At 50.1% G+C, this 57671-nt stretch carries 46 protein-coding genes; 13 read left to right on the forward strand and 33 right to left on the reverse strand.

The features are described from left to right. Window positions 1-144 precede the first annotated feature (144 nt). Window positions 145-1314, forward strand: a complete 1170-nt coding sequence (locus tag LZ24_RS17780) for an OmpA family protein (protein ID WP_144681962.1) — start codon at window positions 145-147, stop codon at window positions 1312-1314. A gap of 188 nt (window positions 1315-1502) precedes the next feature. On the opposite strand, the gene LZ24_RS02420 is transcribed toward LZ24_RS17780, so the two are convergent. Further along, window positions 1503-2039 (reverse strand): shikimate kinase, encoded by a 537-nt coding sequence (locus tag LZ24_RS02420; RefSeq protein WP_222427502.1) that lies wholly within the window; start codon window positions 2037-2039, stop codon window positions 1503-1505. Window positions 2040-2224: 185 nt separating this feature from the next. On the opposite strand from LZ24_RS02420, the gene LZ24_RS02425 reads away from it, so the two are divergent. From LZ24_RS02425 to LZ24_RS02435, 3 genes are all read left to right on the forward strand, one after another. Continuing rightward, window positions 2225-2779, forward strand: a complete 555-nt coding sequence (locus LZ24_RS02425; protein ID WP_144681964.1) for a DUF4402 domain-containing protein — start codon at window positions 2225-2227, stop codon at window positions 2777-2779. Between the two features lie 62 nt (window positions 2780-2841). Continuing rightward, entirely contained in the window at window positions 2842-3246 is a 405-nt protein-coding gene (locus LZ24_RS02430) for a hypothetical protein (RefSeq protein WP_186442886.1), read from the forward strand. 9 nt (window positions 3247-3255) lie between these two features. Then, window positions 3256-4074: a fimbrial biogenesis chaperone gene (locus LZ24_RS02435; protein WP_144681968.1), complete on the forward strand. Its 819-nt coding sequence runs from the start codon at window positions 3256-3258 to the stop codon at window positions 4072-4074. An 89-nt stretch (window positions 4075-4163) separates the two neighbouring features. Here LZ24_RS02435 and LZ24_RS02440 read toward each other — a convergent pair whose 3' ends face one another. After that, entirely contained in the window at window positions 4164-7988 is a 3825-nt protein-coding gene (locus LZ24_RS02440) for an SPOR domain-containing protein (RefSeq protein ID WP_144681970.1), read from the reverse strand. Window positions 7989-8093: 105 nt separating this feature from the next. Here LZ24_RS02440 and LZ24_RS17085 point away from each other — a divergent pair, with 105 nt between their 5' ends. From LZ24_RS17085 to LZ24_RS02470, 7 genes are all read left to right on the forward strand, one after another. After that, window positions 8094-8234, forward strand: a complete 141-nt coding sequence (locus LZ24_RS17085; protein WP_222427503.1) for a hypothetical protein — start codon at window positions 8094-8096, stop codon at window positions 8232-8234. Further along, on the forward strand, window positions 8231-9007 hold the full coding sequence (locus LZ24_RS02445; RefSeq protein ID WP_144681972.1) for a DUF3450 domain-containing protein: 777 nt from the start codon (window positions 8231-8233) through the stop codon (window positions 9005-9007). Before LZ24_RS17085 ends, LZ24_RS02445 begins: the two co-directional genes overlap by 4 nt. 143 nt (window positions 9008-9150) lie before the next feature. Next, window positions 9151-10545 (forward strand): MotA/TolQ/ExbB proton channel family protein, encoded by a 1395-nt coding sequence (locus LZ24_RS02450; protein ID WP_186442888.1) that lies wholly within the window; start codon window positions 9151-9153, stop codon window positions 10543-10545. Next, window positions 10542-11141, forward strand: a complete 600-nt coding sequence (locus LZ24_RS02455) for a MotA/TolQ/ExbB proton channel family protein (RefSeq protein WP_144681976.1) — start codon at window positions 10542-10544, stop codon at window positions 11139-11141. The genes LZ24_RS02450 and LZ24_RS02455 overlap by 4 nt, the downstream gene beginning before the upstream one ends. Continuing rightward, a complete protein-coding gene (locus tag LZ24_RS02460; RefSeq protein WP_139449592.1) occupies window positions 11138-11548 on the forward strand; it encodes an ExbD/TolR family protein in 411 nt (136 codons plus the stop codon). The genes LZ24_RS02455 and LZ24_RS02460 overlap by 4 nt, the downstream gene beginning before the upstream one ends. Then, the gene (locus LZ24_RS02465) at window positions 11529-12218 is read left to right on the forward strand and encodes an energy transducer TonB (protein WP_144681978.1); all 690 of its coding nucleotides are present in this window, start codon (window positions 11529-11531) and stop codon (window positions 12216-12218) included. The genes LZ24_RS02460 and LZ24_RS02465 overlap by 20 nt, the downstream gene beginning before the upstream one ends. 1 nt (window position 12219) lies before the next feature. Then, window positions 12220-13476: a tetratricopeptide repeat protein gene (locus LZ24_RS02470; RefSeq protein WP_144681980.1), complete on the forward strand. Its 1257-nt coding sequence runs from the start codon at window positions 12220-12222 to the stop codon at window positions 13474-13476. Window positions 13477-13709: 233 nt separating this feature from the next. Here the strand turns inward: LZ24_RS02470 and LZ24_RS02475 are convergent, their stop codons facing one another. The 11 genes from LZ24_RS02475 to LZ24_RS02525 all read right to left on the reverse strand — a co-directional run bounded on the left by LZ24_RS02475 (window position 13710) and on the right by LZ24_RS02525 (window position 29204). Further along, window positions 13710-15809, reverse strand: coding sequence for an outer membrane protein assembly factor BamB family protein (locus tag LZ24_RS02475; protein WP_144681982.1), 2100 nt, complete (start codon window positions 15807-15809; stop codon window positions 13710-13712). A 299-nt stretch (window positions 15810-16108) separates the two neighbouring features. Continuing rightward, a complete protein-coding gene (locus LZ24_RS02480) occupies window positions 16109-19051 on the reverse strand; it encodes a hypothetical protein (RefSeq protein WP_186442889.1) in 2943 nt (980 codons plus the stop codon). Window positions 19052-19303: 252 nt separating this feature from the next. Continuing rightward, window positions 19304-20134: a nitroreductase family protein gene (locus LZ24_RS02485; protein WP_144681986.1), complete on the reverse strand. Its 831-nt coding sequence runs from the start codon at window positions 20132-20134 to the stop codon at window positions 19304-19306. A gap of 370 nt (window positions 20135-20504) precedes the next feature. Continuing rightward, window positions 20505-20711 carry a hypothetical protein gene (locus LZ24_RS02490; RefSeq protein ID WP_144681988.1) on the reverse strand — a complete coding sequence of 69 codons (207 nt, stop codon included), beginning with the start codon at window positions 20709-20711 and terminating at the stop codon, window positions 20505-20507. A 12-nt stretch (window positions 20712-20723) separates the two neighbouring features. Beyond that, window positions 20724-21194, reverse strand: a complete 471-nt coding sequence (locus LZ24_RS02495) for an HAD family hydrolase (protein ID WP_144681990.1) — start codon at window positions 21192-21194, stop codon at window positions 20724-20726. 229 nt (window positions 21195-21423) lie between these two features. Next, window positions 21424-22305, reverse strand: coding sequence for a 1,4-dihydroxy-2-naphthoate polyprenyltransferase (locus LZ24_RS02500; RefSeq protein ID WP_144681991.1), 882 nt, complete (start codon window positions 22303-22305; stop codon window positions 21424-21426). Beyond that, entirely contained in the window at window positions 22302-23066 is a 765-nt protein-coding gene (locus LZ24_RS02505; RefSeq protein WP_144681993.1) for an ABC transporter permease, read from the reverse strand. Before LZ24_RS02505 ends, LZ24_RS02500 begins: the two co-directional genes overlap by 4 nt. Then, window positions 23063-23848: an ABC transporter ATP-binding protein gene (locus tag LZ24_RS02510; RefSeq protein ID WP_144681995.1), complete on the reverse strand. Its 786-nt coding sequence runs from the start codon at window positions 23846-23848 to the stop codon at window positions 23063-23065. Before LZ24_RS02510 ends, LZ24_RS02505 begins: the two co-directional genes overlap by 4 nt. Window positions 23849-23850: 2 nt before the next feature. Beyond that, window positions 23851-24780, reverse strand: a complete 930-nt coding sequence (locus tag LZ24_RS02515; RefSeq protein WP_186442890.1) for an ABC transporter substrate-binding protein — start codon at window positions 24778-24780, stop codon at window positions 23851-23853. Between the two features lie 347 nt (window positions 24781-25127). Further along, window positions 25128-26693, reverse strand: coding sequence for a methyl-accepting chemotaxis protein (locus tag LZ24_RS02520; RefSeq protein ID WP_144682000.1), 1566 nt, complete (start codon window positions 26691-26693; stop codon window positions 25128-25130). Window positions 26694-26726: 33 nt separating this feature from the next. Next, window positions 26727-29204, reverse strand: coding sequence for a PAS domain S-box protein (locus LZ24_RS02525; protein ID WP_144682002.1), 2478 nt, complete (start codon window positions 29202-29204; stop codon window positions 26727-26729). A gap of 583 nt (window positions 29205-29787) precedes the next feature. Between LZ24_RS02525 and LZ24_RS02530 the strand changes: the two genes are divergently transcribed. Then, window positions 29788-33345, forward strand: coding sequence for a homocysteine S-methyltransferase family protein (locus LZ24_RS02530; protein ID WP_144682004.1), 3558 nt, complete (start codon window positions 29788-29790; stop codon window positions 33343-33345). Here LZ24_RS02530 and LZ24_RS02535 read toward each other — a convergent pair. From LZ24_RS02535 to LZ24_RS02555, 5 genes are all read right to left on the reverse strand, one after another. Continuing rightward, window positions 33324-35114, reverse strand: a complete 1791-nt coding sequence (locus tag LZ24_RS02535) for a methyl-accepting chemotaxis protein (protein ID WP_144682006.1) — start codon at window positions 35112-35114, stop codon at window positions 33324-33326. The two genes, LZ24_RS02530 and LZ24_RS02535, sit on opposite strands and share 22 nt — an antisense overlap. Window positions 35115-35402: 288 nt before the next feature. Beyond that, on the reverse strand, window positions 35403-36329 hold the full coding sequence (locus tag LZ24_RS02540) for a 2-amino-3,7-dideoxy-D-threo-hept-6-ulosonate synthase (protein WP_246118499.1): 927 nt from the start codon (window positions 36327-36329) through the stop codon (window positions 35403-35405). Between the two features lie 174 nt (window positions 36330-36503). Continuing rightward, window positions 36504-37367: a transporter gene (locus LZ24_RS02545; protein ID WP_144682008.1), complete on the reverse strand. Its 864-nt coding sequence runs from the start codon at window positions 37365-37367 to the stop codon at window positions 36504-36506. Between the two features lie 250 nt (window positions 37368-37617). Next, window positions 37618-38778: an MFS transporter gene (locus tag LZ24_RS02550; RefSeq protein WP_144682009.1), complete on the reverse strand. Its 1161-nt coding sequence runs from the start codon at window positions 38776-38778 to the stop codon at window positions 37618-37620. Between the two features lie 55 nt (window positions 38779-38833). Next, the gene (locus tag LZ24_RS02555) at window positions 38834-40690 is read right to left on the reverse strand and encodes an ATP-dependent helicase (RefSeq protein ID WP_144682011.1); all 1857 of its coding nucleotides are present in this window, start codon (window positions 40688-40690) and stop codon (window positions 38834-38836) included. Window positions 40691-41211: 521 nt separating this feature from the next. Here LZ24_RS02555 and LZ24_RS02565 point away from each other — a divergent pair. Then, the gene (locus tag LZ24_RS02565; RefSeq protein WP_144682013.1) at window positions 41212-43269 is read left to right on the forward strand and encodes a polysaccharide biosynthesis protein; all 2058 of its coding nucleotides are present in this window, start codon (window positions 41212-41214) and stop codon (window positions 43267-43269) included. 207 nt (window positions 43270-43476) lie between these two features. On the opposite strand, the gene LZ24_RS02570 is transcribed toward LZ24_RS02565, so the two are convergent. The 15 genes from LZ24_RS02570 to rfbA form a co-directional block, all read right to left on the reverse strand. Then, window positions 43477-44049 carry a sugar transferase gene (locus LZ24_RS02570; RefSeq protein WP_144682015.1) on the reverse strand — a complete coding sequence of 191 codons (573 nt, stop codon included), beginning with the start codon at window positions 44047-44049 and terminating at the stop codon, window positions 43477-43479. Further along, window positions 44046-44984 carry a UDP-glucose 4-epimerase family protein gene (locus LZ24_RS02575; protein ID WP_144682017.1) on the reverse strand — a complete coding sequence of 313 codons (939 nt, stop codon included), beginning with the start codon at window positions 44982-44984 and terminating at the stop codon, window positions 44046-44048. The genes LZ24_RS02570 and LZ24_RS02575 overlap by 4 nt, the downstream gene beginning before the upstream one ends. 132 nt (window positions 44985-45116) lie before the next feature. Continuing rightward, window positions 45117-46103, reverse strand: coding sequence for an NAD-dependent epimerase/dehydratase family protein (locus LZ24_RS02580; protein WP_144682019.1), 987 nt, complete (start codon window positions 46101-46103; stop codon window positions 45117-45119). Window positions 46104-46110: 7 nt separating this feature from the next. Beyond that, complete coding sequence (locus LZ24_RS02585; RefSeq protein ID WP_144682021.1) at window positions 46111-46917, reverse strand: glycosyltransferase; 807 nt, start codon at window positions 46915-46917, stop codon at window positions 46111-46113. Further along, window positions 46914-48185: a TolB-like translocation protein gene (locus LZ24_RS02590; RefSeq protein WP_186442891.1), complete on the reverse strand. Its 1272-nt coding sequence runs from the start codon at window positions 48183-48185 to the stop codon at window positions 46914-46916. The genes LZ24_RS02585 and LZ24_RS02590 overlap by 4 nt, the downstream gene beginning before the upstream one ends. Further along, a complete protein-coding gene (locus LZ24_RS02595; RefSeq protein ID WP_144682023.1) occupies window positions 48169-49293 on the reverse strand; it encodes a glycosyltransferase in 1125 nt (374 codons plus the stop codon). Before LZ24_RS02595 ends, LZ24_RS02590 begins: the two co-directional genes overlap by 17 nt. A 244-nt stretch (window positions 49294-49537) precedes the next feature. After that, window positions 49538-51472, reverse strand: coding sequence for an asparagine synthase (glutamine-hydrolyzing) (gene asnB, locus LZ24_RS02600; protein ID WP_342779247.1), 1935 nt, complete (start codon window positions 51470-51472; stop codon window positions 49538-49540). Then, window positions 51441-52349 carry a glycosyltransferase gene (locus LZ24_RS02605; RefSeq protein WP_144682027.1) on the reverse strand — a complete coding sequence of 303 codons (909 nt, stop codon included), beginning with the start codon at window positions 52347-52349 and terminating at the stop codon, window positions 51441-51443. Before LZ24_RS02605 ends, asnB begins: the two co-directional genes overlap by 32 nt. Continuing rightward, on the reverse strand, window positions 52333-53589 hold the full coding sequence (locus LZ24_RS02610; protein WP_144682029.1) for an O-antigen translocase: 1257 nt from the start codon (window positions 53587-53589) through the stop codon (window positions 52333-52335). The genes LZ24_RS02605 and LZ24_RS02610 overlap by 17 nt, the downstream gene beginning before the upstream one ends. Continuing rightward, window positions 53576-55102, reverse strand: a complete 1527-nt coding sequence (locus tag LZ24_RS02615) for a DegT/DnrJ/EryC1/StrS family aminotransferase (RefSeq protein ID WP_144682031.1) — start codon at window positions 55100-55102, stop codon at window positions 53576-53578. Before LZ24_RS02615 ends, LZ24_RS02610 begins: the two co-directional genes overlap by 14 nt. Then, on the reverse strand, window positions 55092-55385 hold the full coding sequence (locus LZ24_RS02620) for a hypothetical protein (RefSeq protein WP_144682033.1): 294 nt from the start codon (window positions 55383-55385) through the stop codon (window positions 55092-55094). The genes LZ24_RS02615 and LZ24_RS02620 overlap by 11 nt, the downstream gene beginning before the upstream one ends. Before the next feature lie 27 nt (window positions 55386-55412). After that, complete coding sequence (locus tag LZ24_RS02625; protein ID WP_144682035.1) at window positions 55413-55637, reverse strand: hypothetical protein; 225 nt, start codon at window positions 55635-55637, stop codon at window positions 55413-55415. Between the two features lie 54 nt (window positions 55638-55691). Further along, window positions 55692-56213: a GNAT family N-acetyltransferase gene (locus LZ24_RS02630; RefSeq protein ID WP_144682037.1), complete on the reverse strand. Its 522-nt coding sequence runs from the start codon at window positions 56211-56213 to the stop codon at window positions 55692-55694. Next, window positions 56210-56611: a sugar 3,4-ketoisomerase gene (locus LZ24_RS02635; RefSeq protein ID WP_144682039.1), complete on the reverse strand. Its 402-nt coding sequence runs from the start codon at window positions 56609-56611 to the stop codon at window positions 56210-56212. The genes LZ24_RS02630 and LZ24_RS02635 overlap by 4 nt, the downstream gene beginning before the upstream one ends. Next, complete coding sequence (rfbA, locus tag LZ24_RS02640) at window positions 56608-57486, reverse strand: glucose-1-phosphate thymidylyltransferase RfbA (protein ID WP_144682041.1); 879 nt, start codon at window positions 57484-57486, stop codon at window positions 56608-56610. The genes LZ24_RS02635 and rfbA overlap by 4 nt, the downstream gene beginning before the upstream one ends. Window positions 57487-57671 lie beyond the last annotated feature (185 nt).

Genomic DNA, 57671 nt, shown 5'->3' on the forward strand with positions numbered 1-57671 from the left:
GCCTGTGCATCTGTCTTGCAGGTATGGTACTTGGAAAACTGTGCTGAACAGTTACACTTTTATATGATCGTTTAGCCTGTATTCTGGTTTTTTTATGAACAGGATGTGTGTGGATTGCTTTTTAACTTTTTCAAGGAGGTTTCTATGTCGAAAAAAAAATGTTTTTCTTATTTTCTGGGGATTCTCCTTGTCATGGGGGGAATGTCATCTGCCCATGCAGAGGCTTTTCAGAAAGAGGTGATCCTCAGCCCCATGCTGGGGGTGCATCACTTCCATCATGATCAGGATCTGGATACGGGTTTCAGCCTTGGGGCAGGTCTGGGGTATCGTTTTGATCCCCGCTGGATGGCGGAAATCATGGTCCATGGTTCAAAAACAGAACATAAGAAAACAGCTGTGGATACCAGGGCATTGCATGTTTCCGCCAATGCTCTGCATATTTTCCGGCCGGACAAGACCTTTCGTCCCTATGGTGCTGCCGGTATGGGGGTTCTTTCCAGAGATCCCGAAGGCGGTAAGGCAGATCGGGATTTTGCCCTGAACGCAGGCGGCGGTTTTTTTGTGGATATCGTAAAGGATCTGGCTTTCCGCATGGATTTTCGGGGGATTCTGCCCCCGGATGGCATGGAGTGGAATCTGGCTGCCCATACCGGTCTTGCATGGACCTTTGGCCGTACGCCTGCTGTAGCTCCCATTCTTACGCCACCGAAACCCCTGGATTCCGATGGCGATGGTGTGCCGGATTACCGGGACCGTTGCCCGGACACACCTCCGGGAGTTCCTGTGGATCAATGGGGATGCCCCATAGACAGTGACGGTGATGGTGTGCCGGATTACCGGGACCGTTGTCCGGACACCCCCCCGGGAGTTCCCGTGGATCAATGGGGATGCCCCCTGGACAGTGATGGGGATGGTGTGCCGGATTATCTGGACCATTGCCCCGGAACCCCTGTCGGTGCAAGGGTTAATGCATTGGGATGCTGGGAGATTCAGGGCCTTACCTTTGGTACGGCAAGCAATGTCATAGAATCGCAATACCATGGCATTCTGGATGAAGTCGTGGCTGTTCTTCGCCGGAATCCGGATTTAAAAATTGAAGTGGCCGGATATACGGACAGTCGTGGTAGTGATGCCTATAACCGTCGCCTTTCCCGGGAGAGGGCCACAGCGGTGCGGGATTATTTTGTCCGAAAAGGGATTGATGGCGCTCGGCTTCGGGTGGTGGGGTATGGACCGGACAACCCCATAGCAGATAATGATACGGCAGAAGGCCGTGCGCGGAACAGGCGGGTGGAGCTGACCCCTGCTCCCTGATTTTTTGAATGATCTTTTCAAGATGCATGTCCCTGTCCGAAAAGGCTTTTAAGCTTTCTGGGCAGGGATTTTTTTGTCTGCACATGCAGCAAGAGAAAAGAGAGGTGTCAGGGCTTTAGGCTTTAGCACTGGCAGGGTTTAAAAAAACCGGATTTGCAGAGCCTGTTTTTTGACAGGGAAAGCCGGGTTTATGGCGATAAAGGAGGAAAAATCTGCCGGATGCGGCAGAGAAGATCATCCATGGAAAGGCCGTCGCAGGTAATTTCCGCATCTGCCCATTTTCTGTAAAGGGGCATGCGTTCGTGGAAAAGTGCTTCAAGGCTCTGGCCCGGCTTTCTCACCACCCCCCTTTCATCGAGATTTCCAAGGCGTTTTGCAAGTTCTGGCAGGGAAAGTGCAAGGTGGAGAATGGGGCCCTGAGAGGCAAGATTTTCCATGGCCTTTTCGCTGTAGATGACACTCCCCCCTGTGGCAATGACGGTGTGGGAAACCTTAAGGGCTGCCACATGACGGGCTTCGATTTCCCTGAAGGCATCAAGGCCCTTTTGTTCTATGATTTCTGAAAGCCTCATTTTTTCATGGGACTGGATGAGAAGGTCTGTATCCATAAAATCCATGCCAAGGATTTTGGCGGCAAGAACCCCCAAGGTGCTTTTGCCTGCTCCGGGCATGCCGGTGAGGGTGAGGGTGGTTTTTTGGGGTTGGGGTGAAGGGGTTGTTTTCATTTTGAAAGCCCTTTTTCTATTGTCCTGACGGAAATTTATTTTCGATAATGATAAAATATAGATTTAAGTTGCTATCAATTCAATCCGATAATAAGAATATTATCAAAGGAATGTTGCTTAAAAAAATGTGATGGATGGCGTTTGATTCCCGATGGTCGGATGGGTTTTAAAAAAGGAGGGTGGAAATGAAAAAAAAGTGGATCGTTTTTGCTGCTGCGTTAGCGTGGATCTTGTTGCCATGTATGGCTTATTCTGATCCGAGCGAAGCTTCTGTGGATGTAGAGGTAAAAGCAAGTGTAGTGCCATTCAGTCTTGGAGCCGTAAAAGATCCTTTGGATTTTGGTGAAATTATACCGGGTGGCGAAGAATTTACTATAAGGATTAACGCAAGAAATGGAACCAGCACAGATTCTTCTGATAGAGTAACAACAGCTATATTTAATTCTTCTAAAGGCTATGTAAGTGGTGTTGAGTCTGGGCTGATTACGGTTAACACCAATTCTGTTGGGGCGTATGAAATTGATTATGGAGGAGCTATAACTTTAGCGCTTTTAACAGATCCAACTACAACAATGGCATTATCTCAAATTGAAGAGAACTCTACTTTAGAAGCAGACATTGTTTTTCCCGACAATGATGATCCGTTTTATATCCATATTGGTGGTCTGCTTACAGTTGCCGCCAACCAGGAACCAGGTGATTATGAAGGAACTGTGACCGTGACAATATCAAGACCGTGAAGTTTTTATTCATACAGAATATCATAATTTTTGCTTTGCTTCTCAGCACTCATGCTGTAGCCATGGGTGCGGAAGCAAGGCTTGAGCATTCTTTTCGTCTGGAAGGTCTTGTTGTTCTTCCTGCGGGCGGGACCCTGATTATGGATGCAAAAAATCCGGGTGCTACGGTACTGATTCCCTCAGGAATTTTTAACATACAGTCTGTGCTTTTTCCCCGCATCCGTATAGTCCCGGACAGGGCAGGGCAGGAGATTAGGCTGTCTTTTTCTCCGGATGAGGTAAAAGATACCAATGGTAATCTTATGTTAAGGGATATGGAAAAATATACCATAACCCGATTTACTGCTTCTGGCACGGAGCCTCATTTTGTGACCATAGGCGGCAAATTAGTATTGAGTTCAGGTGCTGTAGGTGAGTTGACTGGTAGTTTTGTTATCGGTGTTGAATTCATTGATAATCATCCATAAAGGTGATGTATGTTGCGCAATCTGCTTTTTCCCGCTTTTTTTCTGGCAGCCTTTTTTTTCTGCTTACCAGCTCCTTCTTTGGCAACGGGTGCACTGGTAACGCCTTTGCGTTTTGTTCTGGAAGACCGTGAACGTTCTGCCACCATGCGGATTGTTAACACCAATGACAGAAGTGTTTCATATAGAATTGAAACAGTACTTATGGAACAGGACATGAGTGGCCGGACGAGGGAAATAAAAAATCTGGAAGACCATGGGGATCTGTTGAGAATGGTACGTTTTTCTCCTCGGCAGATTCGTCTGGAACCCCATGAAATGCAGGCGGTTCGCATCATGGTAAGAAAGCCTGCTGACCTTCAGGATGGTGAATACAGGGTTCATATGAAAGTATCCCCCTTGCCCGAAACTCCGGACCGGGTACAGATGCCTGGGAAGGATGAACCGGCCAGCTCAACTACCATTACCATTCATACGCTGGTATCGACAATTTTACCCCTGATTATCCGCCACGGAGAAACCAGCGTAAGCCTTGATGCCAGAGGCCTTGAGCTGGAGAGCCTGCCCGGAGACAGAAAAGCCCTGAAAACTCTCCTTATTGCCGAGGGAAACCGATCTGCGTTTATGGATGCCGCTTTTTTCTGGGAAGATACTCTAATTGCGGAAAGAAAAGGATTTGCCATTTATCAACCCAATGGAAAATTGAATATAAGTTTTCCCTTGCAGGAAGATCTTCCCCCTTCCGGCAGCACCCTGCGTCTTGTTCTCCATGACAGGGAAAAGGAAGGGAATCCCCTTTTAAAGGAAATTCCCCTTGTTCTGAACTACTGAAAAATGAACTCTAGGGATTCAAGCACCCCTGCAAAGCATAGCAGCCCTTTGGAGGGTGTTTTTTTCTGTTTTGCCTAGCCCTTGATGTATTAGAGAGCCCTCGCATAGCCTCCCATTTCTGCCACCTTTTCCCTGAACTGCTCCGCATCTTCCATGGCTTTAAAATTCTGAACCAGTGCCCTGAAGGTATTGCCTTCTTTCGCAATGGCCATGGAAAGCTCTTTTCCCATGAGGGAGCGGAACTGTCTTTCAAGGTTGATAATGCCCTTTTCTGCATCTTCAATATTGCCGTAGCTTGCCAGATGCACGGCCCTTTCTTCTCTGTTTAGCGAGTTTAAGACCCTGCCGTATCCGGTTTTTTCTGCCATCATGGCAGCCAGTCTGTCCGCATCTGTCCTGTTTTCAAAATTGCCCAGAATCACCCTGTACCAGAGGCCCTTCTCCCCAAGATCCACGGGCTGAATTTTTGCTCCTTCAAGGTCTTTCAATTCCGGCATCTGTGCTTTGGCCCATTGTATGCCTTTGAGGGCCTTTTCCCTGCTTTTGTAAGAACCCGCATGGACCCCGTAGGAGGAAGTTCTGCCCTTCAGAGGGGTTTTGTGGGGTATCTTGTGGGTGGCAGTGGTTTTTGTTGCTTTGCTGTCTCCGGTTTTAAGTATATGGGCATCATAAAGAACCCTGTCTTCCTTTAGTACAGGCCGCTGTTCAGGAAGGGCCCTTCCCAAAGCACCGGAAACCCACTGACCATTTTGATAAAGCACCGCTTCCGGACCTTCAAAGACAGCTCTTGTTGAATCAGGTCTTTTTTCCTCAGGCATCTCAGTCCACCTGCCATCGCTGAAGAGTACCATTTCATCCCTTGCCAGTACCGATGTCTTTATGCCTGCCCTGTCTTCATCAGCCATTACCATATCAAGGCCGCTTTCTATGCTGCCCGTTTCATCCACGGTGGTGTTCAGGCTTTTGGACATAAAGGTGCCGTCATCCTGGGGCAACAGGGCTTCCACAGTATAATTTCCGGGTTTTACCCGCTCAAAGAGGTAAAAACCATCGTATTCAGAAAGAACCCTGTCCACCACTTCACCGTCCTCATTTTTCAGCAGCACCTCCACCTGCCTGAGGGGGACAGAATCCCCTGAGCTGTTTATACCATAGAGGGTGCCATCAATTTCACCCGTGCGAATGACGGCAAAGGAAAGGGGCCGCACATCTCCCGGCCTTGGGGTGACGGCCTCTCCGGGATGCAGGGGATAAAGGGCCGGGTCTTCAAGGCTTTCTTCTTCAATCACAATATCGGTTTTTCTGTGGGGAGAAAGCTGGAGAAAGGCAATGCCGTCCTTGTCCGTCACTGCCCTGCTCCCCGACTGCACCGCCCGAACCCTTACCCCCGCAAGCCCCTTTTCATTGCCGTCCATAACTCCATTGACATTGCTGTCCTCAAATACCCGTACGGCAGCAAGGCCCTGGGTACTGCTGTTTCTGGGCAGGGGACGAAGGGCTTTTCTGTGGGGATCAGGGCCTAAAGCCATGTTCATGTTCAGGGAAACACTCCAGTCTCCCTTGTCATCGGCGGCAAGCTTTGGACTGATGCTGAGTTTTTCCTTTCGCATATTGAGCTGAATATCTGCTGCCGTTCGCTCTGTTCCCGTAAAGCTTTTATTGAGGCTTCCCTGTATATCGAGGTCTTTTTTCAGATTCCGGTTTGCGGTGAGGCCTGCTCCCGTGAAGCCTTTTTCGTAATCATCCAGACGGTAATCTCCATGGGTGCGGATATGGGTGTTTTTTAACCGGGTGGAGGCACGGATGCTGCCCCGGATGCTTTCCGGGTTTGTGCTGGCACTGTTGTAGTCATGGCTGATTCTGTGGTTCCAGTGAACCCTCCCTGTGCGGAGGCTGTTTAAAAGGCTGATGCGGGATTCGTAGCTGTCCTCCCTGTCCGTGTAGCGGCCGGACAGGGTATAGGGAAGGCGGAAGCCATCCTCTTTGCCAAGGGTTCCAGAAAGGGAAAGGTCTGTGATGCTGCGGACAGGGTTGTTTCGCTGTCTGCCATCCAGCCTGTCCTGAAGCTCAAAGCTGGCCCGGATGCGCTGATCCCTGAGAGCCGTCTGGCTGCCAAGGCGAAGGGCGGACCCGCCTTCCGTATTGTGCACTGCATCCATGCGGAGGGATGCCCCCCTCAGGGCCGTTTCCATACCCGCATGGAGCTGTGTCCGCCTGTTTTCATTGAGGGTATCGCTGATAAAACCTGTGGAAAGGGTGGTCCGTTCCCCAAGGCCGTATTCAAACACCCCGACGGCCACAGCATTTCCCGCATCCGGGTTCCGGGACGGGTTTTCTTCATAACTGACCCTGTCCTGACGGGTGAGGCTTGCGCTGTAGCTCATCTTTCCCTTGGGCAGCATGTCTGTGCCCACCTCAAGCCTTTGGTTTTCTTCCCTGCGCTGGCCTTCGGGACCATAGAAAATCAGTTTGAAATCGTTGATACCGTAGTAGAGGGATACATCGTCAAAAAGATAACGGCCATCTTCACCCACCCTTTGAACATCCATGAGGGCCGTTCCCCGGTAAAGTTCCACCTCCCAGCCCGGTGCCAGATTGCCTTCAAAACGGGTACTGTCAAATTCCCTTTCCCTGTAGAGGGAGCGGTTTTCCAGAAGCAGGCCCTGGGCAGTTGCAGGTCTGCCCAGTATGGGGACGGAAGGTGAGGGCACATCCCCAAGGGCAAAGCGGGTGGCCCCCAGTGGCATAGAGCCTGATGCATCTGTTTTTTCAAAGCGGGCTTCCACCCTCCTTGGGTTATGGCTGTCATCCCCCCTTACATAGAGATGGCTTGTTCCGCCTCCAAGGTTGCCTGCGCCGGAAAGGGTATAGCTTGCCTGTCTTGGATTGTTGCTGCGGCTGTGTTGGGATGCGGAAAGGGAAAGATCCACCACGGGCAGGCTGGCAAAGGGAGGACTCGTTTTTTCTTCCAGCACGGAAGGCCCCACAGATCCCTGAAAAGAGCCAAGCCGGTTCCATCGCTGCTGTCTTTCAATGCGTTCTTGGAAAGGGAAGCTGTCTTTGGGCTGAAGCCTTACGGCCATTTCCCTGTAGCTGAAATCAAAATCAAGGGGCAGCCACTCCTTCAGTACCCTGGCATCCACATGAATATCCTCTTCATTATGGATGATGGCATTGTCCGGGATGGTCAGTGTTCTCCTGCCAAGGGTGATGGCATTATTTTCAAGATTCAGATCAAAATTCTGCCCCAGAACTTCGCCTGTGGCCCTGCCCGTCTGGGGACTGACCCGCAGAGGCACTTCCAGAATGGCAGCCAGCGCCCCAAGGGGCATGAAAAGCTGATCCTTGCTTCCGTAGGCCCCAAGGCCGGAGGCAAGGGTGTAACGATCCCAGGTGGCATTGAGCACAAGAAAGTCAGGCTCTTTTGGTGAAGAAAATCTTTCTTCCGGCGTGGGCATCTGGGACATCCCGTGAAGATGCAGGCCATCAAGGGGAGGCAGGGAAGGGCTGTTTTCATCCATCTGCCCTGAAGATGCCGCACCGCCTTCATGTATAAGGGGAGGGGGGTTTTTAAATTTTTTGGCCCATCCCGAAGCCATAAGGGCTTTTTGATCCCAGAGATGAATGCCTTCCCTGCCAAGCTGGCTGGTAAGGGCGTCAAAGGCATCCCAGCTGATCTTTTCCCCGGCTTCAGCCCTTTTCATGAGGGCATTTCTTTCCATGACCAGAGAAGCCAGTTTTCTGGCAAGGGTGTCATTAACCTGACGGATCTGCTGCCACCTTTGCCACTGGCCTGTGTTTTTAAGGAGCCTGTCTGCGCCTGCCAGAGCGTAGCTGTCCCTGTCCCCCTTACCGGTAATATTGCCGGAGGGGGCGGGTGCTGTGGCTGCAATGACACGCATCGGAGATACCATAAAGCTCCTTTGTTCTGGTCCTTTTAATTACAGAGACTTAAAAGGTCCGATGAAACACTGCACATGGGAATAGCAATATGAGTGCCATGTAATGGGCAGCATGGATTGGTGCTTGAAAACGGTTTTGCTTTGTCAAAAAAAGTAGTGGCTTTCTCTATTTTTGACTTGACCCGTAAGATGGGCGGTTGTATAGAGGCCGAAAATAAAGTGATGACTTATAAAAATTTAGAAAAGACTAAAAAATGATGATTTTAAAGGGTACGCAAAAGCTTGTTTTGGCAGGATTTCTGGTGCTGATGCTCCATACGCCAGTTCCTGCCCAGACGGATGTCAGGCCGCAGGCCGTGATGGAAGATCATGAAAAGGGCATGGAAGCAGAGGCCCGGACCCAGAAGGCCCGTGAGGCATGGGCCAGGGAGCGGCGGGATCTTTTAGCCCGTCTGGAAAGCCTTGAGGAGGAAAACCGGCGTCTGGAAAGGGACCGGGACAGGCTTTCCCGGTCCAGAGACCATCTGGAGCGGGATGTGGCTGCCATTGAGCGGGAGCTGATGGAAGCAAAGAGGCTGGAAGAGGAACTGGACGGCAGGCTGGATGAGGTCTTGCTTCGCCTTGGGGAGAGTATGGCATCGGACATCCCTTTTCTTGAGGATGAGCGGAACCAGAGACTTTCCATGCTCCATGATCTTATGGTGGATCCGGATGCGGGGCTTGCGGAACGCCTTCGCCGCATTATGGAAGCCCTCCGCATAGAAGCGGACTATGGGTTTACGGTGGAGCTTCGCAGGATTCCCCTTGCGCTGGATGGGAATGAGGTCCTGGCTCAGGTGCTGCGTCTTGGTCGGCTGGGGCTTTTTTACCGGACGGGGGACGGCAGGGTTGGTTTTTATGACGCAGGCCAAAAGAGATGGCAGCCCCTGGATGCATCCTGGGATGCCGCCTTTGTCAGGGCCTTTGACGTGGCTACCCGTAAGCGGGCGCCGGAACTGGTGACCCTGCCCGTGGGGAGGATTCTGCCATGAGTAAGATAAAGAAGGGGTCAGCCCCCTTTTATGCGCCGGGGTCGTTTCAGGCTCGGTTTTCCTTTACCCCCGTGCCCTCTCTCCGAGGGAGAGGGGACAAGGACTTATCTCCATTCGGGCTGTTTTTTTGCCTGCTGCTTCTGTTGTTTTTGCTTTTTCCCGTGGCGGCCATTTCTTCGGACATGCGTGCCATATCCGTAAAGGCCAGGGAAGCACGTCTTGCTGCGGAAAGCGAAGCCATAGAAACCAGAAGGGCAATTCTTGCGGACCGGGAGAAGCTTGCTGAGAGAATCGCAGAGCTGACAGCAGCAAAAAACAGGCTGGCGGAGGAAAGGACAGCGCTGGAAAGTTCCGTGGAAGCCCTGATGGAAAAAAGGGAAGCCATGGCCGGAGAGCGGGATCTTACCGTATCTGCCATGAAAGCCGTTTCCGGCACCCTGCGTTCTGCCGCACGGGAGCTGGATGCCATGCTGAGCGAGTCTCCCTTTACGGCCAGCGAACCTGCCCGACTGGAACCGGTGCGCCGTATTCTGGATGCCGGTCGCTTTGCCGGTATGGAAGATTTTGATGTAATTGTGGATGGGTATTTTGGCGAAATGGCAAAAACAGGGGCTGTCCGTCTGGAAAGGGGAGAGATCCTTGGGGCAGACGGACAGATGATGGCCTCGGAAATTCTGAGCATCGGACCCTTTACCGCAGCTTTCCGTGCGGAGGACGGAACCCTTGGCTATCTGCAGTATCTGCCGGAAAACCGCAGGTTTCAGATGCTGGGCCGGGAGCCTTCCCGTTCTGCCCGGAAAAGTCTTGCTGCCTATATGGATGGCAGGAGTGATTCCCTTGCCATGGATATCTCCCAGGGGGCCGCCCTGCAGCAGGTGCTGCACCGGTCCACCCTGAAAAGTCAGGTGGAGAGCGGCGGTTTTCTGGTCTGGCCCATTCTCTTCATTGCCCTTGTGGCACTTCTGGTCACTTTAGAGAGGCTCTGGTTTCTGCACAGGGTTCACACCAATGCGGATAAGGTCATGGGCCGGGTTAACGAGCTGGCTGCGGAAAAAAACTGGGAAGCCTGTGACGCTACGGTGCAGCCCGGAAAGGGTAAGCCCGTGTTCAATATCCTGATTGCCGGTCTGGGAGGACGCAGGGAAGACAGGCAGACACTGGAGAGCATTCTTCAGGAAGCCATTCTGCGGGAGCTCCCCCGTCTGGAACGTTTCCTTCCCATGCTCAATGTCATGGCGGGCATTGCTCCCCTGATCGGCCTGCTGGGGACGGTTACGGGTATGATCCGGACCTTCCATACCATCACGCTCTTTGGCACGGGAGATCCGCGCATGATGTCCGGCGGTATATCCGAGGCCCTTGCCACCACCATGTTCGGTCTGGCCGTGGCCATTCCCATCACCCTGATCCATACCTTCCTCACCCGCAGGGTGGAACATATTGTGGGCGATATGGAGGAAAAGGCCGTGGCCCTTTGCAATATTCTTACCCGTGAACACAGCCTGCCCGCCTGCTGTAAAGGGAGGATACAGGGATGATGGCGGGTTTTCAGGACATCCTGAGCCATCTTTCCGCAGGCGGAGGCATTCTCTGGCCCCTGGCTCTGGTCTGCTTTCTCATGTGGGCGGGAATTTTTGAGAGACTGCTTTTTTTCCGTCGCCTTCTGACAAGGGATCTGCCACCGGATACGGCTGTGGCCATGGCACTGGACAGCACCCGCTCCCTTCCTTTGGGTCAGGGGCTTTCCCTTCGGCTGATTCAGGATTTCAGGAGCCGGAGAAGCGGCATCTGCATGCTGGACAGGAGCATTCTCCGGGAGTGCGGCCTCCGTATCCGGCGGGATCTGAACCGGGGAATCCCCCAGATTCAGGTGCTGGCAGCGGTTTCTCCCCTTTTTGGTCTTTTGGGAACGGTGAAGGGAATGATTGTCACCTTTGATGTCATGGCCCTTGCCGGGACCGGGGATGCCCGTGGCATGGCCGCTGGTATTTCCGAGGCCCTTGTCACTACCCAGTGCGGTCTTATGGTGGCCATTCCCGGCATTATCATGGCCATGTATCTGACAAGGCAGGCCAGAAGGGCCACCTTTCGTCTGGACCGTCTGTACGCCATGCTGGAAAGGCAGCTTCGATGATTAACGTACGTCAGAGCCTCCGGGCCAGAAATCAGGGAAGTGATATCAATATTGCGCCCCTGATCGACCTGATTTTTCTTCTTCTGATTTTTTTTATTGTTACCACAAGTTTTGTAAAGGAAACGGGCATTGATGTGGACCGTCCCACGGCCAGTACCGGTGACCTGAAAGAGCAGGGCAGTATTCTCATCGGCGTGGATGCCGCAGGCGGAATTTTCATGGACAAGGAAGCCATAGACATGCGGAGTGTTCGGGCCCGGGTGGAAAGGGCGCTGGCAGAGATGCCGGAAGCTTCCGTGGTCATTGTGGCGGATAAAAAAACGGACACGGGGATTGTGGTGGAAATTCTGGACCACTGCCGGTTGGCCCGGGCAAAGGATGTGAGCATTGCCACCAAAAGCCCATAACAGCGGAGGAAAAGCACAAAAGGGGGCAGACCCCTTTTTCATTGTAGCTGCCATGGGGCTGGCCCTCCTTGTTACTTTAGGGATTTTTGCCATGGTTCCATGGATGATCGGTCCGCCACCGAGTGCATCGGATCTGGACCGCATGGTGTCTGTGCAGCTGAAAGACCTGCGTCCGCCTGAGCCTGAACCTGAGCCTGAGCCGCTCAAACCTCCGGAAGAAAAGCCTCCGGAACCCGATGTGCCCATGGAGCAGATCATGCAGCGGCCCCTGCCTGAGGTACCGCAGATGGAACCCATTCCCTTTACTCCGGATCTCAGTCTTTCTGCCGTAGCAGGGCCTGCCATTGCACCGCCGCCGCCTGCCGGTCCCATGACCTTTGAAGCCGGGGAGGTGGATGTTGCGCCAAGGACCATGGTGCAGACGCCTCCGGTTTATCCATTCCGGGCCCGGCGCATGGGCATTGAGGGCTGGGTACGGGTACGGTTTCTCGTGGGTACGGATGGTGTACCCCGGAATATTCATGTGCTTGAAGCCGATCCTGAAGGGGTTTTTGAGGATGCGGTCATTCAGGCCATATCCAACTGGCGCTTTGAAGCCGCCGTGCTGGAAGGCCGCAGGGTGGCCTCATGGGTGGTGACGCCAGTTCGTTTTCAGCTGGGAGGGAATTAAGATGAAAAAAGCAAAAGAAGCAAAGGGGGTCAAACCCCTTTTATGCCCACAAAAGGGGTCTGACCCCTTTTGCTATCTCCTGATTCTGTTTTTTTTGATCTTTGGCCTGCAGGGCCTTGCTGACGCATCTTCGGAAATGCCCCTGCCCCGTTCTCTCCAGCAGGTACTGGCAGATGCGGGGCAGGATATGGGAGAAGGGCGGTCTGGGGAAGCCCTTGCAAAGCTGGAAACTTTTTACGAAAAAAATCCGGAAATGGAGCATCCTCTCCTTTTCTTCTGGCTGGGCAATGTGAGACTGCAGATGGAGGACAGTGCTGCTGCCCTCATCGCTTACAGGAAGGCGGTGAAACTGGCCCCTGAAGACAGCCGGATCTGGCAGAATCTTGCCATTGCAGCCCATGATACAAAGGCCTATGGCGAAGCGGCCCATGCCATGGAAAGGGCATGGGAAACCTGCAGGGAGAAAAATGGCGCCCTTTTATACCACAGTGGCCTTTTCCATCTGATGGATAAGAATGCTACTGCGGCCTGGCAGCGTCTGGATCGTCTCATGCAGCTTGATGCCAGCCCGAGGGTGGAGTGGGTCCGTGCCCATGCCCAGGCGGCCATGGAAACGGGCAATGAAAAAAAATCCATCGCCCTTCTGGAGACGGTACTGGACCGGGAACCTGAAAACAGGGGAATGTGGGAGCTGGCCACCCACATGTATCTCCGGATGAAAGACTATGGAAAAGCCATCGCAGCACTGGAAATCCGACTGGCTCTGGAGGCAGATCCAAAGGCATCGGATTTCCGTTTACTGGGGGATCTCTATGCCAATGTGAACCTTCCGGCCCGGGCAGCCGCAGCCTATGCCACTGCGCAGGAAAAGGGCGACGGGTGTCCAGGGCTTCTTGTGCGGGAAGTGCAGATGCTGCAGGCGGCCCAGATGAATGAAAAAGCACTGCAGCGCATTGAGGAGGCCGGCAGGCAGGGCAGGGATCCGGCCCTTTTTGAGCTGGCCATGGCCATTCACATGGGAGAAAACCGTTACAGGGAAGCCATGGATGCGGGGGAACGCTACCTGCACGGGCATAAGGGACAGGGCCACAACAGCCGTATGCTGCTGACCCTCGGCTATTGCGCCTATAAGGCCGGAGAGCCGGAAAAGGCCAGAAAGTTTTTAGAGCGTATTCCACAAAGGGATAAGAAGGCCCGCAAGGAGGCTGGACGGCTGCTGGCTTACCTCAATACCCTTCAGGAAGAACCGCCGATGTAGGGTGTGTTTGGCGGAAGCAACTGCAGAGCTGATGTATGACTGTCTGGCAGCATCCTGCTGGCTGTCCGTAATAGACAAAGGCCCTGTCCGATGGGGCAGGGCCTTTGTAATCAGAGCTTGTCAATTATGGAAATTCGTAATGGAATTTTACCGGGCAGTTAACGTGTTCGAAACCATTGCCTGCACCGCGCCATCCATCGTCGATCAGATGCCGAAAAAGAGACTCTGTTTTTCTACCTTCTGCTGTGGGTTCGTTGCGGATTCTGTCCTGTTATGGGCCAGGCAGCCTGGGCATCAAGGCCACCATAGGCGCTTAAATCAACTGCATCGATGGAGTGGGATGTTGAGGAGCGGCTTATACAGAAAATTGCCAGACCCTCATAGTTCATATTAAGACAGTCGCCCAGCATGCCCTGTTGCGTGGCAAGAATCTGCTCAGGTTCAATATCCGGGAAATAACTCAGAAGGATGGATTTGGACGCTTCATCTATCACCCAGGCATTGGTGGCATCCTGTACATCACCCAGTACAACAAGCAGTCTGTTGTTTTCTAAAACCGCGATGGAGGCCCGGCGGGCTTCCGTCTGGTCAATGCTGTCGCCTGCAGGTAATGGCATCTGCCATAGGGTCTGGCCTGTTGCAGTATCAACTGCAAAAAGCGTTGTTCCCATAACAAGGTAAAGGGAGTCTTTTCTGATTACAACTCCCCTGCTATTAATTCTTGCATATGGAATATTGCCGGTCCAGGTCCATAAAACTTCACCGTTAATATGAGATACCTTATGCAGACGATGACGGCCACGTTCTGCATTTTTATCACCCCACCCGGTTACGACTGCTCCGCCAATAATATAAAGATCATTGTTCAGGTCATAAGCAATCGGTGCCTGGAAGCCATCAGTGGATCTCCAGCGGCTGATATACTGCGGATCATCATAATTGGTACCACTGAAACGATTGTCCCATTCCATTAAACCATCCTGAATCAGCTTCATGCTCATTTTTTCACGGGAATCTGGAAGGGGGTGGCCAGGAAAGGTGAAACCATAAATGCCTCCACTGGGAGAAGCGGCTATGTAAGAGAGGTCGTTTCCAGTAAAGAAGTCTGTTTTTTGACTGTCTCCCGGATTTTTGCCATCATACACCCACTGCTCAATACCATTTTCAAATACCATCAGCAAAGGATCATCACTATGCCTTGTACGTTTTGCAATCATTGCAACCTTGCCATCGGGCATAATGGCAGGTTCAGACCGATGCCGGTAAAGACTTGCATTCTCCCATATTACATCGCCATCAATGGCACTGAGTGCTCCAAGCCATCCTCTGGTGTTTTGGTCTGTACTGGAACGATGCTGAGCCAGAACCGAGCCGTCAGGCAATACGCCAAGATAGTCAATATCAACAATAGAAGTTGTGATATCCCGGTTGCTGAGTTCTGTAAGATCGAAACGCCACTGTTCTTCACCATCAGAGATATTAACAGCAACGACAAGACCATCCCACAGATCTCCAATAAATAATCCGCCATCAGAGCTGAGAGCTGTTTGGGGCATGGGGCGGTTTATGGTGGGCCACGCATAACTCCATACACGGCCTCCCATTTTTGAAGTGGTAAAATACCAGTGGGCATCATCATAGGCCCCAACCGCACGAGTTAATATGTCGTTTCCTGAACGAACCTGTAAAAACCAGAAATATTTGGTCTCTTCATCCAGTGCTTCAGAAGGTATCCATTTTGTCTCTGTTAAGCCTGTGGCCACTTTTTTGTAATTAGTCAGTGGATTGCTTATTCTGCAGTGGCCATCAATAGAATCATTCGTATCCGGTGCGGCGCACAGATAAATGTCATACTCGACAGCATTTCCATCTGCGTGTTCACAAGCACTCCATTCAAAAACAGGTGTCAGTGATACACTTTGTTGTCCGAACAGCGGTGATACAGGAAGCGCTGTGGAACAGCTTATTGGGTTTGGCAGCTCGGTGAAGTTAACAGTTAAATAGCATGTCTCAGTAACCGGGGCCGTGGTAAACACCTGCCCTTCAAGGGTTCCACCACAACCGCTTGCATTTTCAATTCTGTAGCCCGTATTCGCTGTGATGGTAAAAACAGCTTTTTCTCCTGTATTAATTCGATAAACTCCGCTACTAATTTGATCATAAGGACCACTAACTGTACCACCTCCAACCGGAGATCTTGTTACAATGACTCCAAGCTGTTCCCCTCCTCCGGTATCACCTCCACCCGGATCAGGACTGCCTGAAGAACTGCTGCTGTTGCATCCCGCAACCACAAAAAGTGCCAGAAATAAAAAAATCAGCAAACGTTTCATACTGCCTCCAGTCAAAATCTTTAAGTCAGTTTTTAAAACAACGTCCCTTGAAAGTGTTTTTGATGCTGTTTACTGCTTACAAAATAAACTGAATTTCCTGTTGCTGAGATGAAGTATTAGGCCAAAACAGCTTTCAGGGCATCTGACATATTTCTGACTCAATATCCGGGGAAATGAAGGTTTAAAAAAATCAGCCCTTTGATACCCGGAGGAGGTTCACAATATCTTGCAGGCATCTTGATGTTTTGTATTAAAATATCAGAGGTATGGTGTTTTGTTGGCAAGGGGACAGGAGGACTTTATGTACAATCCATAAGAATTCTGCGGGCTGCAGCAATGCGTTTTCCAAGGATGGCTGCCCCTTCAATTCCAAGAATTTCTCCGCTGTAATCTCCCCTGTCCAGGGCAGCGGCCTGGGCTGCATGGGCCTCGGCCATCCATGGATAGCCTGAGGATCTGCTTTTTTCCGCTGCATCCACTTCTTCAAGAAAAGCAAAGGCATCCACATCAAGGGGGCTCAGGGAAAGGATTCCGTTGCTGAGTACAAGGCTGCTAACCGCAGCTTTTCCCAGTTTTTCCGAAAGGAGCTTTCTGAGACGCAGCAGGGCGGTATCCAGGGATGTCCGGGCAGATTCCGCCATCACATGGGGCCAGAGTTTTTCCTGAATCGTGGAGACGGCCACGCTGTGGCCCGGAGCAAGGATGAGCAGTCCGAGAAGACTGCGGTGAAGGGGAGAAAAATCCGATGCAGTCATGCATTTTTCACCGTAGCAGAGTGTGAAACTTCCCATCAGGCGTATTTTCATCAGGGGAGCTGCTTTATTTTTGGCATCAAAGGCCATGCCCAGTACTTCTTTAGCCAGAATGGCTGTTCTTTGTCTCAGGATGCCCTGTTCCATGGCCAGCTCCAGAAGTTCCGGCAACCAGCAGGGGGTAAAAATAAAGTGGGGTGCATTCCGAATTTCCGACAGTTTCAGGGCTTCTTCAAGATGAAGGCATGCTTTGTCCTTTCTTCCTTTGCGCAAATGCAGGAGACTCAGCATCCAGAAGGCCCCTTCCCGGAGGCAGACTTCTTCTGGTACGAGCCTTTGTTTAAGAATCCTGTGCAGCCTGCCCAGGGCATCTTCTTCTCTGCCGCAAAGTACGGAGACGGTTCCGGTCATAAGAAGATTCATCATTTGAAAAAAGGCATTGCCACCTTCTGTCTGGGCTTTTTCCGAAAGCGCCGCCACTCTGAGGGCCTCTTCCTTTTTTCCGCCAAGGGCGAGGGCCCATGCCCTGTACTGGAGAAATTCTCCCCCCAGGGAGGCTTGCCCTGCCATACGGGGATCCTGCAGCCTTACGGCAGCCAGTGCTTCTGCCTGATCATAAAGTCCTTTTTGTACAAGGAAGCTGATTTCCCGGATACGGATGAAGGGTACTGCCAGCGTCTGCTCCAGAAGGGGAGGGGGCATGCGGAGAATATGGCTGCTTTCCCGGGCAAAGGCTGCTTCCATACCACAGAGTCCAAGGGTATTGGCCCTTGCAAATCGCAGGGAGAAGGCACTCCAGGTGGAAATTCCCGGATCAGCCAGAAGGGCATGTCCCCTTTCGGAGATATCAAGGGCGGTTCTGTGTCTTCCGGTCATGGCTTCGCCATGGGTAAGGATGGCGGTGAGTTCGGCTTCTATGGAGACAAGGGAGGCTGGCAGTTTCCGGTCAAGGACAGGGGCTACCTTTTCCTGAACCATTTTTCGTGAAAAGGCATGGAGGATGGCAAACTGCCCCCATCCCAGTGCCACAAGGAGATGATCCACTTCTGACAGACAGAGGTCCGGATGCCTCAGAAGTTCCTTCATGCGGAGAAAAAGTTTGTCTGGATGGTCATAAAGGGGATCACCGAAAAGGCGTTTTCGTATCATGAGTATCAGTGTCCGCAGCTCTCCTGTGGGGTGCTCTTTGTCGGCAAAGCCCTTTTCTGATGTATGAAGAAGTCGCGCCGTTGTTTCAGGGGGGGATTCCGCCATGGAGAAAAAAGCCAGCGCCAGCGCCAGTGTGGGGTATTCTTCGGATGTTTCAAATGCGGCCAGATGGGATGCAATGCGGGCATCCTGCCGCAGCTCCATAAATCTTTGGAAGCAGGTGTCCATAAGTCGTTCAGCACCTTCTCCATCCCCTGTCAGGGTAAAACATCTCAATGCTTCGGTAAGAAGCCCTTTTTCTTCATGCCAGCGGGCCATGGCCGCAAAAAAACTTCTTCGGATGCCAAGAGGTTCTTCAAGGTCTCTTTTATTCTGAAGAAAATCCCGGATAAGATGGTGAAAGGCGCAGGTGTCCGTTCCCGTTTGCTGCAGCAGAAGGCCTTCTTCTCCAAGTTCTTGAAAGATGGCAGGAAATTCATTGTCCGGAGCCAGTTCTTCAACCATGGCAAGGGGGATACGTTCTAAAGCACTGAGGCAGAGGACAAAACTTCTGCGCAGGCCCGTGAGACGGCCAAGGAAGGTGTCGTGGAAAAAACGCTGAAGATCGGTATCCCGAAAGATTTCTTCCCTGAGAAAAGGGCTGCCTTTGACCCTCTGCCGTGCAGAGGCAACGGCCATGGCCCATCCCCGGGTGGTTTTAAAGATATGCTCAGCGGTTTCCGGAGTGATGGGGATGCCGTAAACATTTTTGTAGAGTCTGTGTATTTCGCTCTGGGCCATGGAAAGCCGGTCCATGGAAAGCCGTGGAAAATCTCCTGCATCAAGTCCTGCGGCCAGAGGTTCCGGAAGGGTGCGGGAAAGCCAGAGCAGCCGGATATGCCGGGGTCTCTGTGCAGCCATGGCTTCCAAAAGGGGCTGGCTGGCGGCATGGGCAGCAAGGTGCAGGTCATCCAGCACAATGAGGATATCCGGGGTGTGGCGGGTAAGGGCGGCATAATAGGAAAGGGCAAATTTTTCTGGCCCCTGCAGCATCAGTTCGGCTCTCTGGGCCCGTGTGCGCAGCCCTTCGTCCTGCCAGTCCCTGAGGGTGGCATGGGTGGCAAGGAGAAGATCGGTGGCCAGCACCGAAGGATCTGCATCCTCAGAATCGCAGGAAAGCCAGATAACGGGATCCGCATTGGCAATCTGGGCGGCAAAGGTGGTTTTTCCCTGACCTGCCGGAGCCACAGCCGCAAGTCTTCCGGTTTCCTGAAGTACAGAACGGCCAAAATAAACCAGATCTTTTCTGAAAAGATACTGGTCCTGCCTGAGAACGGGAGGGGTGAACCGGCCTGATTCCATCGGGACAATACTCCGGACAGTCATGATTCGGGGAAGCCTCCGGAAAAGTTATTTTGTTGTTTAGCAAGTCATTTGCAGGATTCTGATTTTATCGTGTGGAGGTTTGTGTCACTTGAAAACTGACTGAAAGCTTACTCGAAATGGGGTGACATGTAAAATCAATATGTTGAATTGGGGGGAGAAGGGGGCATGAACAGCAGGAAACACCATCGGATTAAAGAAGAAACAGCGATGGGTGTTTCCTGTGTTTTTTTATTTCCAGGTAATGGCCGCAGCCTCTCTGGGCGGGATGCGGTGATATCTGAAGCGGGGAGTTCCCACAAGTACGGCCCCATGGTTGTTGACACCCTTGGGCAGTGCCAGTGCTTCTTTCAGCGGGGGCCAGAAGGTGGCAGCGATGTTGAAGAATCCGGCCCAGCAGGTCCCAAGGCCCATGGAAGGTGCTGCCACTTCCAGATAGGCAAGGGCGGTGGCACAGTCGATGGCCGCTGTGGGGGCGGCCTTGTGGGCGCAGGCAATGACAATATGGGGGGCATCCCTGCAGATCACGTCCAGCCCCAGATCAAAACCGGCAACGGTTTCTTCCAGATGAAAGGCCTTGGCCATGGCGGGCTGTTCCTTGATCATGTAGCGCATCCAGTCTGCGACCATGGCGGTGAGGCGACGGACCTCATCCGTATCATAAATGACCTGCCATTGAACGCAGCGGCTGTTATGGCCCGTGGGCGCACAACTGGCCGTCTGAAGCAGCTCTTCCAGACGGGCTTTGTCCACGCTTTCTTTTTTGTAGTTACGGATGGACCGGCGGGTGGCCAGCAGATGTTTTGTGGCTTTTTCACCGGGAAGCAGCTCCCTGTCCACGGGAATGCAGTCTTCGGGCGCCAGAAAATTCAGGCGGATGGCGGCTGTCGGGCATACGGAGACACAGTGACCGCAGCGGATGCACAGGGCTTCCCCCCCCGGCACCAGTGCGGGCATTTCTCCTTTTTTGGGAAAGCCCAGGATTTTAACGGGGCATTCTGCGGCGCAGATGCCGTCTTTGTTGCAGAGATCCGGATCAATGGTGACAAAAGCAGTGCTCATGGTTTTCCTTTCCAGTGGTTTCGGGAACAGAAGGAAGGATTTTAAAAGCCAACCTTAATTGAATATGTATATAATATGGTTTTTTCACATAGGCAAATCTGATTACTACCCTGACTCAGCCACAGCTTGCTGGTCTGGTTGTTGTCAGGCCCATGGTAGCGAGCTTTAATGCGGGCAGGCGCAAGGCCTGCCCTTAACGCTTGGTTTTTACGGCCCTGTTTTTTGTAGGGGCACCCTTTACGGGTGCCCGCAAACAAGCGTAAAATCTGGTCATATAATTTCTATGATTAAGGTTCATATGGCTAAAAGACAGTGGTAATCACATAGGCAAATAAAGGCTTTTAATGCTGACCTTTAAAGATCGCAGGCATCAGGAGATACGCTGCTGCATTTTCCTTTTCATATCATGGAAAATATAGGCCATCATGCCCAGAATAAAGGTGCTGCCCGGTGTAAAGGTACAGATGGCCCTGTATCCGAACAGGCATTCTTTGGATGCCTCGGCGCGGGGAATCAGGGTGAGGACGGCAAGGATTCCGCAGAGGACAGCGGCAAGGGTAAAAAGACGGGGGATCATGGGGGTCTCCTTTTAATCTCTCAAGGTTGCCGTAAGACGTAAGGGATGCAGAAGCAGGTCCAGGGCATCGCAGATATGGGTACTTGTGAGGTCTGCATGCAGCAGGGCCTGACTGCTTGCCCCTTCCTTCATCAAAATGGCGATGCCGATACGGGCGGTCTGCAGCATGGCAGCGTCATTGCGGCCGTTGCCCATGGCAATGACGCTGTCCTTTCCAAGACTTTCCACATACTCTTTTTTGGCCTGCCCCTGATTTCCCGGCGGGATGGGAACAATGCTGAGGGGCAGGCCATCAAGGGCCTTTTCCACAGAACCGAAGGTGTCTGCGGTGACCACATGGATTCTGATGCTTTCGGAGAGCTGTTGCAGGCGTTCTTTTACGCCGTTGAGGAGTTTTCCATCCTGGGCCAGCGTACCATTATAATCAAGGACAAGGTGAAAGGCTTTTACTTTTCCAAAGCCTGGGATATCAATGGTAAACATTTTTTTCCTTGAAGGCACAAAGGCCTTTTTAAAGTTGTGAAGTTTTTAAGGTTATTAAGGGCCTGTAAAATAATAACAGGGCTATTTTACCTGGGTTTTGGAATAATTGAATATAAATAATTGGCCATGTTATTGTATTACAGGCCTTAAGGTCATTAAAGTCCTTAGGGTCCTTAAAGACCTTAAAGACCTTAAAGACCTTAGATCTTAGGCACAGGCAGGAGAGATACTATCCTGCCACCATGGCGGTTGCGTAAAGAAGGCAGAAGAAAAAGGACAGTTTTGCCGTGTCTGCCAGCACCTCGTTTAAAAGTCTGCCATCCATGTGCCACAGGGACTGAATGACAAAAATGGCCTTGGGAAAGGAGAGGAAGACCAGCAGCATCCAGGTGTTGGTTTTCAGGGCAAGGACGAGGGGGAAGACATAGGCCCCTGTCACAAGGGCTGTGAAAAAATAGCGGCTTGGAATGGCTCCCATGCGCACGGCAAGGGTGCGTTTTCCCGTGGCCGCATCGCTGTCAATATCCCGGATGTTGTTCACCGACAAAATGGCGGCAATGAGAAGTCCCGCAGGCAGGGAAGCGACAAAGGCCTGCGCAGAGAATTCAAGGGCCATAACCCAGGTGGTGCCGCAGACGGCCACGGGTCCGAAGAAAAGAAAGGCTGCGGCTTCCCCAAGGCCCTTTTCCGTCATGGGAAAGGGGCCTGCGGAATAGCCCAGCACACCGATAAAAGAAAAAACAGCGATGAAAAAAGCCGGAGTGCCGCCCCGGAAAATCAGATAGAGTCCGGAAAAAAGGGCCAGAACCATACACAGGACCATGGCCGCCAGAACTTTTTTTCCATCGATCAGACCGCTCTGGGTGACCCGCAGGGGGCCTAAGCGGTTTTCATTGTCATGGCCTGCCTTTGCATCAAAATAGTCGTTGGCAAGATTGACGGCAATCTGCAGCAGCAGGGCCGTTGTCAGGGCAAGAAGGCCGGATATGAAATGGCATTTTTCCATGCCGTATGCAGCGGCAATGCCAAGGATGACAGGACCTAAGGCTGCGGGCAGGGTTTTGGGTCTTGTGGCCAGAATCCAGGCCTCTTTTTCAGAAATGGTATTCATCCCGTGTCCTTGATGAAAAGATGGGGGGCAAATTTTCTTTCGATGATGCGGATGAGACCGTAAAGAAGGCTGCCCAGCAGCCCCATGGCAAGGATGCCTGTGTACATCTCCGGATAGCGCAGCACCTGATAGGTTTCCACCACAATATAGTAACCAAGGCCCCACTGGGTCAGGGCCTGTTCTGCAATGAAAAGAACGGCCACGGCCGTTCCCACGGAAACCCGAAGGGCCGTGAGAATGGCGGGAAGTGTGGCGGGCAGATAAACAAAGCGGAAAAGCGCCCGCCTTCCGGCCCCAAGGGATCGCACCGATGCAATGAGTTCCGGCGTGAGTCCGGCGGCTTCATCCCTGACCACCACAAGGATCTGGAAAAAAAGAATTAAAGAGATGAGAAAAATTTTGGAAAAATCCGTAATGCCCATGAGCACATAGATAACCGGCAGAAAAACGATTTTGGGTACGGGATATAAAATGGTGATTACAGGGGAAAAAAAGCGGTTGATGTGGGGAGACTGGCCCAGTACCAGCCCCAGAGGGGCGGCAGTACATACGGCAATGAGGATGGCAAGGATGACCCGGCCCGCACTGGCCATGAAGTGCAGGCCCAGATCTCCCCACAGGTGCTGAAAAAAAAGGGGCAGAACCGTTACCGGGCCGGGAAGAATGGGCCGGTCCAGTGCCATGGCCCCGGCCTGCCAGAAAAGAAGAAGGGCGGCAAGACCTGCGGCAGGTTCCAGTATGCCTTTTGTGCAGGATCTCATTGGAGGCCTCCCATGGCCTGACGCACCCCTTTGCACATGGCATTGAAATCCTTATGGGTTCGGGGATCTTTTTCCAGTGCCACAGGGTTTTTAAGAATCTGTGGTTTGTGGTTGGTTCCTGCTCTGGCCACAAGGATTTTTTCTCCGAGGATGACGGCTTCAGCAATATCATGGGTAACGGTGATGCGGGTGATGGATTCCCTTCGGCCAAGCCGTATCATCAGGCCCTGAAGTTCTTCCCTGATGGGGGGATCCAGTGCGGAGAAGGGCTCGTCCATGAGCAGCAGGTCGGGTTTCATGACCATGGTCCGGGCAATGGCGGCCCGCTGGCGCTGTCCTCTGGAAAGCTGGGCCGGATACAGCGCTTCTTTTCCCTCAAGCCCGAGGCGCTGTATCCACCGGGATACGGTTTTTTTCTGTTTTTCCCCATCGTGCTCCCATCCTCTGGGGGCATGCCTGCCATCGGCACCGTAATAGCGGCGGATGTTCAGGCCCAAGGCCACATTGTCTGCCACCGTAGCCCATGGCAGCAGGCCATGATCCTGAAATACCAGCCCGCTTTCCGGCCTTGGTCGTTGCAGTGGTCGGCCTTCAATCTCAATACTTCCCCTGCGGGGTTTCTGCAGCCCTGCCATGAGAGAAAGCAGGGTGGATTTACCGCAGCCCGAAGGCCCGATGAGGGTCCAGGATTCCCCTCTGGGTATGGTCAGGGAAAAATTCTCAAAAAGAAGGGGTTTCCCGGAGTATCCGAAGAAAAGCTGATGAATGCGGATCATGCTCATGGTCAGGGAGTGATCCCTTCGGGGAAAGCCATGTTGTCTTCATATTTCATGGCCTGATTTACAAGGCCCTGCCCAAGCATCCAGTTCATCATGTCCTGCCACTGTTCCTGTGAAGGGAGCTCCGCCACGGGAAAGGGCGGGATGGGATAGCTTTTCTGCACCTGCGGCGGTGTCCGTACCTTCTGGATGAAAAGTTCCCTGAAGGCTTCGGGATTCTGGTTGATGTCTTCTGCCGCCCTGTTCCAGGCCGAAAGAAAGGCTTGGGTTTTGGCCCTGTTTTCCCGGATGATAGCTGTGCCAAAGCTGAGAACGCTGGCGCTGTAAAAGGGGGCCGAAAGATCGTTGGCAATTTCAACGGCTCCCTGATCCATGGCGGCAAAGGCCAGGGGATCGGGCATGACGGCCGCTTCCAGCCGGCCCTGCATCAGAAGCTGAAAACGTTCCGGTATGGCAGGAACGGAGCGTTTGAGGATATCTTCTTCTTTCAGTCCGGCATTCTGCAGCATGCGGTCTGTGAGGTATTCAATGATGGTATGGCGGCTGATGCCTGTGGGAACGCCCTTCAGGTCTTCGGGGCCTGTGTGGGAGCTGCCCGGCCGGGCCAGAATGCGGAAGAGGGGGGAGGCGTCCATGGGCTTTCTTGCAATCTGAAGCACCTGCATGCGGATGCCATCCCGGTTGAAGATGGCAGTCCCGGCCATTTCATTGATCATGCCGTGGATGCGGCCCGCCTGCATGAGCTGATCCCGTTCCAGGGCACTGGCAACGGGTATGGCCTGCACACTTACTCCGGCCTCTTTGAAATAGCCTCTGCTTTCCGCCACATGGAAGGGGAGGGCATCGGGGATGGGCAGCAGGGCCACCCTGAGGGGCTTTGCCTGAACCATGGTGCAGAGGAAAAGGCCTGTGGCAAAAAACAGAAAAAAACGCATGGCAGAAAAACTCCTGATTGTATAATCTGAATAAAAATAGTATTGTATAACCTTATATTTTTGAATGGGAAGACAGCAAAAGAAAAAAGGTAACGGCTTGTGTAGCAGCATTTCCGTTGGCAAACCATAGGTAAAAGCTGTTTTTCTGTCAATCAAATGGAAAAAAAGAAGCCCTTTGCCGTTAAAGATTTAAAAGGGGAGGTTAAGGATGACCAAGGTAATCATAATGGCAGTGGCGGCCATGATAAAAATGGGTCTGGCAGGCAGTTTTCTTGCAAAGCTTTATAAGAAGCAGAACCGGAATTCCCTGCCCTGAACAGGGAGGAAGGGTGCCCATCCGGTAGGGTTCAGCCCGTATCCCCTTCCTGCTTGATCTGCAGATACTGCACCTGACTTTCCAGTTGATCCGCAATGCGGTTTAAGGCCTGGGAGGCAAGGTTCATCTGTTCTGCGGATCTGGCATTTTCCTGCACCACGCTTTCAAGCCCCCCCAGAATATCCGTGGCCTGGCCAATGGCATCGGCCTGCTGGTCGCTGGCGGTCCGGATTTCCATGACCCTGTCCGCATTGCCCCGGATTTCCGGAACCAGGGATTCAAGGTGCTCTCTGGCATCCTTTGCCATGGTGCTGCCCTCCCTTGCCATCTTACCGATGGCCACGGCAGATTCCCTGCTTTTTTCCGCAAGCTTGCGGATTTCATCGGCCACCACGGCAAAGCCCCGGCCATGTTCTCCGGCACGGGCGGCTTCAATGGCTGCGTTCAGTGCCAGCAGATGGGTCTGCCTTGCAATTTCTTCCACAATCCCAATGCGCCTGATGATATCAAACATGGCCCGGGCAGCGTCTTCCACGGCCTTGCTGCTGGCATCGGCCATTTCCGAGGCCTTCATGGCACCGTTTTCCGTATTTCTGGCCGTGGCCAGATTGCGGGATACGGCAAGGCTGACTTCCCGCATCCGTGAGCTCAGATGCTCTGCGGATTCCGCCTGGGTCAGGGTGCCCCGGCGCAGACGGTTGGAGATGGTCAGCACATCCCGGCTGGCCTCCACGCTGTGGCGGGCTGCGATGCGTACTTCCGATGCGGCCCTCGCCAGTCTGCGGATCATAGTGGCCAGTGCCTGACCCAGCGTATCCTGATCCGAGAGAACGGGTATGGTGACGGTCAGATCCCCGTCGGCTACCTTGCGGGCAATTTTTGCCTTGGTTTCCAGTGCATCCACAAAGGTGTTCATCCAGTGGGAAAGCAGGGCCATTTCATCTTTGGATACAATGGGAATGCGCCGGGTAAGATCCCCCTTGCCCTGTGCCACATCCTGAACCGCTGCGGTGAGGCGGTGCAGGGGCATGACCACCACCCGCCTGAGGGTGAACACAAGGGTAATGAAAAGCAGAAGATCCAGAATCAGAACAATGAGGATCAGATCAAAAAAAATCTGTCTGAGTCCCTCTTTGAAAAAGGCGGGGTCCATGATCAGGGTAACGGTGCCTATGGTTTCGCCTCTGTATGTCACTGCCATATTCCGCAGGAAATTGCGTGTATCCGGGAGCTTTTCCATGGAGACCACTTCCCCCCTGTGGTTTCTTCCTATACAGATATCCGGCTCTTTTTCCATATCTTCTCCATGAATTCCTATGGAAAGGATACGGGTATCCTTCATTTCCGAATGCAGGGCGGCATATACCTGCGACATGTCAAAATTATACAGGGGATCCTGAAGGGTCTGTACCAGCCTTTCTATGATGAGGTCTGCATCCGCCTCAAGGCGCATTTCAAATCTCTGCTTTGCGCTCAGATACTGCCAGCTTCCCAGAAGAATGAGAAGCCCCGTGGTCAGCATCAGTACAAGGATGCTGATGCGAAAAAGCATGGAGTGAAAAAAAGGCATACGTAGGGTAAAGGCTTGCGTTGGCATGGCAGGCTCCTTGGAAGGTGTTGCCGGTGGTTTTCAGCGGGCCATGGTTTCCCGTATTTTTTCCGCAAGATCTTTCATGGAAAAGGGTTTTTGAAGAAAATGGATGCCCGGCTTCAGCACGCCGTGGTGGGCAATGACATTGGCTGTGTAACCGGACATGAAAAGGCTCCGGATGCCGGGGCAGCGGTTTTCAATGCGCAGGCTGAGTTCCTGTCCGTTCATTTGCGGCATGACCACATCCGTGAGCAGCAGATGGATTTTATTGCCGTGCTGCTCAGCCAGGGACAGGGCCTCCTCGGGCGTGGCTGCGGCCATAACCTCATAGCCGAGCTTTTCCAGTATCCGGCCTGTCAGCTGAAGAAGGGCAGGCTCATCTTCCACCAGAAGGATACACTCTTTTCCCCGGGGAAGGGATGTTTTTTCTGCATCGGGTGCACTGCAGCTTTCTTCATCCGTTGCTGGCAGGTAGATGCGGAAGGTGCTGCCCTTTCCCGGCTCACTGTACACATTGATAAAACCCTGATTCTGGCGGACAATGCCATAGATCATGGAAAGGCCGAGACCCGTACCGCTGCCTTGGGGCTTGGTTGTGAAAAATGGCTCAAAAAGCTGGGGCAGATGCTCTTTTTCTATGCCGCATCCGTTGTCACTCACGGCCAGCATGACATAGTCGCCGGGGATGAAATCCCCGTGAGTTTCTCCGTAGCCCTCTTCAAAGGAGGCATTGGCCGTTTCAATGGTCATCATCCCCACGCCGGCAATGGCATCCTTGGCATTGACGGTAAGATTCACAAGGATCTGGTCCAGCTGACTGCTGTCCATTCTCACGTACCTGAGATTTTCTTCGGGATGCCACCGGAGCTCAATGCCTTCACCGATCAGGCGGTGCAGCATTTTGAGCATGCCCTCAATGGTCTGGTTGAGGTTGAGTACCCGGGGGGCGATGGTCTGTCTGCGGGCAAAGGCCAGCAGTTGTTTTGTGAGTTCCGTGGAGCGTTCTGCTGCCTTTTTTATTTCCCCGAGTTCAGCCATGGCCGGGTGTCTGGCATCCAGCCTTGTTTCCATGAGTTCCGCATTGCCCATGATGATACCCAGCATATTGTTGAAGTCGTGGGCCACACCTCCGGCCAGCCTGCCGATGGATTCCATTTTCTGGGACTGAATAAGCTGGGCTTCCAGGCGTTTGCGCTGGCTGATGTCATGGATGATGGAGTGCAGGTATTCTTTGTTTTTCAGGCGGATGACACTGGAAAGTACGGCCACATCCCGGATGGAGCCGTCTGCTCTCCTGTGGCGGAATTCAAAGTGGATGCGTTTTTCTTTTTTTACCTTTTCGATTTCTGCGGCGATTTCTTCCGGGGAGAGGGTATTGATGTCCTGAATGCGTTTTTTCTTCAGTGTTTCCCTGGACCATCCGTAATAATCTGCTGCCGCCTGATTGGCATCAACCACAGCCCCCGTTTCTGGATCTAAAATGAGCTTGACCGCAGCATGCTCTTCAAACAGCCTGCGGTAATCCTCTTCGCTTTCCTTCAGGTTTTCAAGGATTCTGTATTCTTCGCTGACATCCCTGAACACCAGTACAACACCGGTAAGAATACCTTCTTCCTGAAAAATGGGGGCTGCGCTGTCTGCGATCTGGCACTCCCTTCCATCCCTTGCAATGAGCAGGGTGTGGTTGGCAAGGCCTTCTGTTCTGCCGGAGGCAATGACCTTTTCCACAGGGTTATCAGGGGTTTTTCTGCTTTCTGCATTGACGATGCGGAAAACCTCGGTGAGGGGTTTTTGCAGGGCTTCCTTCAGGGGCCAGCCCGTGAGATTTTCTGCCACCGGGTTCATCAGGGTGATATGGCCTTTTCTGTCTGTGGCAATGACGGCATCTCCGATGGATTTTAAGGTGGTATCCAGATTTTTCATGGCGTTTTTAAGTTTTTCAAGGGCGTCTGCAGCATACTCCTGTTCCGTCAGTACCCGGCCCGCCAGAACCGTGGCCAGGGGATAAATGATGAGAATGGGAAAGGCCATCTTCCGTATGACCAGCCAGAGGGATTCGCCGGGGAGGGTGAGCATGAGTGCCAGCATGGCCAGATGGACGACAAGGCCGAAAAGAAAGAGATCCTTTGTGGAGGGGATGTTCTGCCGGGGTTTGAGGTAAAAATGGGCGGCAAGGCCGATGGCAAGGGAGGAAAGAATTACCAGAATGCCCGTGAAGGCCCCCACCCCCCCCAGTTGAATGCGGCAGAGGGTGGGCATAAGGGCCGCAATGATGCCCGCAAGGGGACCGTGGAAGAGGGCGCAGAGGCTGACCATGAGGGATCTGCCGTCAAAAATGAGGCCCGGCCCCAGAACCAGGGGTTTCAGCATCCCGAAAACAGCGGCACTGCCAAAGAGAAGGCCCTGTAGCCATGGGCCTGTACGGCTTTTCTTCGGCCACCTTCGGGAGATGAAGCCGGAAACAACACTTAGGGCTATCAGGAGGGCAAGGTTCAGGACAAGGTCCAGATACATCATGGGCGTTTCCTTGGGATGCGGTGGCAATGTTGTGGTCTGTACTTACTGGAATCTTCTATATCCATAGCATGGTAGGCGCAAAAGAAAAAGAATTCTTCCCTTCCGTCGGGTGTTCGTTTTTCTCGAAGAAAAAGAAATCCATAGATCAAAAGATCCGGATATGTTAATTCTTTGGTGATTATTCAGTACGTTTTATCTTGAAAAATTGTTCTTTAATTTCAGTATCTTAGTTTCAACAAAAGACAATCGGGCTCTTTGTGAGTGACATTGCAATCGTTTCGGATCAGAGCTTTGCAGGCCTGTGCGAAAGAAGCGGCAAACTGTCTGAGCCGCCACAAGGGCAGCGTACCAAGGCCTGCTATGGTAATCAAAAAGCTTATCCTGCCTGTGGCGGCGAGTTTTTGCCGCTTCCGCACAGGGCAAGAAGCTCCCGAATAAGATTGCGTCACGAACAAATGGCTCGGTTGTCTGTGTGTTTGATTATAGGTGTTTGATTTATAGGATAAAAATTCTGCTGGGTGGTTGCGTTCTTTCTGGATTTTTAAAAAGATTTTTCTGCCATTTTATCTGTAAAGGAAAGCCCATGACATTTCTTGAAGCCCTGAAATCCCACATCCTTGTTTTAGACGGTGCCATGGGTACCATGATCCAGAACCTTGGCCTGACCGCAGCGGATTTTGGCGGTGAATCCTATGAAATGCTTTCGGATATGCTGGTTTTTTCAAGGCCTGAGGCCTTGCGGGATATTCATCTGGCCTATTTTGAGGCCGGAGCCCACGCAGTGGAAACCAATACCTTCGGAGCCAGTCCCCTACGCCTTGAGGAATTTGATTTCTCCGGCCTTGATACGGCTGCCTTTGAAGGCATTCCCGAAAAGATCCAGCTGAATACCCTCTCTTCGGAAGAGATGGCCTACTGGATGAGCCTTAAAGGGGCTTCCATTGCCAAGGAGGCCAAAGAGCTTTATGCCGCCTCGCCTGATTATGATGGCCGTCCCCTTTTTGTGATGGGTTCCATGGGGCCTTCCAACTTTGTGCTTTCCCCCACGGAAGCGGATCTTCACCGGGGGAGCTGGGAAAGCATAGAGGAAAATTTCCGGGTGCAGGTGAAGGGCCTTGTGGACGGGGGCGTGGATGTGCTGCTCTTTGAAACCCAGCAGGATATGCTGGAGCTGAAGGCCGCCGTGTCCGGAGCAAAAAAGGCCATGGCTGAAAGGGGGGTTGCCCTTCCCATTATCTGTCAGGTGACGGTGGATGCCCACAGCCGCATGCAGATTTTCGGAACAGACATCCATGCGGTCATTGTCACCCTTTCGGGCATTGGTATTGATGTTTTGGGTATCAACTGCTCCATCGGCCCGGATCTCATGGAGCCAACGGTGGCAAAGCTTTCCCGTTTCAGCCCTCTGCCCCTTTCCGTGCTGCCCAATGCGGGCCTGCCGGAAAACATAGACGGCAAAACCGTATTCCCCCAGTCTCCCGAAGATCTGGCGGCCCATCTGTCCCGTTTCATGGATACCTATGGTGTGAACATTGTGGGCGGGTGCTGCGGCACTACGCCGGACCATATCCGGGCCGTTGCTCAGGAGGCCGCCCGAAGAAAGCCGCAGGAGAGAAAGCCCGAAGGCGGTGTCTGGCTGGCTGGCCCTTCCAAAGCCGTACTGCTGGACAGTGATTCCCGGCTGATTCGCATTGGTGAACGCCTCAATGTGCGGGGTTCCAAAAAGGTGAGGGATGCGGTGGAGCATGATGGCCTTCTGGATATGGATGCGCTGGATGAGGTGGTGCGGGAGCAGATCGAGGATCTGGGCTGTGAAGTGCTGGATGTGTGCATGGATTCCAATATTGTGGACACAAAAACCGTGCTGCCCAAAGTGATTCAGGGTGTCTGCGTGGATTTTCCGGGGGCTTTGTGTATCGATTCCTTTGATGCGGATGCGCTGATAGCCGCAGTGAAGGCCTATCCCGGCAGGCCGCTCATCAACTCCATTTCCATGGAAGGCCATGAAGGCATGTCCAAGGCTGCTTTTATTTGCAGCCATACGGCCTTTCACAACCCCCTTTACATCGCCCTTGCGGCGGATGACAAGGGGCCTGCCCAGACAAGGGAGGAAAAAAAGGCCATTGCCGACCGCCTTGTGGAGGCTGCAGCCCCCCATGGTGTGGGGGCGGATCAGCTGCTCATTGACATCAATGCCTTTCCCATTGGATCGGAATCCGTGGAAGGCATGAATTTCGCTCTGGAATCCTTAGAATCCATTCCCCTGATTAAAAATGCCCATCCCGGTATCATGACCACCATCGGTGTGAGCAATCTCACCAACGGCCTTGCCAAGAAGCCCTACATGCGTCTGGTGCTGACCTCGGTCTTTCTGGATGAGGGCAGAAAAAAGGGGCTGGATGCGGCCATTGTCAACCCGAACCACTATGCGCCGGTGGAAAGTCTGGATGCCTCAGACTATGCCCTTGGCCTGAAGGTGGTACTGGACAGGGACATGGATGCCTATGCCCTCCTTGAGGATATTGCCGAGCGTAAGCAGGGCCGGAGGGTGGAAAGGCGTTCTTCCTATGAAGGCCTTTCCCCTGCGGAAACCCTCAGTGAAAAGATCAAGGACGGCTTTAAAAAACGGGAGGCCGGAACGGTAACATGGAAGGGTATGGAGATTGCCTATCAGGACAGCATTGTGCTGGATGCGGTGAAAGCTCTGGAAGACCATGAACCTCTGGCACTGATCAGCGATTATCTCATGGAAGCCATGAATGTACTGGGAGACCGCTTTGCGGCAGGAGAGGCTTCGTTGCCCCATCTTCTGAAGGCTGCGGATGTCATGAAGGCGGTTATGGGTTTTCTGGAAAGCGTTATGGCCGAAGGGGCTGTGCAGGAGGCCTACAAGGCCACCATTGTCATGGGAACGGTTTATCAGGATGTGCATTCCATTGGAAAGGATCTTACCAAAACCCTGCTGGAAAACTACGGCTTCCGGGTGATTGACCTTGGGGTGCAGGTTCCTGTGGATGCCTTTGTGGAAACGGCCATCCGGGAAAAGGCCGATGCCATTGGTATGAGTGCCCTTCTGGTGCAGACGGCCAATCACATGATTTCTGTGGTGAAACGCATGGATGAGGCGGGCCTTTCCATTCCGGTTTTTGTGGGGGGTGCGCCTGTGAATCTGCGCCATGCCGCCACCGTGGCCCTGCGGGGCGGGGATCATGGGGATAATATCAAGCCCGATGTCTTTTATTGCCAGACCGCCATGGACAGTGTGAATCTCATGGAAGGTCTGATTTCCGCCAGAAGGGAAGCGGTGATTGCTGAAAATCGGGAAAAGCTTCTTGCTGCATGGCGTTCCGGGCAGGAAAAATCCAAAGAAAAGTCGGGTCTTCTGGCAAGTCTTCCAAGGCGCAGGGTCTTTTTTGATGCACACCCTGCGGTTTCATCTTTTTTCTCCGAAACCCTGAGCCCTTCCCCTTTAGCCATGGATATACGCAAAAAAAGTCTTTTTTCCCTGAACTGGAAGATGGGAAAGGACCGGCAGGATGCGGATGCTTTGTATGAAAAATGGATAACAAAGGCCGAGGACGAAGGCCTTGTCAACCCTCATGGCCGTGTGGCCCTCTTTCCTGCCAACAGCGAGGGGCAGGATCTTGTACTCTTTGATCCGGAAAATCCTGAGAGGGAGGTGGCCCGCATTCATACAGAAATGCAGGCAGGCTCCGGTAAAAGGGATATTTTCTGTGTGGCGGATTTTGTAAGGCCCCTGTCAGATGGTGTTAAAGACTGTGTGGGGCTGCAGATTGCCACGGCAGGACGGGCATCTTCGGAAGCTGCGGAGGCCTTTAAGGCTTCAGGGGATACGGAAAGCGCCCATCTTTTGCAGGGACTTTCCGACCGCATTGCAGAAGACCTTGCGGGGCTTTTGCACCAAAGGCTGAAGGCCCTTTCCGGTCTGGATGCAGGGTGCCGCTATTCTCCGGGCTATCCCGGCATTCCTTTAGAGGAAAACGGGGTGCTGCACCGTCTTCTTAAGGCCCAAGAGCTGGGAATTACCCTGACGGAGGCGGGGGAATTTCACCCCACCTCCACCACGGCGGCTCTGGTTGTTTTTCATAAAGATGCGGGTTATGCCACACCGGAAATCTGAAGACGGGGCAGGGCGGAAACAGAATATTCCATGGGGGCCGCACATTCGGCCCCCCTTCCGTTGCAGGTGAAGGCAAGGGCTGCGGCAATGGCCCTTAGCTGTTCCGCCTGAGCATTCATCTCTTCGGATGCCGCAGCGGATTCTTCGGCATTGGCGGCATTTTCCGCTGTGCTTTTTTCGATATCCCGGATGTGCTGTGCTGTCTTTTCAAGGCTGTCTGCATTTTCTTTCGCATTTTCCCTGAGTTCTGCAACGATGCTGCTTACCTTTTTCATCTTTTCCTGCAGCCGGTTCATTCCCTGCCCTGTGGTATGCACCTTTTTCATTCCTTCTTCCACATCCCTCACCGTCGCATGGATCAGTTCCGTGGTATTTTTTGCGGCTTCCGCAGACTTCATGGCAAGGCTTCTCACTTCTTCGGCCACCACGGCAAAGCCTGCTCCGGCTTCTCCGGCACGGGCAGCCTCAACGGCAGCATTCAGGGAAAGAAGGTTGGTCTGAAAGGCAATTTCATCGATGGTTTTTATGATTTTCACGGTGTTCTGACTTGCCGATGCAATGCCTTCCATGGCAGCAACTAAAGAATCCATGGAGCCGTGTGCTGCGCTGAGTTCCCTTGTGGCATCTTCCACATGGCGGTTGCCTTCATCCGTATGTGCTGCAACGGTACGGGTACGGGCGCTGACGTCATCAAGGGAGCGGGTGATGGCCTGGGCGCTGCTGATCTGTCGGCTGGCACCGTCGGAAAGGCTCTGGGCTGCGGCGGAAAGTTCGGCGGAAGCCTCAGCCACATGCAAAGACGTTTCATTCAGGGTATTGATGCTTTCGTTGAGCTGACGGATCAGGGGCGCTGTGAGGATGAAAAGCAGGATGGATGCCGTGAGCAGGGCAAAAAAGGTTAAAAGGCCAGACCAGAGTCCGAGCCGGTTGACCTCTGCAAGGAGGCTGCTTGTGGGAGCCGATGCCACCAGCATCCAGTCTTGATCCGGGATATGGAAAAAACCTGCCATCTCAGTAGTTTCCCCGTTTATGTATTCCATAACACCTTTTTTTTCCCGGTTCATGCGGAGGAAAAAAGCCTGATCACTCACATTCTCTTTTAAGATTTTTTCCCTGTCCGGATGCACGAGGATATCTCCTTTGCTGTTGGCTACCCAGATGTGTCCTTCAGCTCCGGTTTCCACGGGACGGATAAAGGTGCTGTCCATGACGGCAAGGCTGATGGCAGAAAGAACTGTTCCGGTGATTCTGCCGCCCTGAAGCACGGGGCTGGATATGACAAAAATGGCATTGCCCGATGCCATGGATATAATGGCATCGGAAACGGCCGGTTCTCCCCTCATGTTCTGCTGAAAATAGGCCCTGTCTGATATGTCTATCCCCCGCTCATGGCTGCCATCGGAGGAGGCCAGTACTCTGCCGCTGTTATCGGCAAGGGCAATGAGTTCATATTGTCCGTCCATACTTGCCTTGATGGATTTCAGATAGGCTGAACTTTCCTTTATCAGCTCCGGATTGGACTGATTCTGCAGAATGGTCTGCTGCAGAAGGGGGTTGATACTGTAGTTTGACACATCCCTCTGTCTTTCCGTAACCCACTGGCTGATCTGGGTGGCTGTGCTGCGGGCAACAAAGGAAAGGTGTTCTTCCGTTTGAAAAACCATGGCTTTTCTGGCCATGGCATAGGCAATGGCAGAAAGGATGATAAGGGCAAGGGTGAAGAGAATCAGTGTTGGAAACATAAATTTCTGACGCAGGGAAAGGGACATGGCAACCTCCTGTGTTTCCTGGAAGAGGGTAGGGGTGACCGGGGGGCATCATGATGGGGGCGGTGAGCATATTTGCCACTACCTGCCAGCTTTTACGGGTGATTTTGTGCGTATATACGGTGCTGAAGGCAGACTGAAAAAAGAAGGACAGGAATAATGAAATCAGTATAGGGAGCTGGAATAAAAAGGTAAAGCTTTTTGTTGCGGCGCATGAAGGAGGTGTGGAAAAAACAGGAAAGGGTTCGCCAGCCCGGTTTCTGTGGTCCGGGCCAGCGGTGTTTTCATTCGTCAGCTGAGATATTGATTCATGGCTGTTGTGGTATTCAGGCCATCATTGACTATACCGTGCAGGGCGCGGAGCAGGGCCGTGGGATTTTCGTGCTGAAACACGTTTCTCCCAAGGGAAAGGCCTGCGGCGCCTGCCTGCATGGCATCAAAGGCCATCTGCAGAATCTGTGCATCATTTTCCATTTTGGGGCCTCCGGCAATAACTACGGGAATGCAGCACCCGTCCACCACCTGGCGGAAGGTTTCCGGGCTGCCCGTATAGGCCACCTTCACCACGTCTGCGCCCAGTTCTTCTCCTAAGCGGGCGCAGTGCTTGACCACATCCACATGGTTTTCATCGGCAATGCGGGGGCCTCTGGCATAGACCATGGCAAGAACGGGCATGCCCCATTCATTGGCCCTTGTGCTGACTTCACCGAAGTCCCTGAGCATGGCCCTTTCGTTTTCATCCCCCACATTGACATGGACGGATACGGCATCGGCCCCTAAGCGCAGGCCGTCTTCTACCGTGGCCACAAGGGTTTTGGTGTTGGAAAAGGGAGAAAGGCTGGTACTTGCGGAAAGATGGAGGATGAGGCCGATGTCCCGGCCATGGCCCCTGTGGGTGCGGCGGGGAAGACCCTTGTGCATGAGAACGGCATTGGCGCCGCCTTCTGCCACTTTATCCACGGCTCCCCTGAGATCTATCATTCCGGGGATGGGACCGACGGTGACCCCGTGGTCCATGGGTACAATGATGGTTTTTTTTGTGTTGCGGTCAAAAATCCGTTCCAGTCGAACCTGTTTGCCAAGCTGCATGGTCTGCTCCTTTGGGTGGGTGTCGGCAGGCTGGCGGAACCGGAATAAAAAAAGGACCACCAGCGTGATGCCTGCGGTCCTTGAAAGTTTCGGGATGGATGCTTTTTTTTCAGGCCATTCCACCTTCACAAGAACCCCAGGCGCAGCTAAAGCCGCCAAAAAAGTTCTTAAAGTAAAAAAAGAAGGTATGGAAAGGGTTCATGCTCATGTCCAGCTTATCGGATAAAAAGAAATCTTTGTCAAGTATTGATGCAAAGCAGCAGGGATTGAGTTCGGTTTTTGCCCTGCATCGGCGCAATGTTTTTAAAAAACGTAGAAGTAGCGAAGGCCGAACTGATGGGTAAGAAAGCCGTTTTCAACCTCAATATCCCGCCTGTACTGGGTGAGGAGCTGATGTTTGGGTGCCAGCCGGAAACCAAGGGTAAGCTGCATGGCATGGGTTTCGGTTTCATTGTCCAGCTTATTGCCAGCGAGCTCTGTTTCTCCGCCCTTGAAATAGTAATGGCTTAAGGCCATCATGAATGATGAGGTCAGATCATAGGATACATGTGAAGCAAGGCCGAAAAGGGGATCTTTAGCTTCTTTCTGGCCTCCTTTGTTATTGTTGTCCGTATAGAACTCAATGCTGGGGACCAGATCGAAGTAAAGGGGGCCAAAACCTTTGGTGATGGAGGCTTCAGTTTTAAATGCCCAGCGGTTATCACCTAAGTTAATAGGTCTGTATGCATCATAGTCGCCTAGGGGAGCTTTAATCCACTGGGCTAAGGCTATCCAGAGCTGATTTTCCCGGTTGTTTACAGGCCATACGCCAAGAATTAAGGTTGGGTCGAAAAGCCCGGAGGTTGAAAGGGGTCCTGCTTGAAGGTTGCCAAAGGGAAGCAGGGCCTGAACGGAAGTGGTAATCCCGGCAATTTCTTTATAGTAAACGGGACGGATGATCTGTACGTTCATGTCAAGATTTTCTGTGTCGTCTTTTTTTCCATTATCATAGCTTTCGTTACTCGTTCTGTGCCGGGAATAGACCAGTATACCTGTGGTGCCGTCCGGTGCGGCAATATACCCCCTTGCATCCCCTCCTGCCATGGATGCCGCAGGCAGACAAAGGCTCAGGGTAAGCAATAAAAGAAAGGGCAGGTGGCGGGTTGCAAAAAAAGAAGATTTGTTCATGGGGGGTTCCTTTCGTTGTTTTTAGATTCAGGCGCTTGCCAATGGTCTTTGTTAGCCGCAGAGAACGGTGTTTTGTCGTTGCCGACTAAAAAAATAATATCAAGATGGGTGGCAATATACGTGCATGCTTTTAAAAAAGCCAGAAAAAAATGAGAAGTTATTCATTTTTGAAAAGGCGCAAGAGTAATACAGCCCAGTTTCAGATGGTCACTGATCTGCAGATGAAATTTTTAAAAAATTGATGAGGCACTTATTTTTTCTTCATGCGAAAACATATTGCCATGGGAAGGAGGCTGGTAACAAGGAAAAAGGCAGCCATGGGAAAGGCTGAGGAAAGATTCATATGGTCCATGGCAAGGCCTGCCCCCAGCGAACCCACCAGCATTCCCATGCTGTGGGCCATGGTCAGAAGGGACATGGCACCGCCCATGGCCTTCAAACTTTTTCCCGTTTCCACGGCCATGGCCGTCATGGCGGGTACGGAGATGCCGCCGCCTGTGCCAAAAAGGATACAGCCTGTCAGAAGCCCTGAAAACCCTTCAGCCATTCCTATGGCGGCCATTCCTGCGGCCACAAGGACTCCGCCAATAAAGACCATGGCTTTTCTGTTCCAGCGGTCCGCCAGCCAGCCCATGGGAATATTGAGAAGGCCACTGACAAAGATTCCCGACATCACCAGAATACCGATGGCATCGCTCTCCATGGCAAAGCGGGTATGGGCCAGCACGGGAAGGAAGCACCAGATCATACCGATGCCGCAGGTGTAGGCAAAACGGTAGAGGAAAATTCCCGAGAAGACCGGGTCCGTGATCAGGGCTTTCCATGGGTAGTGATCCGGTGTGCGGTCTCTGCCGCTTTCCATGGAGCGGGGCGGAAGGAAGAAAAGGCTGGCCATACAGCCCGTAAAGGCCATGATGCCCATGGTGGCAAAGGCCCAGTGCATGCCCATCCTTGCGCTGAGTATGCCCCCCATCAGGGGCCCGAGGCTCAGGCTGATGAACATGGACATGTTGAACATGCCCATGAAAAGGCCTTCCTTTCCCTTGGGCGTGATGTCTCCGATATAGGCCTGGGCCACGGGCATGACCATGGCCGAGGCGGCACCGTGGAGAAAGCGGATGAGAATCAGATCGCTGACCCCTCTGGCAGCGATGAACAAAAAGGAGATCAGGCCATAGGCAAAAAGGCCTGCCAGAATAAAGGGTTTTCTGCCCTTTTCATCGGACATCCTGCCGAAAAAAGGCAGCAGAAAGGTCCTTGATATGGAAAAAGCGCCGAAAATCAGGCCGATGGCCAGCCCGGAGGCTCCGAGGTCATGGGCATATACGGGAAGCAGGGGCACCACAATTCCGACACCTGTCACGGCAATGAATATGGAAAAAAAGAGGGTGACAAATACAGGGCTCAACATGAAGGCCTGCTTCTCCGCATGCAGCGGCTGTCTGTTGACCGGTCATTTGCCGGACTTAAAGGGCAATGGCACTCTGCACTTCCCCGAGAAAACGGCTGGCTTCAGAAGGCCTGCCCCTCCTGAATTCCGAAGCAGAGAGAAAAAGGCAGCGTTCCGCCCTGGTCATGGCCACATACATGAGCCGTCTTTCTTCTTCCAGCTCCGCAGCGGACTGCATGGACTTCCAGTGGGGGAAAAGCTCTTCTTCGCAGGCCACCACAAATACGGAGTGGAACTCTAAACCCTTGCTTGCATGGACCGTGGCAAGATTGACGCCCCGCCCCTTTTTTTCTTCGTCCTCTTCCCTGTCTTCCCGTACAAGGGCAGCTTCTTCCAGATAGGAAAGGAGGTTTTCCTTCTGGCCTGCCGTGTAGATCAGCTCATCGATGTTCTCCTGACGGGCTGTGAAATCTCCCTTGTCTGCCTTGGAAAGCTGCTCCAGATAATCCATGTAGCCCGTTTTAGAGAGTACTTCCCGTATGGCAGCGTCCGGGGTCATGTCCCGGATGCTGTCCAGTACGCCAATGAGGTTTTCCAGAGCGTTGTGAACTTTGGGGCTGAGCATGCGTTTTCCCAGCATGTGCCGGGCCGCATCCTGCAGGCTGTCTCCGGCAGAGCGGACCTGCTGCATTTTTTTGACCATGGCAGGTCCGATGCCCCGCTTGGGCGTGTTGAGGATACGTTCAAAGCTGGCATCATCCTTTGCAAAGGCCGATGCCGTGAGGTAGGCGTTGATGTCGAGGATTTCCATGCGCTCAAAAAAGCCCTTGGAGCCCAGCATGCGGTAGGGGATGTTCATGGCCCGGAATATTTTTTCAAAGGCAAGGGAGCAGAATTTGGTGCGGTAGATGACGGCAATGCGGTCAAGGGGCACGCCGCTCTGGACAAGTTTGGCAATTTTTCTTCCCGTCCACTTGGCTTCTTCGTTTTCATTATAGAAATAATACAGTTCAACGGTTCCGCCGAATTTTCCGGAATAGCAGCGTTTTTCCATGCGGTGGGGGTTGTTTTGGATCAGGGCACCGGCAGCCTGAACAATTTCATCGGCACTTCTGTAATTTTCTTCCAGCCTGAAAAGCCTTGCCTCAGGATAGGTTTTCTGGAAACGCAGGAAGTGATTCACATTGCTGCCCCGGAATCCGTAAACCGCCTGCCAGTCATCTCCGACGCAGAAGAGATTGCCATGTCCCAGAAGAAGCCGCGTCAGCTCTTCCTGGAGATTGTTGGAGTCCTGATACTCATCCACAAGGATAAACCGGAAAAGCTCCCTGTAATGGTCCCGGATATCCTTTTCATCCCGCAGCATGTCCCGGACCTTAAGAAGAATATTATCAAAATCCACGGCATTGATGGATTTCAGGGCTTTTTCATACTGTCGGAAAACTTCTAAGGTCTGTACCCTTTCAATTTCAGGCAGGGTCTGGATAAAGGCTTCAGGATTTCCGTGGTTTTTGGCCATGGATATTTTATATTGCAGCCGTGACGTTTCTTTTTTGTCGATGTTCAGCCGGACAACGATTTCCTGGAGGGTTTTTTGCTGCTGGTATCCCGCAAGAATCTGGATCGGTGTTGTGTATCCTGCCCTGTCCGTATGTTTTTTGAGAATCTGCAGGCAGGCGGAATGGTAGGTGCGGACCCAGGGGAAGCTGTCCGAAGAAAGGCCCGTTTGCTGTACAAGCCGGGTTTTCATTTCTTCGGCAGCCTTGTTGGTAAAGGTGATGGCAAGGATGCTCTCCGGAGAAAAACCCTTTTCCAGCAGATGGGCTATTTTTGCGGTGAGTGTGCGGGTTTTACCGGAACCGGCTCCGGCAATGACAAGGGCAGGGCTGTCCATGTGGATGACAGCCTCCTGCTGGGCCTTGGAAAGATCCATGAAAATAAGTCCTTGTAGAAGTTGGTGGCTCCGGGCAGAGGGCTGGGTACAGGTTCATGCCCCGGAAAAAAAGGCATGGTATCAGCAGCAGGCTTTCCTGACAAGGCAGGGGCAGGCCCCAAATCCTCCATCAAATTCAGCTACACCTCTCCTATGGTGTTTCGGGAGGCTTTTTTCAGCCTTTAACAGGAGATATTCACAAATTATGTTTTCATTGTTAGCGATGCTGGAAACATCGTTGCGCGTGCCCAGAGATCCTGAGCTGTAAAAATTTGCCTGCGCCCCTGAACGGACATGGTCTGGGTGCAGGTGACCTTCAAAAATATTACACTGTCTTTGAGCCGTAAGATCGTGTAAAGTTTTTTCTGTATGCGCACGGATTGCTCCATAAATTTTTTGCTTACGATACTGTTGAAATCCAGACAACACGATACTTGCAATCCCGGTGGGTGTGGCTTAATTTTTGTTTTCAACAGGCTCTGATCTTATTTCTTATGCAAGGCTTTAGGCGGAATTTATTCATGTTATCAATAAGAAAAGTAGTGGATTATCTGATAGGCATTCCCCGGTGGCAAAAGAGAATGCTTTGCCTTGCCGCAGATGTTTTTTTTACGTTTTTTGCCCTCTGGCTTGCCTTTGTAATCCGTATAGGCTATGGCGCTGTTCAAATAAATGATCTCTTCTGGGTTTTTTTTGCGGCACCAATTCTTGCTATTCCTGTTTTTATTCGTATGGGGCTCTACCGGGCCATTATCCGATACATCGGATCCGATGCCCTGAAAACCATCCTGCATGCGGTTACCCTGTCCTCTCTTTTGCTGGCCCTGTTTTTCTTTTGGTTCAAGGAGTATTCTTTTTTTGTTCCTGAAGGGGTTGTTATTCCAAGGTCTGTAGTTGTTAATTATTGGTTTTTATCCGTGCTTTTTATCGGGGGAAGCCGTTTTCTTGCAAGGAATATTGTAAATCGGAATATGGAGGTCCGGGGACTTTTTCTTACGGTAAAAAAAAGAAGCAAAATACATGCTTCTCCTGTGGTGGTGTATGGAGCAGGGGCGGCAGGTTTTGAGGTTATGGGAGCTCTGGTGCGTAGCAGGGAATTTCTTCCTGTGGCTTTTATTGATGATGATACAAAGCTGCATGGGCGGATTATGGCGGGTTTCCGGGTCTTTTCACCCTCCAGTCTTCCAGCGCTTATTGAAAAATATGATCTGCGTTATGTGCTTCTGGCTATGCCTTCGGTCTCAAGGTCCAGAAAACAACAGATCATTGCTATGCTTGAGCCTTTGAATATACATGTTAAAACCCTGCCCAGTGTGAATGAGGTAACCGAAGGCCGGGTGGCGGTTCATGATATCCAGGATGTGGATATTGCCGACCTGCTCGGTCGAGATCCTGTTTCCGCTCAAAAGCAGCTTTTGTCCCGTTGTATCACCGCAAAAAAGGTGATGATTACCGGCGCAGGGGGATCCATTGGTTCGGAACTCTGCCGTCAGGTGCTGAGGCAGAACCCTGAGGTGCTGGTTCTCTTTGAACATTCGGAGTTTGCTCTTTATCAAATAGAAAGGGAGCTCATTCAGATTCGAACCAGAGAATCCATTGCAACCCTTATCGTGCCGGTTCTGGCATCGGTTTGTGCATGGGGGCGGGTGCTGGCGGCACTCCGGGCTTTTGATGTTCATACCGTTTATCATGCAGCTGCATATAAACATGTACCCCTGGTGGAACAGAATATGGCTGAAGGGGTACGGAATAACGTTTTTGGTACACTGGTTGTGGCTCAGGCGGCCCTTGTCGCCGGGGTAGAAAATTTCATTCTTATTTCATCGGATAAAGCCGTACGTCCTGCCAATGTCATGGGGGCCACAAAACGGATGGCAGAGATGTTGCTTCAGGCTTTAAGTCAGGTCGCTGTGCTGGATCATCCCCTTCTGGTACCCCAGGATGAAGCCTTTGGTGCGGAAAACAAAACCTGCTTCAGCATGGTGCGGTTTGGCAATGTGCTGGGATCTTCGGGATCTGTGATTCCCCTTTTCAGAAAACAGATAGAAGATGGTGGTCCTGTAACCGTTACGCACCCGGATATGACCCGATATTTTATGACTATTCCCGAAGCTGCAGAACTGGTGATTCAGGCTGGTGCCCTGGCTGGAGATGGAGATGTTTTTCTGTTGGATATGGGAGAACCTGTTTCCATTATGGCCCTTGCACGCAGGATGATTCTTCTGTCGGGCAGCAGCATAAGGGACGGTGAGAATCCCGATGGGGATATAGAAATCGTTTTTACAGGACTACGGCCCGGAGAAAAACTGTTTGAAGAGCTCCTTCTTGATACAAAAGGCAAGGAGGCTACACCCCATCCTAAGATCTTCCGAGCCCGAGAAGAACATCCCGACTGGAATGGTTTTTCCCTTTGCCTGGACCGCATTCATGGGGCTATGAATTATTGCTTTCCCCATGGAGCCCCAGCCTTTTGTGATTGTGATGCAATCCGAAGTATTCTTATGGAAAGCGTGGATGGATACAGCCCGCAGTGTGATATTTCTGACTTGATATGGAAAAAAGTTGTTTCTGATAGATAGTATTCTGATTTAAAGATCAATATCTTGCTTAAAAGGCAGGGGCTTTATGAAGTGCCATCCAGATATCCCGAACTTTTCAAAAATGGAGACCTGCTTTTCAGGTCAATATTTTTGTGGGCGAGGCTGCCATGTTTCAAGGTTTGGCAAAGATGCGAATACAATGTTTGATCATATCCGGCATCAGGGGCAAGAATGCAAACGTCTGGATCAACTACCCTTGTTTGGCTGGCCGACTTTAACCCTGTCTCCAGCACCATGACCCGATAATGTCAAAAAAATATAATAAAAATAATTCTTAATCCTGAAATCCCGTATCATTCTGGCATCTGTTTCAGCAAGCAGGGCAGGATCAGACATATCTATTCCATTCACCTGAGCGAGACCAGTAATACCCGGGAGAACGTCAAAAACCTTGTGCTTTGACCGTTCCAGACTCAGTTCTTTTTGATTGAACAGCCCCGGACGCGGACCCACAAGGCTCATGTCTCCTTTCAGAACATTCCACAGCTGGGGTAACTCATCCAGCTTTGTCCTGCGGAGGAAGTGTCCAAACGGTGTAATGGCGTCAGTGCTGGCCAGATGGGTGGCAACGGAAGGCGTATCCGGCTTCATGGTACGAAATTTAACCAGAGTAAAGGGCTTCTGATGCCGTCCCACCCTTTGCTGTCTGAAAAGCGGTGAGCCTGTGTCATAGTATCCGATGGCAGCCAGCATCAGCAATAGGGGGAAACCAAACACCAGGCCTGTCAGAGAAAACACAAAATCGAAAAAACGGATCATCTGAAACACCTCCTCAGGCCTTCTTCCACAGACAGGGGGGGAGTCCATCCCAGCAGTTCCTTATTTTTGCCAATATCCACCCGGAGTGACCCCAAAAGGCGATGTGCCATTTTTTTCTTCCCTGTCAGCACAGCGCAGAAATAAAGCCAGCTTTCAGGGACAGGAATCAGGCGGGCAGTTTTTCCCATGGCCTTGCCAGTGCTACGGAGCAGATCCGTTGTGGAAAGGTCTTCTCCGTCGCTGACCAGAAAAACCTCATTGGCTGCTGCAGGATGCTCCGCACAAAGCGAAATAAAATCGGTAAGATTTTCCAGAGAAATCATGCTGCGCAGATTCTTTATTGAGCCTAAAGGTAAAGGCAGACCCTTTTCCAGCCACAAAGCCATTTTTCTGAAATTACCCTTTACTCCAGATCCGTAAACAAGCACTGGCCGAATAATAACCAGCTCCATTCCTGTGGCTGAAGCAATTTCCCAAAGGCCTTTTTCTGCCTCCATTTTGGAAATGCCATAGGGGTCCTGAGGAAAGGGTATGTCGTCAGGCTTAAAAGGTGCGAAACGGGTGGTTTTCTCTCCGTTTACCTTTATGGAGCTTAAAAAAACAAAGCGCCTGACACCCGCTTCAGCAGCCTGCCGTGCAAGATTCAGGGTCCCTTCCACATTCACTTGCCGAAACGCTTTCAAGGGGTCTTCCGCATTGTCCTGCATCATATGCACACGGGCGGCACAGTGAATCACAATATCCTGACCTTTTAGTATTTCCCGCCAGTTCTGATGCGTATCCAGACCATCAATTATTTTTCTGATACAATCACCCGGACAGGATTCCATGCCCGTTGAACGCATGACTGCAGTAAGTCTGTGACCTGACGCAGAAAGTACGCCAAGAAGGTGGCTGCCGATAAAACCATTTGCACCTGTGACAGTTATAATCACTTTTCTTCTTTCTTAAAAAGGGAAAAAATTTCATTATTCTATATCTCAATAAGATTTCTATTGGCCTGATGGATTTTGATTGTGTTAGAATCTCCTGTTACAAGAAACATGCATATTTTTTCCTGAAAAACCCTACTCCGTAAAAAATACCGCAGCATTCCTGTTGTCTTCCAGAAACTCGTAGTGAAGGGTGCGCTCAAGGCCTTCATGCAGAGAGCAGGGCGGAGCAAAGCCGGATTTTATGATGGACGTATCAAACTGGGTGGTGGCGCAGAATTTTTTGACCCGAATGCTGCTGATGGGAAAGGTTTTTCCCGTGATACGGGCAAGAAGATCAAAGACCAGCCCTGCCATCATGCCCAAAGTGTAGGGCAGGCGTAGCATTATGCTGGAACCTCTGCCAAGTTTTTTTCGCACACTGGCGACGAGGGTATTCATGTCGAAATCCGGCTTATCCACATAATTGTACACATGTACACCCGGCCCGAAGCCAAGGCTGTGCTCCAGAAAGGCCGCAATGTTTTCCACATAGGCCATGGATTTGCGGTTTCTGCCGCTGCCGATCATGACAAATCTGCCGTTGCTGATCTGACGCAGAAGATTGTATACATTGCCCCGGTTTTGCTCACCAAAAACCACGGTGGGACGGATAATGACAAGGGTTCTGTTTGCGGGGTCTTCTTCTTGCCACTTCTGGAAAACCCCTTCGGCCAGCCACTTGGTGCGACCATAATCATTGAAATATTTGATTATACCGGTTTCATCGGTGCCCGGAGCTGCAAAACCATAAACAGCCACCGTGCTGGTAAAGATGATTTTCTGAACACCCTTTTCCCGGGCCACGGTGCAGATGTTTTCCGCCCCCCTCACATTCACATCATCATAAAGGCTGAGGGGTCGCACATCATCCCTGTGCTCTGCTGCAAGATTGATGAGAACGGAATTTTCAGGGATGGATGCCCTCAGGGATTGAAGATCCCGGACATCGGCAATAACGGCCTGATCCGGGAAGGTAAGGCTTGGGGCCTTGTCCTGTATGGAAAAGGCTGAAGATTGGAATTGCAGCCTTTTACAAAAACGGGTGCCGATGAAACCACTGCCGCCGATGACACAAATCATTTTATTTTTATTTCCTTGCGTATTTGTAAATTAATTTTTTTATAAATTCAGGAGATAGTCTTGCCACAGAACGAATCAAAATATTTAGTATATAAGTAGGATCGCTAATAAAACCAATTTTACGCTGATAACCAAGCATCTGAAGCTCATTCAACAGGTATTCAAATCCACGACGATAAAAAAATGCATCACCAGTGCGCACTCTGACTAAAACCTCTTGAAGGTTATGGAAGATCGCATTCTGGACAAATAATTTTGCCCAAAGACAATAATCCTGAGCTTTTTTTATTTCAGCAGGATAACCACCGACACCAAGAATGTTAGACTTCCTGAACATAACAGCTACATGGTTAATTTGATTTTGCGATTTGAATTTCTGTCCAATACTAGCATGTGATTGAGGAACTCTACGCGTAAAAATTACATTTTCCATATTTTCATCAAATTCTTCAATCCATCCGCTCATCACGATTACATGGGGATTCTCCTGCATAAAAGGCACCTGCTTTTCAAAACGATGGGGCAAAGAAATATCATCGCTGTCCATGCGGGCCACAAGCTCATGGTTGCAATGCTTCAAACCCTCATTCAAGGCAGCGGCAAGACCCTGATTGGTTGTAAGGGCTACGGATTTAATATTTAAAATTTCACAAAAATCTTCAATAACAGCTTTAAGCCCTTCACCAAGTGGGCCATCTTCCACAAGAACAACTTCATTTGCTTTCAAAGTTTGGTCAGCAAGGCTTTGCAGAGCTTCACGCAGATATTCCGGGCGTTCTTTGGCATATACGGACATTAGAACAGAAAAATTCATGATTCAAGATCCAATTTGTAAAGTCTTCTTTTACCGTCAAAAACAGAATCAAAATAAATACTTTTCCCATCGGGAGAAAATCTTGGGTGAAGATCACACCGGGTTTCTCCATCATATTTAAAACCATGGAAAAACTCACCCAGCTCTTTGACTTCACCGGTTTTCCAGTTGGCAAGGATCAGGCGCTGCATACGGGCCTTATCCGGATAAGTATCTGTAACAAACCAATCCCCATGGACATGGGGATGACCATCACCATATTTATCCAGCACACCATTTCCAAAATGAGAAAATTTGCCGGTATGGATATCAATAAGCCAATAGGCATCTTTATTCCCTGGACCCCGCAGATAACCCAAAACAGTATTCTCATCCGCCCAGAAACAGTGGCTGACCATACCATAATCCGCAAGACAGCTTAATTTGCCACTTTCAGAGTCCGCAAGCATCAGGCGGTCAAAACGCTGCTTACTTTTATTAAAGAAACGGTGCATAAAAATAAATTTATCTCCTGCAGGAGATATCATTACATGGTTGGTTTTATGCACAGCCGTATCAAATTCAGACCTGTAATTCACAGCACACATATCATTTAAAGAAACAAGAAGCCTGCTTTTCCCGGTTTCATATTCTATACGCCAGATACCATCATTTGTAGTATCCGCAAGCTCAGTATCATTCAATACTGGAAGATTGCTGTAGCCATAATCCGGGCGCAGTGCCATGAGTCGACGGTAATTCAGGGAAAGAAAGAACTCTGTACCATAAGAATCCTGAACAGGGAAATCAAAAGCTCTTACTTCCTGCAAAGAATCCTTTGAAAAAACAAGACTGATATATTTTTTGTTTTCCGCATCAAAATCATTAAAAAAAAACAGATCCTCATTCAGCCAATGCGCCCTGCAGCCCTGTTGCCAATTGTAGGCTTTAGAAAAAAAAACTTTTACTATAGCTGCGTTGTTCACAGCTTGCAGAACTATTTCTACCTGCTTATTATAGGATGGCTTCCCTGTTGTTTCTTCCTGAGTACAGCAAAACAAATAGTGGTTTAAACTGCTGTTCAAAGGGGATTTATCATAATAACCAAAATAAGATTCCTTTTCATTATGTAAGCTATAAAAAGAACAGCTTGATTTAAAATAAAATGGTTTCTTATAAAAAAGAAAAGTTATTCTCTGGTATATTATTTTTATTGTTTTTTTTAAAACTGGAAAAGACGATAAAAACTTTGACGCACTTCTCTCAAAAAAATTATAGTTTTCTGCCATTATGAAACGACCCCATTTCCATATAAAGATTCTGATATTTTTGAGACATTTTATCCGCAGCAAATTTAATATTTAAGGTCTCATATGCTTTCATCCCAGCTTTTTTCGTCTCAGATTGTTTCATTACTTCAAATAAGGAAGCTAACTTGCCAACATCCTTACATGGGAAAAAAAAGGCCCCCCCATCCTCAAAAAGCTCCCTGTGGGGTGGGATATCTGAAAGGATACTAGGAAGTCCACAGGCCATTGCTTCCAGGACTGTATTGGGCAAACCTTCCGATAATGCAGAAGATACAAAGACATCCGCTGCGCCCAAATAATCCCTTACATTATCTACACTCCCCGCAAGAAGAATCATTTCTTTATCTACCATTCCCTGCAATTGCTCCATTAACGGGCCATCACCAAGAACCACCAGATACTTTATTAAATCGTCCGTCATAGTCTTTTTAAATGCAGCAATTATTGTTTGCATATCCTTACGTGGAATCAGGCTGCCCACAGAAAGAAAAATCCTCGCATCTCCGGGCAAAGAAAGCTTATTTCTGAGTGCACTCTTTTGATCGGCACTGACAGGACTAAAGTTATCAGTATCCACACCATTTTGTATTGTTACAGCCTTAATGCCATGCCTTTTTAGTCTTTTCTGGATAGCGCTTGAGCAGGCCGCAACTTGCAATTTTCGAAATGCCATGAAATGCTGCCATGCCATCAAAACCCCAGGAAAGCGGCCAAATTTTGAAGGATAATCTTCATAAGGGTAATTACGGGAAGTACAAAGACATGAATAATCACCCAAAGCGGCGGAAGAAAGACTATCTGCACGAATACCTTGGGTATGAACAACATCTGGCCTTATCTTATCTACTAAAACTTTTAGACGCCGCTTTGAGAAAAAAAAACCTTTAATGCGCGACAAACCTAAGGACTGCATACTTACCCCTAAGTCATTAAACGCCTGCCATGCACTTCCATGCTCCGGTTCCGGGGAAAGTGTTATCAGATAAGGCTCAAACTCATTGCGGTCAAGATACTTTATAAGATTATAAAGCTGGTTTGTGGGACCGCTTCTTTGGAGCGTACTCACAATATATAATATTTTTTTCATGATTCTCCATAAATTTGTGGCTGTTGCTAAAGAGTTTAAAATTCACTCGACAAAACCATCTCGTTTTCAATTCCTATAAAAAGAACCAAGGCTTTATCTATGTCGAGTGGGAAATTCCTTGGTAGCAGCATTTTGAAACATGAACAAATAGCGCAAAACCAGCCGAATTATCTCATCCAAGCTCTGGGCATGATATGTTTTAATGCATGTGTCCATAATCAAAGCACCGGGCAACGAAAACCAATTATTTTAACCATTTTTCTCTCCACATTTCGAACATCAGCAAAAGCCAGATCTGGTTAATATTCAAATTGCTGCCAGCCAGATAGGTATCGCGCAACCTGGCAACCTTCAAGGGATTAAAAATGCCAGCTTCCCGAATTTTCTGTTCATCCAGATAGTGCAGCAAAAACTGTCTGAGTTCATTTTTAAACCAATAAAAAACAGGCACACTAAACCCTTTTTTGGGTCTGTCCATCATCTCTTTTGGCAAATACCTATGGACAATTTCTTTGAGTAAGTATTTTTTATTACCCTTCTTAATCTTTAAGCAAGAATCTAAACGAGCTACATATTCAATAATCCGGTGATCCAACAGCGGCTCTCTGCCCTCTAAACTGACTGACATGGTAGCCCTGTCCACCTTGACTAAAATATCATCTAACTGGTAGGATTTATAATCAATAGCAAGCAGGCGGTCAAGAACGGACAGTTGCTTGTCCAGCAAAATAAAATCATCAAAAGCCGTACTGGCTGAAGACGATCCGGCTAACAGAAACTGCCTTATTTCTTTTGGTGTAAAAACACTGCTTACAAGAGCCTGTATATTTCCAGCATGGCTGGATTCAAGAGCCTGTGTCACCTTTCTGAAGCGCCTGTCAAACCTTAGAATTTTATTTATAAAACCAAGGTTTTCCGGTTCAATATCAATTAAGGATGCAGAAATTACATTTTTTGCGGGAAGAAAGGAAAGAATTCTATTCACCTTTAAAGCCTGCTGATATTTTTCATAACCTCCAAAAACTTCATCCCCACCATCGGCACTAAGGCTAACCGTAACAGACTGCCTTGCAATACGGCTTACAAGGGTTGTGGGGATGGCGCTGCTGTCTCCAAAGGGTTCGTCATATATTTCCGGCAAAAGGGGGATGATATCCAAAGCATCTTTGGGTGTGCAATAGTATTCTGTGTGATCCGTCCCCAGCCATGTGGCAACTTCCCTGGCATAATGGGCCTCATTGTATTTTTCCTCATGAAAGCCGATGGAAAAAGTTTTCAGCTTTTCCGTTCTGTCTTTTTGCAATAACGCCGTCACCAAAGAACTGTCATACCCACCGCTTAAGAACATTCCCACTGGAACATCGGCAATCATACGGTATTCACAGGCGGACTTCAGGATTTTCTCTGTTTCTGTAATGGCATCGGCTTCGCTGATTTTAAGCTTGCGTTTCTGATAATAATCAAAAACATCCCAGTATTTTTCCTCCCGGATATGCTCACGACCAAGGTCAACTTCAAGAAAATGACCGGCTCTGAGCTTGTGGGTATGGCAAAAAATTGTGTGAGGCTGGGGGATGTAACCAAACTGAAGATACAAGGCCAGGCCATCTGTATTCAGGTGTTTTTCAAAGGACGGATGCTGATGAAAACTTTTCAGCTCACTGCCAAAGAGGAAAAGCCCGTTTTTATGATACCAGAAAAGAGGCTTTACCCCGGCCCGATCCCGTATGAGGGTCAGCTTGCTTTTTATTCTGTCATAGATTGCCATGGCAAACATGCCATTAAACTTATCTACGGCCCGGATGCCCCACCTGTGAAAAGCCTTTAATGCCACCTCCGTATCACTGGAAGAAGTAAATGTATAATTTAAGTTTTCCAACTCTTTACGGATCTCTTTGAAATTGTAAATTTCCCCGTTATAGACCATCACAAGATTTTCAAAGGCCATGGGCTGACTGCCATGGGATGAAAGATCAATGATGGAAAGCCTTCTGTGCCCTAATCCAATATGGGCTTCGGGGGATGTTTCAAAAAAATACCCGCTATCATCCGGCCCCCTGTGGACCAGGGTATCGGTCATTTTTTTTAAATTCGCATGGGTGGATTTTTTTTTAAAATCCAGAAAACCTGAAATTCCGCACATAAAACTACAACCTGACTTTCCCAAGTGTAAGCCCATAAATAAACAAACCTGCAAGAGGTTTTAAGCCAGGTTTTAAGACGAAACTTCGCAGAAGGGCAGAAGGGTAGTTCAACTTATGACGCAATCCTTGCAACCTTTTAGCATAGATATAAAGTGCATCTGGAAAATAAGCAGCGTCTAATGACATTATTAAATTACAAGTATTAAGATGATCTAACTCATTCTGAGTTATATAGGTTTCAGGCCTTGTTACATTATTGGCATGTTTTCGATAACGCCCTAACACTTCATCAATATAGTAAATTTTACCACCACCATAGTGCAAAATTTCTATCCAATACATCCAGTCGGATGCTACAGGAAGAGTTTCTCTGAATCCGTGCTCCGGCACCTTTGAAGCCCTGACCATATTGGAGCATGCACCATTAAAGGTGCTTTGCCGTATAGAAACACGAACATCACCCTCGAACTTATTTTTTGGGGTATTAAATAACCTGATCTTTTTTCCCGTATCAGAATCAAAAACTTCAAGATTATGGTAACAGATATCACAATCTTCACGGGCTTCCATAAAGTCAACCTGTTTGGATATTTTGCCTGGCAGCATCAGATCGTCTCCCCCCATCCAGGCTATATATTTTCCTGTGCATGCAAATTGTGCTTCGTTGGAGTTTTTGGTTATTCCCTGATTTTTTTCTGCCAGTTTCAAAATAAATCTGCCGGGATACTGCTTCTCATATTCCCTGAGCATATCCTGCGTGCTATCCGTGGAACAGTCATCCGCCACAACAATTTCGATATTGGGATAGTCCTGGGCGAGAACAGACTCTATGCATTCACGCAGGTATTCCTTCTGATTGTATGTGATGATAGCAACACTTACAAGAGATTGTCTTTCAGTCACGCTGCTCATATATTTCCCCTTTAACTATCCAGGCCATTATCAATAGATACAATATATAATTCACAGCATACGCATATGTAACCCCAACCAGCCCATAAAAACTAACAAAATAGAATACTAAACCTACAAAAGAAGCTGAAAAAACAATCTCTGTAAGGATAAATGCTTTAGTCATAGCCTTAGCCAGCATTAAATAAGCTAACAGCCAGGAGACTATCTTTACAACGTCCCCCACAAGCTGAATCAAAAACAGTTCCCGCATGGGATAAAAATCCGGAGTAAACAGAAGCCAGATAATAAAATCTTTCAGAAAAAAAATTCCTGACGAAAGCAATATGACTATAGGGAGGATAATGGCGTACCCATTCAGAATTTCTCTGCGGAGCTCGGCCTTTTCTTGAATCTCTGAAAGCCTTGGCAGGTAATAAATACTCAAAGATGTGGTCACAACCATGAGATACATGGTGGAGATATACCAGATAGCCTGCCAGTAACCAGCCTGATCCCATCCAAGGGTTTCTCCCAGAAAATTTCGTATAAGCAGATGGGAGACGGGAACTGTTGCCGCAGAAGTCAGAGCCATGGCAGCGTAACCTAGGAGTTTTTTACCTTCCGGCCCGCTGAAGCCCTTGCGGAAATTATGAAGACGGATGGTGGAATGTTTCCGCAGGAGGTATAATATCACAAAAAAAACAACGGACTGATTGGTTGCAAGGGCTAGCAAAGCACCGTGCAGCCCCATAAAAACGATAAGTAAAGATGTAAAAACAAGACTGTAAAGGCTTTGTATTATATTGATGCTTACAAAGGTTTTTATCTCTTTAAGGCCGTTGATAATGGACAGCAGCAGATTATTCAAAACAAAAAGCACAAGAGTAAAACCAAAAACCACAAAAACATACACATAATCAACTGATTTTAAAAACCATTCTGATGCCCATGGTGCTACTGCAATGATTACACCCCCAACCACCACTGAGCAAACAATGCTTATTCTGGATGCAGTGCTGAACAGCAGTGGTATTTGAGGACTGTCTTTACCATATTCCGCAGTGTACTTTGTTACGCCATTATTGATGGCACCCTGGGCAAGGGTCAGCGTTAATTGCATAAAATTATGAAACTGGCCCACCAGTGCAAGTCCGGAAGGGCCGATATAGATGGAAACCGCCTTGTTGATCACAAGTCCTGAAATCATTTTGATGGCTGTGGCAATAAAGGTAAGAAGGGAAGTCTTAATTAAATTCATTGAGACCCTTTATCACCTCAAATACTTCAGCATCAGGAATTGTCGGCCCCATGGGCAGGCTCAAAACCTCCTTATGAATCTGCTCCGTAAGGGGCAATTCCATCCCGTTCCATGCGCCATAGGCGTTTTGTCTATGGGGGGGAATGGGATAATGAATCAGGGTCTGAATACCCTTTTCAGCAAGATATGCCTGCAAGGCATCCCGTTTTCGACAACGCAGCACAAAAAGATGGAAGACATGGGAAGCATCTCCCTTCCAGGCAGGGAGTAAAATATCCGGGTGGGTAAGACCCTCCATGTACTGCCTCGCCACAGCCTGTCTTTTTTCAATGTCCCGATCCAGATGGGGAAGCTTCACCCTCAAAAGGGCGGCCTGCATCTCATCCAGCCTGCTGTTTACTCCCTGATAAAGATTTTCATATTTTTTATGACTTCCGTAATTGCCAAGGGCACGGATGGTGAGGGCCAGCTCTTCATCAAGGGTGGTAACGGCTCCGGCATCGCCTAAGGCCCCAAGGTTTTTTCCCGGATAAAAACTGAATCCCGCAGCATGGCCCCAGCTCCCGGCTTTTTTACCGCAGATAAACGCACCGTGGGCCTGGGCCGCATCTTCCAGCACCAGAAGATCATGCTTTTTCGCAATGTCCATAATGGCTGACATATCCGCCATCTGTCCGTAAAGATGCACGGGCAGAATGGCCTTTGTTTTTGAATCCAGAGATTTAAGAATTTCTGAAGGGCTGATATTGAAAGTTGCAGGATCCGGCTCCACCAGTACGGGGATCATGCGGTTTTCCGTGATGGCAAGAACACTGGCAATGTAAGTATTGGCCGGCACAAGGATCTTATCCCCTTCCTTGAGCCTGCCCATTTCTTTCCAGGCCCTGAGGGTGAGGGTCAGGGCATCCAGCCCATTGGCAACGCCAATGCAGAAGGGAGTTCCACAATATGCGGCAAATTCTGTTTCAAAGGCTTTCACCTGCTGGCCCTGAATGTACCAGCCGCTGTGCAGCACCTCGTCAAAGGCCCTTTCAAGGCCTGATGCATGGGCTTGGTTGATGGCTTTCAGATCCAGAAAAGCAACGTTCTTTTCTTTCTGAACCGGAAGGGATAAAAAATCATCTATGGAAACCGCATGCCCGGAAGCCCTGAGAAAAGCCGTATCACGGGTGATAATTTTTGCCCCGACAACCTTTGCGGATGCCTCAATGAGGTAAGCCCCGGTGTCCCTCTGGAACAGGGGATCATTCGTATCCAGACAGGCAGGGGTTTTTATCAGGGTAAAAAGTTTTAAAAAAAGCTGCCATTCCTTTTGAAGAATATACGAGGGCCTGCTCTTTTTACCTTCCTTAAAAAAAATAAAGGCTATGGTATGCAACTGGGAGGTGGATAGATAAATGGTTGGAAGGGATTTCAGCCTTTGAAACAGCTCATAGGTTCTTGGAGATGCGTCCAGCCTGTCCAGCAGAATATCCAGTGCGATGTTCACATCTATGAGAAATTTATTTTCCATATTTTTCCATCAGGGCATCTGCAAGGATGTCGTCATCACTGCGGCTCGTGGTGTGGCTATAGTTTTCAGGAAGATGTTTCAGCTTGAAAGAAAGATAGTCATCCCCGCCCAGGGCATCATTCAGCTTCCTGAGTTTAACGAGGGTATCGCTACGGTCAATCCGGAGCAGCATAGCTTCAAGGGAAGGGTCAATCTCCACATAAAAGGAATCCAGCTCCAGCTCCGTATTTTCCAGAATCGGAATAACGTAACTTGAACCCTGTCTTATGACTTTTACCTTCATCTTTCTGATTCCTTTTTTTACAAAGAATTACCTTAATGCTTCGGAAGCAAATTTTTTCCAGTTTTTATGGAGTTCTTCATCGGAAATAACCCCAATATCTGTGGGAGAAAGGGGATCTGCGTCTGAAACCGCAGGAATTTCTTCTGTACACAGGGCAATGACTTCAATGGTTCTGGATTCCAGATACTGATAGGCTTCAGGCACATCTATTCTGCCATTTTTTACCTGAGCCCTGAATTTTATGGCATGCATGGTGTCTGTCTTTTTATTTTAAAGATGTTTTGATGTCAGTGCATCAAAAAAACACTAAAAAACTTTTCCTTTTAAAATTTTTCTCGCATCTTCAACCGCTTTTTCTGATATTTCAAAGTAAAAGTTTTGTTGGTCTTCCCCGGTCTCTAAGGCTCCCATTGCTCTATGAAAAGCAATAACCTTATTATTTTCCTTCATAACGTCAAAATGAGATTTACTATATCCTAATTTTTTAAAACCAAAATCATATACTAAAAAAGCACTCTCCAAAGACGCATACCTCGTTTTATTTTCATTAAGAATCCAGCTTCCCCAACAAAAAGAATCTTCTCTTAAATCATAAACACGTACCGTTCCACAAGGAACACCATCAAGTCTTTCAATAATAAAGTAGAATTGCTTTCCTAGAACTTCTTCTTTTTTATAATTTCTGATCCATTTAATTTGAGCATCCAAATCCTGATTTACAGGTGAAAGATGCTGATTATATTTCGGATCAATGCGTAATTTCAAAATAAAAGAAGCATCAGGCTCTTCCACAAATCTGAGTTGTATAGTTTTACCTTTAAGATTCATATACATACCTCGGTTAAAAAAGTATCATAATCCCGAATATAATCACCCTCATCATAAAACTCACTGGCAAGCACCATCAGCACACAATCCGGGCTGAAATCATGCATTTCACGCCAGATCATATTGCCGATGAAAAGCCCCTTTGAGGGCGAATCCAGCCAGGCTTCTTCACGGACTCTGCCATTATCCAGAATCATTCTGCATTTCCCACGGACACAGACCGCTACCTGCTGCAAGGATTTATGGGCATGAAACCCTCTGGCAACGCCTTCTTTGGTTTCGAAGATATAATACACACGTTTTATCTCAAAGGGGATATTTTTTCCCCCCTCAATGGCCACAAGGGAGCCTCTTGCATCACCACGAACAGCAAAATCAATCCAATTCAGAAGCGTCATGTTTTCTCCCTGCAGAGCCTCAGCAAATACTGACCATAGCCTGATTTTTTCAGTGCGTTTCCTGCTTTTAAAACATCTTCCCGGCTCAGCCAGCCATTGCTCAGGGCAATTTCTTCGAGGCAGGCAACCTTTAAGCCCTGCCGTGTTTCTATGGTCTGTACAAACATGCCCGCTTCCTGAAGACTTTCATGGGTTCCCGTATCCAGCCATGCAAAGCCCCTGCCCAGAAGTTCCACATGCAGGGTTTTACGTTTCAGATATTCCTGATTGATGCTGGTGATCTCAAGCTCTCCCCTGTCCGATGGTTTTACCTCCTTTGCAATCTGAACGACCTCATTATCATAAAAATAAAGGCCGGTCACAGCATAATTTGATTTAGGGGTGGCTGGCTTTTCTTGTATGGAAACAGCCTGCCTGTTTTCATCAAAGGCCACCACGCCAAAACGTTCCGGATCTTTCACCTGATATCCGAATACTGTGGCCCCTTTTTTCCTTGCTGCGGCTTCTTGAAGTTTGGGAGTAAAGCCCTGCCCGTAAAAGATGTTGTCTCCTAACACAAGACAGACCCTGTCTTTTCCGATGAACTTCTCACCAATAATAAAAGCCTGGGCCAGACCATCCGGGCTGGGCTGCACGGCATAGCTCAAAGAGATACCAAAATCCGAGCCATACCCGAGGAGCCGCTGGTAGGAATACTGGTCTTCCGGGGTTGTGATCACAAGGATATCCCGGATACCCGCCAGCATGAGTACCGAGAGGGGGTAGTAGATCATGGGCTTATCATAGATGGGTAAAAGCTGCTTGGATACCCCCCTTGTGATGGGGTACAGCCTTGTGCCGGAGCCTCCGGCGAGGATGATACCTTTGGTTTGCATGGATACCTCTTTCGGGGTTATTGTTGGGGTATTGTCTAATCTGATTATTACCCTGACTCATCCAGAGCCTGCTGGTCAGATTGTTGTCAGGCCCATGGTGAGAGCTTTCATACGCGGGCAGGCGCAAGGCCTGCCCCTACGAATGTTTTTTACGACCCCTCTTTTGTAGGGGCCCCTTTACGGGT

This window comes from Desulfobotulus alkaliphilus, from assembly GCF_007830435.1.
Lineage (GTDB): Bacteria > Desulfobacterota > Desulfobacteria > Desulfobacterales > ASO4-4 > Desulfobotulus > Desulfobotulus alkaliphilus.

Bases quoted from the DNA above. Each gene is read 5' to 3' on its own strand.
- LZ24_RS17780 (WP_144681962.1), top strand. From the start codon at position 145: ATGTCGAAAAAAAAATGTTTTTCTTATTTTCTGGGGATTCTCCTTGTC.
- LZ24_RS02420 (WP_222427502.1), bottom strand. From the start codon at position 2,039: ATGAAAACAACCCCTTCACCCCAACCCCAAAAAACCACCCTCACCCTC.
- LZ24_RS02425 (WP_144681964.1), top strand. From the start codon at position 2,225: ATGAAAAAAAAGTGGATCGTTTTTGCTGCTGCGTTAGCGTGGATCTTG.
- LZ24_RS02430 (WP_186442886.1), top strand. From the start codon at position 2,842: ATGGGTGCGGAAGCAAGGCTTGAGCATTCTTTTCGTCTGGAAGGTCTT.
- LZ24_RS02435 (WP_144681968.1), top strand. From the start codon at position 3,256: ATGTTGCGCAATCTGCTTTTTCCCGCTTTTTTTCTGGCAGCCTTTTTT.
- LZ24_RS02440 (WP_144681970.1), bottom strand. From the start codon at position 7,988: ATGGTATCTCCGATGCGTGTCATTGCAGCCACAGCACCCGCCCCCTCC.
- LZ24_RS02445 (WP_144681972.1), top strand. From the start codon at position 8,231: ATGATGATTTTAAAGGGTACGCAAAAGCTTGTTTTGGCAGGATTTCTG.
- LZ24_RS02455 (WP_144681976.1), top strand. From the start codon at position 10,542: ATGATGGCGGGTTTTCAGGACATCCTGAGCCATCTTTCCGCAGGCGGA.
- LZ24_RS02460 (WP_139449592.1), top strand. From the start codon at position 11,138: ATGATTAACGTACGTCAGAGCCTCCGGGCCAGAAATCAGGGAAGTGAT.
- LZ24_RS02470 (WP_144681980.1), top strand. From the start codon at position 12,220: ATGAAAAAAGCAAAAGAAGCAAAGGGGGTCAAACCCCTTTTATGCCCA.
- LZ24_RS02475 (WP_144681982.1), bottom strand. From the start codon at position 15,809: ATGAAACGTTTGCTGATTTTTTTATTTCTGGCACTTTTTGTGGTTGCG.
- LZ24_RS02480 (WP_186442889.1), bottom strand. From the start codon at position 19,051: ATGGAATCAGGCCGGTTCACCCCTCCCGTTCTCAGGCAGGACCAGTAT.
- LZ24_RS02485 (WP_144681986.1), bottom strand. From the start codon at position 20,134: ATGAGCACTGCTTTTGTCACCATTGATCCGGATCTCTGCAACAAAGAC.
- LZ24_RS02490 (WP_144681988.1), bottom strand. From the start codon at position 20,711: ATGATCCCCCGTCTTTTTACCCTTGCCGCTGTCCTCTGCGGAATCCTT.
- LZ24_RS02495 (WP_144681990.1), bottom strand. From the start codon at position 21,194: ATGTTTACCATTGATATCCCAGGCTTTGGAAAAGTAAAAGCCTTTCAC.
- LZ24_RS02500 (WP_144681991.1), bottom strand. From the start codon at position 22,305: ATGAATACCATTTCTGAAAAAGAGGCCTGGATTCTGGCCACAAGACCC.
- LZ24_RS02505 (WP_144681993.1), bottom strand. From the start codon at position 23,066: ATGAGATCCTGCACAAAAGGCATACTGGAACCTGCCGCAGGTCTTGCC.
- LZ24_RS02510 (WP_144681995.1), bottom strand. From the start codon at position 23,848: ATGAGCATGATCCGCATTCATCAGCTTTTCTTCGGATACTCCGGGAAA.
- LZ24_RS02515 (WP_186442890.1), bottom strand. From the start codon at position 24,780: ATGCGTTTTTTTCTGTTTTTTGCCACAGGCCTTTTCCTCTGCACCATG.
- LZ24_RS02520 (WP_144682000.1), bottom strand. From the start codon at position 26,693: ATGCCAACGCAAGCCTTTACCCTACGTATGCCTTTTTTTCACTCCATG.
- LZ24_RS02525 (WP_144682002.1), bottom strand. From the start codon at position 29,204: ATGATGTATCTGGACCTTGTCCTGAACCTTGCCCTCCTGATAGCCCTA.
- LZ24_RS02530 (WP_144682004.1), top strand. From the start codon at position 29,788: ATGACATTTCTTGAAGCCCTGAAATCCCACATCCTTGTTTTAGACGGT.
- LZ24_RS02535 (WP_144682006.1), bottom strand. From the start codon at position 35,114: ATGTCCCTTTCCCTGCGTCAGAAATTTATGTTTCCAACACTGATTCTC.
- LZ24_RS02545 (WP_144682008.1), bottom strand. From the start codon at position 37,367: ATGAACAAATCTTCTTTTTTTGCAACCCGCCACCTGCCCTTTCTTTTA.
- LZ24_RS02550 (WP_144682009.1), bottom strand. From the start codon at position 38,778: ATGTTGAGCCCTGTATTTGTCACCCTCTTTTTTTCCATATTCATTGCC.
- LZ24_RS02555 (WP_144682011.1), bottom strand. From the start codon at position 40,690: ATGGATCTTTCCAAGGCCCAGCAGGAGGCTGTCATCCACATGGACAGC.
- LZ24_RS02565 (WP_144682013.1), top strand. From the start codon at position 41,212: ATGTTATCAATAAGAAAAGTAGTGGATTATCTGATAGGCATTCCCCGG.
- LZ24_RS02570 (WP_144682015.1), bottom strand. From the start codon at position 44,049: ATGATCCGTTTTTTCGATTTTGTGTTTTCTCTGACAGGCCTGGTGTTT.
- LZ24_RS02580 (WP_144682019.1), bottom strand. From the start codon at position 46,103: ATGATTTGTGTCATCGGCGGCAGTGGTTTCATCGGCACCCGTTTTTGT.
- LZ24_RS02585 (WP_144682021.1), bottom strand. From the start codon at position 46,917: ATGAATTTTTCTGTTCTAATGTCCGTATATGCCAAAGAACGCCCGGAA.
- LZ24_RS02590 (WP_186442891.1), bottom strand. From the start codon at position 48,185: ATGGCAGAAAACTATAATTTTTTTGAGAGAAGTGCGTCAAAGTTTTTA.
- LZ24_RS02595 (WP_144682023.1), bottom strand. From the start codon at position 49,293: ATGAAAAAAATATTATATATTGTGAGTACGCTCCAAAGAAGCGGTCCC.
- asnB (WP_342779247.1), bottom strand. From the start codon at position 51,472: ATGGGCTTACACTTGGGAAAGTCAGGTTGTAGTTTTATGTGCGGAATT.
- LZ24_RS02605 (WP_144682027.1), bottom strand. From the start codon at position 52,349: ATGAGCAGCGTGACTGAAAGACAATCTCTTGTAAGTGTTGCTATCATC.
- LZ24_RS02610 (WP_144682029.1), bottom strand. From the start codon at position 53,589: ATGAATTTAATTAAGACTTCCCTTCTTACCTTTATTGCCACAGCCATC.
- LZ24_RS02615 (WP_144682031.1), bottom strand. From the start codon at position 55,102: ATGGAAAATAAATTTCTCATAGATGTGAACATCGCACTGGATATTCTG.
- LZ24_RS02620 (WP_144682033.1), bottom strand. From the start codon at position 55,385: ATGAAGGTAAAAGTCATAAGACAGGGTTCAAGTTACGTTATTCCGATT.
- LZ24_RS02625 (WP_144682035.1), bottom strand. From the start codon at position 55,637: ATGCATGCCATAAAATTCAGGGCTCAGGTAAAAAATGGCAGAATAGAT.
- LZ24_RS02630 (WP_144682037.1), bottom strand. From the start codon at position 56,213: ATGAATCTTAAAGGTAAAACTATACAACTCAGATTTGTGGAAGAGCCT.
- LZ24_RS02635 (WP_144682039.1), bottom strand. From the start codon at position 56,611: ATGACGCTTCTGAATTGGATTGATTTTGCTGTTCGTGGTGATGCAAGA.
- rfbA (WP_144682041.1), bottom strand. From the start codon at position 57,486: ATGCAAACCAAAGGTATCATCCTCGCCGGAGGCTCCGGCACAAGGCTG.